Here is a 57007-nt window from a genome sequence, read left to right as displayed (position 1 = left end):
GACCTGAAGATCGCCATGCTCTGCCCAGGTAGCCAAACCCCATCCTCACCAGCGGCGACCGGCTCATCAGAGGCCAGCAGCGCCGCCCCCACAGACACCGGCAGCGTCACCGAGTCCGCCCCGAAATTGACGGTGACGCACAGCGATCCCCGCCACATCACCAGCCACTTCCCGTCCGGGTCGAACTCCACCCGGACGCTGTCGAAATGCGGGTCCGACAGCTCGGGCAGCGCCTTGCGCAGTGCGATCAGGTCGCGGTACCAGCACAGCAGCGACCAGTGGACCTCCTGTTTCACCTCGTCCCAGTCGAGCTTGGAGCGCAGGAACGTCTCCTCACGCGACGGGTCGGGAGCGTCCCACGCGTACCCGAATCCGTCGAACTCCTGCTCCCTACGCCCGCCCTCGCTCTCCCGCAACTGCGGGTCGACGTGGTCGGAGAAGAACAGGAACGGCGTACCGGCCCCCCACTCCTCCCCCATGAACAGCATCGGGGTGAACGGGGAGGTCAGCAGCAGTCCGGCGCCGAGTTTGAGCGCGGAGACGGGCAGTCGGTCGCCCAGGGGCCGGTTGCCGATCTGGTCGTGGTTCTGCAGGCAGGCGACGAGCCGGTGGCCGGGCACTCCGGCGTACGACGCCCCGTGCGTACGGCCGCGGAAGCTCGACCAGCCGCCCTCGTGTACGACACCGCGGGTCAGTGCCGTGGCCAGCGCGGACAGGTCGGTGAAGTCGGCGTAGTAGCCGTGGCTCTCGCCGCTCACCGCGCAGTGCAGCGCGTGGTGGACGTCATCGTCCCACTGCGCGGTCATTCCCAGCCCGCCCGCGTCGAGGGAGCGGACCATGTGCGGGTCGTTGAGGTCGGATTCGGCGATGAGCGACAGCGGCCTGCCCACCGCGCAGGACAGCGCGTCCACCTGGTCGGACAGCTCGGCCAGCAGGTGGGTGGCGCGCTTGTCGTGCAGCGCGTGCACGGCGTCGAGCCGCAGGCCGTCGATGTGGTAGTCGCGCAGCCACTGCAGGGCGTTCTCGATGAAGTAGCGGCGTACCTCGTCGGACCCCTGCCCGTCGAGATTGACCGCCTCGCCCCAGTAGCTCCCGCTGAACCCGGCGAAGTAGGGGCCGAAGGGGTGCAGGAAGTTGCCCGACGGTCCCAGGTGGTTGTAGACGACGTCGAGCAGGACGCCGATACCGGCGCGATGGCAGGCGTCGACGAAGGACTTGAGCCCGTCGGGGCCGCCGTACGTCTCGTTGACCGCGTACAGGTCCACCCCGTCATAGCCCCAATTACGCCCCCCGGGCACTGGAGCCACCGGCATGACCTCCACGAAGTCCACGGACAGCTCGACGAGATGCGGCAGCTTCTCGATCGCTGCCTCGAACGTGCCGGCTGGGGTGAATGTCCCGATGTGCAGCTCGTAGATCACCGAGCCGCGCAGGTCACGGCCGGTCCACTCGTGGTCGGCCCACGTGTACCGCGCGTGGTCGTAGACGGCGCTGGGCCCGAAGACGCCATCGGGCTGGCGGCGGGAGCGGGGGTCGGGGTACGGGCCTTCGCCGTCGAGTACGTACCGGTAGCGAGTCCCATGCCCGGCCTCCGGTACGTCGGCCGCCCACCAGCCGCCCGCACCGGCGGTCATCGCGCGGCGCCCGTCGAGGACGTCGTCCAGGTCGACCTCCACGGTCGTGGCATTCGGAGCCCACACCTCAAAGATCATGTCTCTCCAGCAGCGCGACGGGGTATCGGGCGAGCAGGTGAGCGAGCGGGACGCGGCCGGTGAAGACGCCGCCGGTCAGCAGTTCGCGCCAGGTGCCGGTCGGGAGGGTCAGCGTGGTGCCGCCCCAGCCGAGACACATCTCCCGCTCCCCCAGCCATACATCCGCGGTCTGCGCGTCTGCGGCCGGTGAGCCCGTGGTCGCCGCACCTGCGGCCTGCGCGCGGCGGGCGAGGCGGACGGGCAGGCGCGTGGCGACCGCGACCGCGCGCGGCGGCTCGTCACCGCGGGCGAAGGCGATCGCGTGCTCCGCCGCCTCCCCTTCCGCCAGAAGCGGTGTGTACGGCGCCGCGGGGTCGAGCCGGCGGCGCAGCCGCAGCGCCTGGGTCGTCACGGCGAGCTTGGCCGCGTCCCAGCGGGACACCGGCGACCGCCCGAACGTCACCGGCCGCCGATTGTCCGGGTCGACCAGCGAGAAATCGGTCATCTCATTGCCCTGGTAGACGTCCGGCACCCCCGGCATCATCAGCTGGACGAGCTTGGCCCCGAGCGAGTTGGCCATGGCGAAGGCGTCGATGCGCTCGGTGAACTCACCCACCGGCAGCTTCACGGCCGCCGCAGAAAAGTCGCGAAGCCGCTGTTCATACCCCGGATCCGGATTTATCCAGGAAATGGAGGTCTTGGCCTCCCGGGCCGCCTTGAGCAGGTATTCGGCGAACCGTTCGCCGGAGATCGGCCAGGCCGCCATCAGGTTCTGCCAGGCCAGATAGTCGAGCCGCGGATCGAAGCTCACGGCCGCTGACCATTCCGACACCGCCTCCGCCCACTCCTCGGGCAGCTCCGACAGCACGGCCAGCCGGGCGCGTACGTCTTCCGACCGCTTGGTGTCGTGCGTGGACAGCGTGGTCATCGTGTACGGCCGCAGGTCACGGCAGAACGCGTGGAAGTCCGGCACCGAGACACCGAACAGGTCCGGATCGCCGCCGACCTCGTTCAGACACGACAGCGGGAACCACCGGTACAGCGCCGTGTCCTCGACCCCCTTGGCCATGACCGGCCCGCAGGTCTGCTGGAAACGCGTGATCACGTCGTCGGGGCCGTACAGGACCTGCTGGACGAATGGTTGCACGGCGGGCGAGCATGCGTCGGCGGCCCGCTCGACGATCTCCACCGATGCGGGCGGCGGCGGCTCGCCCGGCACCATGTACGCCCGATACACCGGCATCGCGGCGAGCAACTCGGCGACGGCGGCCGGCGCACAGCCGGCGGCGCGGGCCAGGCGGCGCACCTCGGCGCCGAAGAACAGCTCGATCACCTCGCGCTTGGACTCCGCCACCACCGGCCGGAAGTCGCCGGGCAGGCCGGTGAGCCGGGTGAACAGTTCGACCAGCGGCGCCTCACCGGCCGGGTCGACGAACAGGCCGTTGACCCGGTTCAGCACCTCGTAGCCGGTGGTGCCCTCGCAGTCCCAGTCCTCGGGCAGCCGCTCGTCGCCGATCAGGATCTTCTCCACGACCGTCCAGGCGCCGCCGGACCTGGCGCGCAGGCGTTCGAGGTAGCCGCGCGGATCGGCGAGCCCGTCCGGATGATCGACCCGCAGCCCGTCGGCCAGGCCCTCGTCGAGCAGCCAGAAGATCACCTCGTGCGTGGCGAAGAGCACCTCGGGGTCCTCGACCCGCAGCCCGATCAGCGTCGACACGTCGAAGAAGCGCCGGTAGCCCGGCCCCTGACGCCAGTCGACCAGCCGATAGTGCCCGGGGTGGGGGAAGACGTGCTCGTGGTAGCGCAGCACGTCGCCGTCGACCACCGGCTCGACGTCGTCGCCGAGCACCGGCAGCGCCACCTTCCCGCCGTCCCAGTCGATGTCGAACCAGGCGGCGTACGGGGAGGCCGGGCCTTCGGCGAGTACGGACCAGAACTGGGCGTTGATCGTGTTCATGTGGTTGGGCACGATGTCGAGGATGATGCCGAGATCGTGTGCGGCCAGCTGCTCGGCCATCTCACGGAACCCCTTGGCGCCGCCGAACTCCGCCCTGATCCTGGAGTGGTCCGTGACGTCGTAGCCGTGCAGCGAGCCGGGCGTCGCCTGCAGGATCGGCGACAGGAACACGTGGCTGACCCCCAGATCCCGCAGATATGCGGCGATCTCCCCCACCTGGGCGAACCCGAAGTCGGGCGTCAGCTGGACCCGATAGGTCGAGACCGGCCTAGACACGACGGAGCACCCGCACGCTGCGACCAGGCACCGCGACCCCTTCCCCGGCTCGGCACATCCGGACGTCGAGGATGATCGGCATGGCGGTGTCGATCTCGGTCTGCCACATCTCGCCGTAGTCCTTGGGGATCGTGAACGTGATCATGTCGTGGTGGGCGTTGAACAGCAGCAGGAACGAGTCATCCCGGATCGGCCGGCCGCGCCGGTCGGGCTCGGTGATGGCCTCGCCGTTGAGGAAGACGGCCAGCGACTTGGCGTAGCCGACGTTCCAGTCGCTGTCGGTCATCTCCTCCCCCGACGGGGTGAGCCAGGCGATGTCGTTCAGGCCGCGTACCGGTTTGCCGTAGAAGAAGCGCCTGCGCCGGAAGACCGGATGCTTCTTGCGCAGCGCGGCCAGCCGCTGCGTGAACTCCAGCAGCAGCCAGTTCTCCCTGACGTCGGACCAGTCGACCCAGGTCAGCTCGTTGTCCTGGCAGTAGCCGTTGTTGTTGCCTTGCTGGGTGCGGCCCAGCTCGTCACCGTGGGACAGCATCGGCACGCCCTGCGACAGGAAGAGCGTGGTCAGAAAGTTGCGCTTCTGCTGCTCGCGCAGCGACTCGATGGCCAGGCCCGCCGGGCCCTCCGCGCCGCAGTTCCAGGACCGGTTGTCGTCGGTGCCGTCGCGGTTGCCCTCCTTGTTGGCCTCGTTGTGCTTGACGTCGTACGAGACCAGGTCCTGCAGGGTGAAACCGTCGTGACAGGTGACGAAGTTGATCGAGGCGGCGGGCCGGCGGCTGTCGTCCAGGTAGAGGTCGCTGGAGCCGGTGAACCTGGAGCCGAACTCCGGCAGCGTCGCCGGCTGCCCGCGCCACAGGTCGCGGATGGTGTCGCGGTAGCGGCCGTTCCACTCCGTCCATCGTGAGGGGAAGTTGCCGACCTGGTAACCGCCCGGCCCGAGGTCCCACGGCTCGGCGATCAGCTTGACCTGCGACAACACCGGGTCCTGCTGGACCAGGTCGAAGAAGGAGCTCAGCCGGTCGACCTCGTGCAGCTCACGGGCCAGGGTCGAGGCCAGGTCGAAGCGGAACCCGTCGACGTGCATCTCGATGACCCAGTAGCGGAGCGAGTCCATGATCATCTGAAGCGCGTGGGGCGAGCGCATGAGCAGGCTGTTGCCGGTGCCCGTGGTGTCCAGGTAGTAGCGCTTGTCGCCGTCGACCAGCCGGTAGTAGTCGGGGTTGTCGATCCCCCTGAGGGACAGCGTCGGCCCGAGGTGGTTGCCCTCGGCCGTGTGGTTGTAGACGACGTCGAGGATGACCTCGATCCCCGCCTCGTGCAGCGCCCGCACCATGGCCTTGAACTCCAGCACCTGACCACCCCGCTGCCCCTGGCTGGAGTAGCGGTTGTGCGGCGCGAAGAAGCCGATCGAGTTGTAGCCCCAGTAATTGGACAGCCCACGCTGCTCCAGGAGGTCGTCGGTGACGTATTGGTGGACGGGCATCAGCTCGAGCGCCGTCACGCCGAGCTTGGTGAGGTGGTCGATGATCTCCGGGTAACCCAGCGCGGCGTACGTGCCGCGCAGGTGCTCGGGGATCTTCGGGTTGCTGATCGTCAGGCCGCGCACGTGCGCCTCGTAGATCACGGTGTCGTGGTACGGCGTGGCGGGTGGCCGGTCGTGGCCCCACCCGAAGAACGGATTTATCACGATAGAGCGGTGGACATAGGGCGCCGAGTCGGCGTCATTGCGCGCGTCGGGCTGGCCGAAAGGGTAACCGTAGACCGCCTCGTTCCAGGTGACGCCACCCTCGATCGCCATCGCGTACGGGTCGAGCAGCAGCTTGGCCGGATTGCACCGCAAGCCCCGTTCCGGCTCGTACGGCCCGTGGACGCGATACCCGTAGCGCTGGCCCGGACCTATGCCCGGCAGATAACCGTGCCAGATGAACCCGTCGACCTCGGTCAGCGGCACCCTGGACTCGGCGTTGGCCTCGTCGAAAAGGCACAGTTCGACCTTGTCCGCGACCTCCGTATAAAGCGAGAAATTGGTGCCTGCCCCGTCATATGTCGCACCGAGAGGATAGGGGTCTCCCGGCCAGATTTCGATCATCGAGGCTCCCTTGCCGTCTTTCCCCATGTTCCGTTCCCGCGCTCCGCCGGACAAGCCCAGCCTCGAAGGAGGCGTCCGGCCCTGGCTGATCACAGGTCCTTCCCACCAGACGGCTGAACACGCTTCCTGCCGGTGGGCAGCCTCTGACGAAGGCAACCCACGTAGGCGTAGCTGCGGGGAAGGGTTTGACCGTTCTTTGCCCGGCTATTTACCGATGCCATGGGCGGTTTCAAGAAGTTCCTGTTACGCGGCAACATCGTCGAGCTGGCGATCGCGGTGATCGTCGGCGCCACCTTCAGCGGACTCGTGCAGGCGCTGGTCGCCGACCTGATCACCCCGCTGATCGGGGCGGTCACCGGGGGGAGGCAGCCGAACTTCGCCGAACACTCCTTCACCGTCAACGGGAGCGAGTTCAAGTACGGTGACTTCCTCAATCACCTGCTCACCTTCCTGATCATCGCGGCGGTGGTCTACTGGCTGGTCGTGCTGCCGATGAACCGGCTGATCAGCCTGTTCGACAAGGACGAGGCCGCGACGACCCGGCCGTGCCCCGAATGTCTGAGTGACATCCCCCTTGAGGCGCGCCGATGCGCTCACTGCACGGCGCAGCTGGTTCCGGAGTCGGAGAAGCCGCGCTAGAGGCGGTCATGAAGCCGGGCGTTCCCGCTTGTGCGGGGGTGAGTGCCACCAACTGCTGCTCAATCCGACAAGATGAGCGGGTGAGCGTTGAGTTGATGGTCTGGGACGAGTCCGCGCCGATCAGCCGGGATCAGGCGCGGGCCGCCTACCTGGCGGTCAAGAAGACCGAACCCGTCGCGGGCGAGGTGCCGGAGGTGGCCAAGGAGCTGCCCGGCGTGGTCACGGTCTATCCGGGACATCTCCTGGTGACGATGGACCTCGACACGATGGACGAGATGTCGGCCCAGGTGTTCACCATCGCGCGGGCTCATGGTCTGGTCTGCTACGACCCGCAGCGCGATCTCGTGCACAACGTGGCGCCGCTCGGTGTCTACGAGGGCATGCAGCTCCACACCGGTGACGGGATGATCGTCCACGACCCGGACCTCGGGCTGGTGCACGATGTGCTGGCCACCATGTCGCCACAGAACCCGTTCGTCACGCTGGTGAACTTCGGGCGCCACTTCATCCAGGTCTCCCCCGGCTACGAGCTGGAGTACAAGGAGGCGGCGCTGGCGCGGACGATGGTGGCCGAGCTGGCGGAGGTGCAGCGGGCCTTCCAGGAGTACGCCACCGGGGACCGGTCGTTCCTGGCCCGCCACGAGTGGACCGCCTGAACGACTGGACGTCTGAGAGGTCCAGGCTTAGACAACCTCGCGCAGCAGGTCAGGGTTGACGTTGCCGCCGGACAGCACCAGGACCGTCCGGCCCTCGGGGACGCGCCCCGACAGGTAGGCCGCCGTCGTGACCGCTCCGCTCGGCTCGGCCACCAGGCGGGCCGAGCGGGCCAGGTGGCCCATGGCGTGGCGGATCTCGTCCTCCGACACGGTGACGATGCCGTCGAGGTGCTCGCGCAGGTGCGCGAACGTCAGCTCCGACAGATCGGCCCGCAGCCCGTCGGCGATCGTACGGAAGGTCCGGGCCGGCTCCCAGGGGACCACGTGGCCGGCTGCCAGGCTCTCGGCCGCGTCGGCGGCGAGTTCGGGTTCGACACCCAGCACGGTGGCCTCCGGCCGCAGCGCCTTGACGGCCGCGGCGATGCCCGAGGCGAGTCCGCCACCGCTGACCGGTACGACCACCACCTCGACGTCCGGCAGGTCCGCGACGATCTCCAGCCCGATGGTGCCCTGCCCGGCGATCACCGCCAGATGGTCGTACGGCGGGATCATGGTGAGCCCCCGCTCCTCGGCCAGCTTGAGTGCCCCGACGATCCGCTGCTCGGGCGGCACGACGACCAGCTCGGCGCCATGTCCCTTGATCGCCGCCGCCTTGACCTCGGGCGTCCCCTCGGGCACCACGACGACGCACGGCACCCCGAACTGCTTGGCCGCGTACGCCAGCGCCTGGCCGTGATTGCCGGAGGAGTGGGTGACGACCCCGTCGGGCCGCAGCGCCGCGACGGCGTTGTAGGCGCCGCGGATCTTGAACGACCCGACCCGCTGCAGGCTCTCCGGCTTGACCCAGACCTCCCCCATGGGCACCAGCGGGGTCCGCACCGCGACCGGCTCGATGCGCTGGGCCGCGTCCCGGATGTCATCGATCGTCACCAGTTCCATGGCCTCACCCTAGTCTCGGTGAAGAGCAGGCCATATCGGCTAAGTTCCGGAAGGAATCAACCACAGGAGCGCGCATGAGTAACCTGTATCCCCCCATCGAGCCCTACGACTCGGGCCTGCTCGACGTGGGCGACGGCAACCAGATCTACTGGGAGGTCTGCGGCAACCCGGACGGCAAGCCCGCGATCATGCTCCACGGCGGCCCCGGCGGCGGCTGCAGCGCCAAGCACCGCCGTCAGTGGAACCCGGAGCTCTATCGCATCGTCCTGTTCGACCAGCGCAACTGCGGTCGTAGCCTGCCGCATGCCAGCGACCCGGGCGTCTCACTTGAGGCCAACACCACCTGGCACCTGGTCGCCGACATGGAACGGCTGCGCGAGCACCTGGGCATCGACAGGTGGCAGGTGTTCGGCGGGTCGTGGGGCAGCACGCTGGCCCTGGCGTACGCGCAGACGCATCCGGACAGGACCACCGAGCTGGTGCTGCGCGGCATCTTCACCCTCCGCCCCGAGGAACTGGGCTGGTTCTACCAGGAGGGCACCTCCCGCCTCTTCCCCGACGTGTGGGAGTCGTTCATCGCGCCGATCCCCGTCGAGGAGCGCGGCGATCTGATCGCCGCCTTCCGCGCCCGGCTGGAGGGGGACGATCCCGAGGCGCGGCTGGCCGCGGCCAAGGCGTGGGCGCAGTGGGAGGGCAGCACAGTCACGTTGCGGCCCGATCCCGAGCTGGTCGCCGAGTTCGGTGAGGAGAAGATGGCGCTGGCGTTCGCGCGGATCGAGAACCACTACTTCACCCATCTGGGCTGGTTCGAGCCCGAGCAGCTGATCGCGAACGTGGACCGGATCCGCCACATCCCCGCCGTCATCGTGCAGGGCCGCTACGACGTGTGCACGCCCATGGCCACCGCCTGGGACCTGCACAAGGCGTGGCCGGAGGCGCGGTTCGAGGTGGTGGACGACGCCGGGCACGCCGCCACCGAGCCGGGCATCGTCAGTCGGCTCGTTGCGGCGACAGACGGCTTCGCGCCAGCCGTACCATCGGCGTGACGGCCCCCACCAGCAGCAGCGTGAAGAGCGGGGCCAGCGCCAGGCCGATCAGGAAGCCAGCGGCGACGTCGTGCGGGTAGTGCACGCCGACGAACACCCGCGAGAACGCCATCACCGCCGCCAGCGGGAGCACCACCCAGGCCAGAGCGCGCCAGGCCAGGATGAGCGCCCCAGCGGCGCCGGCGGCGATGACGGAGTGGTTGCTCGGGAACGACCAGTCGCTCGGGGGCGGGCATTCGGCGATCGTCGGGATCCCGCCCCGGCACGGCCGGTCCTCCCTGACGAAGGTCTTCACGACCTCGCTGAGGACGTACGCGCACACCACACCGGCGGGCCCGGCGATCGTGATGGCGAGGTCACGCGCCGGCGCGTTCCTCTCCCGCCACCAGCACCACGCGAACAGCGCCGCGAAGAGGAACAGCCCGGCGTCGGTACCCTTCTCGGCGAGAGTGTGCAGCCACGCGGGCGTGGAGAGGGCGAAGTCGACGATGTCGCGGTACAACAGGTGTCCAATCCGTGAACGGGCAATGACCATAAACCCTACGGAACGATCACCGCTCGCCGCCTCCCCCGAACGTCCAAAGGTGCTGAACGCCGGCCGATCCCCCGGAGAGGTCCGGCAGGCTCGCGTAGTCCCAGCTCAGAGCGGGTAGGGAGGCAGTCGTGATCGGAGAGCACGTGGTCGTCGGCTATACCGGCGAGTCAGGGGGACGCGACGCGCTCGCCCTGGGTGCCGCGATCACGCGGGTCACCGGCGGCGAGCTCACCGTGGCCGCCATCTACCCGCCGGGCAGCCCGGGGTTGGCGGTCGAGGCACAGGCCGGCCTCGCGGACGCGGCGGAGGAGCTCGGCGATGTGCCGGCCGAGTACATCGCGTTCGAGAGCAGGGGCGCGGGTCGCGGGCTGTCGGTGCTGGCCAGCCGGATCAAGGCCGATCTGATCGTGGTCGGCTCGGCGGGCGGCGGACAGGCCGGGCGCATCTCGATCGGGTCGACGTCCGACAGCCTGCTCCACCTGTCGTCCGAGGCGGTGATGCTGACGCCCGCCGGCTACCGGCCGCCGGCCGAGCCCTCGCGGCTCACGCTCGCCTACGTCCACCGCCCGCAGTGTGACGAGGCCGTCGAGCGGATCGCGCAGGCCGCGCTCCGGCTCGGCGTGCCGCTCCGGCTGATCACGCTCGACCTGCGTACGGACGATCCGGGCCGGCTCGGGGACGACCTCGCGCTGGCCGTACGACTGGCCTGGGAGTCGAGCGGGATCGAGGCCGAGACGGAGATCGCCGAGGGGCACGACGTGACGGCGGCGCTGGAGGCGATCGAGTGGCTGCCGGGCGAGCTGCTGGTCTGCGCGGCCAGCGAGGACGCGCAGCCGCACCGGGTGTTCCTCGGGGAGCTGGCGATGAAGGTGCTGCGGGCGTCGTCGTGTCCCGTCACCGTGCTCCCGCGCGGCTTCTCGTGACTTCCGTGTACAGCTCCAGGTAGCGCTCGGCCATGACGGACGGTGAGAAGCGGCGGCGAGCCTCCCGGCGGCACTCCTCGGGGTCGATCTCCGCCACCCGCAGCACCCACTCGGCCAGCTCCTCCTCGGTGTCGGCGAGGAACCCGGTCCGGCCGTGGTCGATGATCTCGGGCAGGCAGCCGCGGCGCAGCCCCACGGGCGGCACGCCCAGGGCGAGGGCCTCGACGACGGCGGTGCCACCGGGCTCGTCCCACTGAATGGGGAACAGGGCGGCGCGGGCCGAGGCGTAGAGGTGGTCGCGGGCCTCGCCCCCCACGGAGCCGACCCATCTGACCAGGTCGCCGTCGAGGTAGGGGGTGACCGCGTGCACGTGGTAGCGGACGTCGGGGTGGCCGTTCAGCGGATGGTCCGGGTCCTGGACGACGGCGTCCAGCTCGGCGGGGGTGTTCAGGCCGCTCACCGGGCCCGCGAGGACCAGCGGGAGGCCGAGCTTCTGGCACAGTCTGGCGGCCACGTGCGTGCCCTTGAGGCCGCAGACGCGGCCCATCGCGACGAGGTGCTCGCCGCGTTCGGTACGCACGTCGCGGTCGGCGAGCGGGGTGGCCAGGTGGATGGCGCCGAGCGAGGCGGCGCGCAGTGCGTCGGGCGCGCGGGCGAGCTGGGAGTTCGAGACACCGTTGACCGCGATCGACGGTGGGAAGGCCCCGTAGAAGGCGGCGTGCTTGCGCAGGTCCCAGTGCAGGGTGTGCAGGACCGGCGGGCCGCCGAGCGCGGACAGCACGGCCGGACCGACCACCTCCAGGTGGTCGTGGACGAGGTCGAGGTCGTCGCGACTGCCGATTTCGCGCGCCACGCGGGCCTGGTGCGCGTGCGCGAGGCCCATCACCTGGTTGTACGGCTTCTGCAGCTCGGCGAACTGGCCGTCGTCGAAGACGTTGATCAGCTCGTCCACCTCGAGGGTGCTCGATCCCACGGAGGCCAGGACCACCCGCACCCCGCGCTCACGCAGGGCGGGGACCAGCGTGGCCACCACGTTCTCGATTCCGCCGTAGCCCGGTGGCGGCACCCGCAGCCACGGTCCGGCGTTCACCAGGACGTTCATGCCACGTCCTCGACGGCGAGGGAGGCCAGCGGCGGGCGCTCGGCCACGGACATGTCCACCAGGTCGACCTGCCCGTCGAGCCCGAACTGCAGCAGTCTGCGGTCGGGGGGCGTGGCGGACAGCACGCGGCCCTGGCGCTCCAGCCGCGACCACGCGGTGAGCATGATCTGGCCGGCCATCCGGCCGAGCGCGGGCATGGCCTGGTGCCCGTGTGCCCGGACACCCAGGTCCACCTGGGCCATCGCGTCCAGCCCGACCAGCTCCAGCAGGTCCACCAGCAGCCCGAACTCCACCCCGTACTCGGTGACGAACGGGACCCGTTCCAGCACCGCTCGGCGGGCGGCGTACTCCCCGCCGAGCGGCTGGACGAAGCCGGCCAGCTCCGGCCAGAACATGTTGATCAGCGGCCTGGCCACCAGCTCGGTCACCCGCCCGCCCCCGCCGCGCCACACCATCCCGTCCGCGCCGGTGAAGGGCCGCTCGTAGGCGGCCTTGACGAACTGGATGGCGTTGTCGGCGAGCAGCGGCCCGAGCAGCCCGGTGACGAAGTGCGAGCGGAAATTACGCAGGTCGGCGTCCACGAACACGATCAGATCCCCGCTGGAGGCCGCCAGCCCCTTCCACAGCGCCTCTCCCTTGCCGCTCAGCGGCGGCAGATGCGAGAGAACGGCGCCCTGCGCCACCACGCGGGCCCCCGCCGCGGCCGCTCGGGCGGCGGTCGCGTCGGTGGAGTTCGAATCGACCACGATGATCTCGTCCACGAGCGGCGCCCGCTCGACGAGGTCGCGACGGAGTACAGTGACGATCTCGCCGACCGTCCGCTCCTCGTCGCGAGCGGGCAGGATGACGCTTACCGCGTTCCCTCCCTTAACGGTCCTGCCCTGGCCCGGAGCAGCGCCTCTACCGGCCACTCGGCTGCGACGCTCGAGTGGGGTCCGTACCAGTCCTGGACCCTGGCCAAGGCGCGCAGATCTGTCTCCATACGGTTAGCCCCGATCTCATCTGGTCAGGTTTGCGACATCTGCCCCGACGATGCATCCTCGAACATGTTTGTTTCATTCTCCGTAAATGTGGGATAAGCCGGTCTGTGTTCCCCATCACTCGGGTCGGCATCATCGGTGCCGGAAATGTCGCCGCTCGCCACGCGGATGTCCTGTCAGGTTTCTCCGACGTGGTGATCGCGGGAATCGCCGACACAGATCCCCGCAGGGCCGGGGCTCTGGCCGCACGGCATGGCTCCCCTGCCTACGGCAGCCATGCCGACCTTCTGGATGCCGGCGGATTGGACGCGGTCTATGTCTGTGTTCCTCCTTTTGCGCACGGTAACCCGGAAAAGGATGTTCTAGCATGCAATCTGCCGATTTTTGTAGAAAAGCCGCTTTCACTTGACCTGTCGACAGCGGAAAAGATCGCCGATGAAATTGATCGCCGGGGCCTGCCTTCGGCCGTCGGACACCATTGGCGTTACCTGGACATCGTTGACCAGGCACGCGAAGTCCTGGGCGACCGTCCAGTACGGCTGGCGCTGGGCCACTGGCTGGACAAGGTACCGCCGGTCGGTTGGTGGCTGAAACCTGAGATGTCGGGCGGCCAGCTGGTCGAACAGGCCATCCACATCCTCGATCTGGCCAGAGTCCTGGTGGGCGAGGTGACGATGGTGCATGCCGTACCGGCGGACAACGAGACGGACGGCGAGGTCGACCGGGCCACGGCGGCGGTGCTGCGGTTCGCGGGCGGCGCGGCGGGGCTGCTCGCCGCGACCAGCCTGCTCGCGCGCAAGCACCGCGCGGGGCTGGAGGTGCACGCCGAGGGCGTCTCGCTCGACCTGAGCGAGGACCGGCTGCTGGTGGACGGCGAGACCACCGTCCAGGACGGCGGGGCCGCGAAGGTACGGGTGGACCGGACCTTCATCGACGCCGTACAGGGCAAGGAGGCCGACGTGCGCGTGCCCTACCGGGAGGCGCTGAAGACGCACCGGCTCGCGCTGGCCCTGGCGCGGTCCGCGGCGTCACGGAAGCCGGTGACGACGCTCGATGGGTGAGGTGCTGAGCATAGAGGCGCCCGGCGAGGTCAGGCTGGTCGGGGAGAAGCTCGGCGCGGTGCCCGAGGGCGGGTTCCGGGTGGTCACCACGTACAGCGGGATCTCGGCGGGCACCGAGCTCACCTACGTCAAGGGCAGCAACCCTTACCTGGCCGCGACCTGGGATCCGGCGCTCGGGCTGTTCGCCGAGGGCACCCCGTCGATCGGCTATCCGGTGCGCGGCATCGGGTACATGCAGGTGGGCCGGGTGGTCGAGACGCGCACCCGGGCCGTCCGCGAGGGCGCGCTGGTCGCGATGGCCTACGGGCACCGCACCGGCTACGTGGCCGACCCGATGAACGACCGGTTCGTGGAGCTGCCCGGCGACCTCGACCCGATGCTCGGCGTCTTCGTCGCCCACATGGGGCCGATCTGCGCGAACGGGCTGCTGCACGCGGCCACCGACCTGCACGGTCCCGGCGTCGCGGACCTGGGTGACGGGGTACGCGGGCGGCGCGTGGCCGTCGTCGGCGCGGGCGTGGTCGGCCTGCTGACCGCCTCCTTCGCCCTCTCGTACGGCGCGGCGGAGGTGGTGGTCGTGGACGAGACCCAGGCCAGGCTGGACATCGCCGAGGCGCTCGGCGCCGGGACTTTGGCCTTCGACGAGGACCCGGCCATCGAGCTGAAGCGGCGCTGGCGGCACGCGCCCAGCGACCGCGGCGCCGACGTGGTCTTCCAGTGCCGCGGCAGGCCCCGCGCCCTCGCTCTGGCGCTGAAGCTGCTCAGGCCGCAGGGCACGGTGATCGACCTGGCCTTCTACACCGACGGCGCCGACGAGGTGCGGCTGGGCGAGGAGTTCCACCACAACGGCCTGTCGCTGCGCTGCGCCCAGATCGGCCGGGTGCCGCGCGGGCTGGCCCACGTCTGGGACCGGGAGCGGCTGTCGTACGAGACGATCGCGCTGCTCAGGCGGCGGGGCGAGCTGCTACGCGAGCACCTGATCACCGATGTCGTCGGCTTCGCCGACGCCCCCCAGCTCCTGGCCGATCTCGCCGCCCGCAGGAGGCATACCGTCCAGGCCGTGCTCCGCGACCACGTCGAGGATGAGCGCGGCTGACCAGCTGAAGTCGCGGCAGCCGTGGCCCTGCAGGGTGAACGGGTCGAAGTACTCGCGGAAGCCGGACTCGGTGACCGCCCTGATCATGCCGTCGGCCAGCGGGTCGGCCAGGTCCGGGCGGCGCTCCCGCAGGCCCTGCCAGACCAGCCAGGTCAGATTGATCCAGCTCGGCCCGCGCCAGTAACGCGCCGGGTCGAACTCCGGCGCGGCGGGCGCGAAGCTGGGCAGCACGCCGTCCTTCAGCCCGAACCGGTCGAGCGCCGTGCCGATCAGCGCGTTGACGATGTCGCGCGGCAGGTCGGGCAGCATGAGCGGGACCAGCCCGGCGGCGCTGTTGGAGCGGATCGGGCAGCCGGTGAGCACGTCGCGGGCATGGAACAGGCCGTCGTCGTAGAGGTGCTCGACCATGGCCGCGGTGACCGCGGCGGCCTCGCGCAGGTGCGGCTCCGGGTCGCCGCCGCACACCTTCGCGATCTCCGCCAGGGTCAGCTCCGCCACGCCGTACGCGGCGTTGAACAGCGGGTCCTCGACACAGAACGCGCCGGCCCGGCGGTAGCCGGTGTCGCGGTAGGCGCGGGCGAGCGCGATGTAGCGCTCGTAGTCCAGGTCGGTGGGCCGCTCGTCGGCGCTGACGGTGTCCAGATCCCGGCGCGTGAACGCGACGGATCCCGCGTCGACGGCGGCCAGCGGGACGTCCCAGGCCGGGCTGTTGTCCATGCCCGACTCCCACGGGTGCACGATCGAGATCAGCCCCTCGGGAGAGCGCCGCGCGTTGCGCAGGTATTGCTGCTGCGCCACCAGCCGGGGATAGAGGCGGCGCAGGAAGGTCGGGTCCGGCTCGGCCTGGTGCACCCGCCAGACGGCCAGGGCGTGCACGGGCGGCTGCACGATGCCGGAGGTCGACGACCCGGACGGGGCCCGTGACTGCCAGAACTCGGGGCCGGGGAAGTAGGCGCCCTCGGGCACCCTGGGGTTGAACGCGATGTGCGGCACCCTGCCGTCGCGCCACTGCGAGCCGAACAGGGCCAGCAGCTCCGACCTGGCCCGGCGCGGGGACCAGCGGGCGTTGCCGATCGCGACGAAGGCGGAGTCCCAGCTCCACTGGTGGGGATAGAGACGCCGGGAGGGAACCGTGTAGCTGCCGTCCCAGTTGGCCACCAGCACGCGCACGGCGTCGCGGAGGATCACAGGAACTTCCTGATGAAGGCGGCCGTCTGCGGCAGAACGATCTCGGGCTCGCCGCGCAGGCGGCATTCAAGCGCGAGGTAGCCGTCATAGCCGAGGGCGTCGAGCGTGGCCAGCTGCGCGCCCCAGTCGAGATGGCCGGTCCCGGGCTCGTTCCGGTTGGACTCGCTGATCTGCATGTGCGCGAGGTAGGGGGCCGCCTCGATCAGCGAACGGCAGGGATCGTCCTCCTCGATGTTCATGTGATAGGTGTCGCCGACGACCTTGATGGAGTCCATCGAGCAGTACGACACGGCGTCGGCGAGGGTGTTGACCATGTGGTTCTCGTAGCGGTTGAGCGGCTCCAGCATGATCAGCACGCCGTTGCGCTGCGCGTGCTCGCCGAGCACCCCCAGCGCCTCGGTGAGCACCTCGCGGTCCTCCGCCGCGCTGCGCGGCGGCTCGAACGGCGGCAGCCGGCGCGAGAACTGGCCCCAGGAGGCGGGCGTCATCACCCCGACGCCGCCGAGCTCGGCGATGACCGTGAGCTGCGATCTGAGTTGCTGGATCGCGTCCGTGCGCTTGGCGGGGTCGAAGTCGCCGATGAAGTGCGGCATGTCCACGCACACCGTCGGCATGACCACGCCGTCGGCCAGCGCCCGCTTGAGCTCGGTCAGGCGGTTGGCGAAGTGGAAGTCCCCCTTCCCGCGCAGCTCGATCGCGTCGAACCCGGCCTCGGTCGCGAACGCGAACTTCTCCTGCAGGGAACGGCCGGGCAGCAGCTGCTCCTGTGCCGCGAGCTTCACTGTGACTCCTCCTCTTGCGGTGCCTCTTCTCGCCAAGGCTCCTCTTGCGGTGGCTCCTCCCCGAAAGCGAAGACGAGCTGGAGCACCTCGGACGGGTGCTTGTCGAGCAGGTCGAAGGCCTCGGCAGCGCTGCCGACGGGTACGACATGGCTGATCAGGCCGGTCACGTCGACCTCGCCCTTGTATATGAGGTCCATGAACGTGCGCTGCAGGCGTTCGACGTCCCAGCGGTGGGCCAGCCAGGAGGCGACGCCGCCGATCTGGGAGGAGACGAGCTGCACCTGGTTGTGGTGGAACTCCTCGCCCAGCCGCAGCCCGATGCCTTCGCCCTGGTAGAAGCCGCCAGCCACGACCCGGCCGCCCTTGCGGACGGTCCTGATCGCCTCTTGCAGGCCCAGGTGGCTGCCGCTCAGCTCGATGGCGGTGTCGGCGCCCTCGATCCGCTTGCGGACGAACTCGGCAACGGAGCCGGACGCGATGTCGAACGTCTCGGTCGCGCCGTAACGCCTGGCGAGTTCGAGGCGGGCGGGGATCGCGTCGGCGGCCACCACCCGGGCGCCGCTAAGCACGGCGAGGCGGGTGGCCAGCAGGCCGATGACGCCCTGCCCGAAGATCGCGACCTGGTCGCCCAGGTGCACGTCGGCGGCGTGCACGGCGTTGAGCGCGATGGCGCCCACGCGGGCGAAGACACCGCTCAGCGGATCGGCGCCCGGCGGCAGCACGTGGCCGACCAGCTTCTCGGCGGGCACCACGGCCTCGGCCCGGTGACCCCAGACGCCCCAGACCAGGTGGCCGACCGGCGGATCGGTGACATCGGGAGCCGCCTCCACCACCTCACCGACCTCCTGGTAGCCCCAGCCGGTCAGCGGGTAGGCGTGCGTCTGGCCGTCGAGGAACAGCCGCTGCTCTGTGTCCCACTTTCTGGTGAGATAGGGATTTGTGCCGCGATAGGCGGTCAGTTCGGTGCCGGCGGAGACGCCCGAGTAGATCGTGCGAACCCGCACGCAACCCGGTTCAAGCTCGGCGGGCGACTCCAGGCTGACGCGGACACGGCCTGGCTCTTCAAAGGTGATGACGCGCATTCCCCACACTTACGCTTTATGATCAATCGCAACTTAAAGGTTTAGTAGGCGTTTCTATACCATAGTTGCTCTCCCGGCACCCTTAAGTCAAATGACGGCCACCGCTGGCAACTAGCGAATTAGGGGTTTCTCTCCGACGGTCTTCCGGTAAGCGATCTTACCGACATAACCCGCCCGGAGATCGCTTTCCGTGATCGACGCGCCAGAAAGCCCGGGACGGAACACGGACGGAGTACGGACGGATCTCGGAATCGCCTACGTAGTTGCGTCTTCTCACATGGGGGTAAGTGCGGCATATCCCCGGACGTAGGAGCGCGCCATGCCGAAGAAGGTAGTCGCCGTCCTCTCCATCGCGCTGCTGGCCGCGGCCTCGACCGCCGCGTGTGGCGATGACAGCAAGAAGGCCACCAACGAGATCACGGTCTGGACCGAGGAGAACCTCGACGATCGCATGACCGTGCAGAACCAGATCATCGCCGACTTCACCCAGAAGACCGGCATCAAGGTCAAGCTGGTCGGCGTGGCCGAGGACCAGTTCAGCCAGGTGATCACGTCTGCCGCGGCCGCGGGGGACCTGCCCGACGTGATCGGGGCCCTCCCCCTGGCCTCCATCAGGGAGCTGGAGGCCAACGACCTGCTCGACACGGAGACGCCGGGCCAGGTCGTCGACAAGCTGGGCAGGAGCGACTTCTCGGCGCGGGCCCTGGAGCTCGACAGCGCGGGCGGGAAGCTACTGGCCGTACCGAGTGACGCGTGGGCGCAGCTGATCCTCTACCGCAAGGACCTGTTCCAGAAGGCCGGGCTGGAGCGGCCCGACACCTACGAGGCGCTGGAGGCGGCGGCCGCGAAGCTCAACACGGGTGGGGTCGCCGGCATCACGCTGGCCATCGCGCCGAAGGACTCGTTCACGGCGCAGAGCTTCGAGCATGTGGCGCTGGCCAACGGCTGTCAGCTGGTCGACAATTCCGGAAATGTCACCCTTTCCTCCCCGCAGTGCGTGAATGCGTTCGCGTACTACGCGAAGCTGGCGAGGGACTACTCGGTCAAGGGCAAGCAGGACGTCGACTCCACCAGGGCCACCTACTTCGCCGGCAAGGCGGCGATGACCATCTGGTCGTCGTTCATCCTGGACGAGCTGGCCGGGCTGCGTAACGACGCGAAGCCCAGCTGCGCCGAGTGCAGGACGGACCCCGAGTGGCTGGCCAAGAACACCGGCGTGGTCACGGCGCTGAAGGGCCCCGACGGCACGCCCGCCCAGTACGGGGAGATCGTCTCCTGGGCCGTCACCCGGGACGCCGCCAAGGATGCCGCCGCGCAGTTCGTCACGTACATGATGAACGAGGGCTACGAGCGGTGGATCGGGATGGCGCCTGAGGGCAAGTTCCCGATCCGGAAGAGGTTCGCGGACAAGTGGAACAAGCTGCCCGCCGGGGTCGACGCCAAGAAGCCGCTCGCGGACGTCTACCCGGCCGAGGTGCTCGACGCGCTGCGCGAGAGCCCTGACACCTTCGCTCGCTGGGGCATCCCCCAGGGGCAGGGCAAGCTGGTCGGAGCCACGATGGGCGAGCTGCCCGTGCCCAAGGCGCTGAGCGCGGTCGTGGACGGCTCGCTCACCCCGCAGGCCGCGGCAGTGCGGGCCAAGACCGACGTGGAGACCATCAAGCGCGGGATCCGGCAGTGACGGGACGGCGTGGCGGGACACTACGGGAGCAGGAGGGCAGGGCGGGACTGGCGCTGATCTCCCCGACGCTGATCATCACGCTCGTCGTGGTGGTGCTGCCGCTGCTCTGGGCGATCATGCTGGCCTTCCAGGACGCGCGGCTGATCAACATCCGCCGGGTGGGCATCTTCGGGCACTACACGCTGGAGAACTTCGGCTACGTCATGTCCGAGCCGGGATTCTGGACGTCCCTGGTCAACACGCTCGTCTACACGGTGGCGGGCACCGCGCTGTCAATCGCGATCGGGCTGGTGGCCGCCCTGGCGCTGCGCGACCGCTTCCGGGGTCGCACGTTGGTCAGGGCCTCGATCCTGGTGCCGTACGTGGCGCCGGTGGTGGCGGTGGCCTTCCTGTGGGAGACGATGCTGAACCCCCAGTTCGGCATCGTGAACTCCTGGCTGAGCACCCCCATCGCCTTCCTCACCCAGGCCAAGGGCAGCTTTCTCGGCATCCAGGTGCCGGTGGCGCTGCTCACCGTGATCGCGTTCGAGGCGTGGCGGTATTTCCCGTTCGCCTTCCTGTTCATCCTGGCCCGGCTGCAGGCGCTGCCGGCCGAACTGGACGAGGCGGCCGTGGTCGACGGTGCCACGCCGACGCAGCGCTTCCGGCATGTGATCCTGCCGCAGCTCTGGCGGATCATCGCGCTGCTGTCGGTGCTGCGGTTCGTGTTCACCTTCACCAAGTTCGACGACGTCTACCTGCTCACCGGCGGCGGGGCCGGCACGGAGGTGGTGAGCGTGCGCGTCTACAACTTCCTGACCGCGCGCGACGACATCGGCGCCTCGGCCGCCCAGGCGATCGTGCTGGCGGTCGTCCTGGTCGTGTTCCTGACCCTGTATCTGAGGTTCTTCTCGGGAGGTGAGCGTGACCAGGGATAGATTTGAGCGCGGGTTGTTCCGGGTGCTGAAGCCGCTGGTGATCCTCTTTCTGTTCGTGATCACCGCGTTCCCGTTCTTCTACATGGTGACACTGTCCTTCCGCGACATCCAGGAGCTGATCCTGGACCCCGGCTCGATCTGGCCGCGCAGCTTCACCTTCGACACCTACGCCAACGTGCTGACCAGGCAGGGCTTCCTGACCTTCATGCGCAACAGCGCCATCGTGGCGGTCTCCTCGGTGGCGGTCACGCTGTTGATCTCGATCCCGGGCGCGTACGCTGTGGCCAGACTGCGGTTTTTCGGGCGGCGGCAGGTGCATTTCGTGTTCCTGGCCGTGTACCTGTTTCCGGCGATCGTGCTGGCAATCCCGCTGTTCGTGCTCTTCACGATGCTCGGACTTCGCGGGTCTCTGCTGGGTTTGATCCTGGTTTATTGCGCGCAGACGGTGCCTGTCACGGTATACATGCTCCGCAATTACTTCGAGACCGTGCCGCAGAGCGTGGAGGAGGCGGCGGCGATCGACGGCTGCACGCGCCTGTCGACCATCTGGCGGGTGGTGCTCCCGCTGTCCAAGCCCGCGCTCATGGCCACCGGTCTCTACGCGTTCATGATCGCCTGGAACGAGTTCCTGTTCGCCCTGCTCTTCCTCGTCGAGAAACGGGAGAGCTGGACGGTCTCACTGGGGCTCTCCCAGCTGGCGGGCAGTATCGAGATCCCGACGACGGTTCTCATGGCAGGATCGGTGGTTCTGACGCTGCCGATCGTGATCGTGTTCTTCGCCGGCGAGCGGCTCCTGACCGAAGGACTCACGGCGGGGGCCGAGAAGGGATAGACCATGCTGACGGCAGGGCAGATCCTTCAGCTGATCCGCAATGGCACCTGCCGTACCCGCAAAGAACTCATCGCCTACACCGGGCTGTCCCGCTCGACGATCACCGAACGGGTGGACCGGCTGATCGAGGCCGGATACATCCACGAGTCCGGCTTCGCCATCTCCGGGGGCGGGCGACCGCCCTCAGTGCTCGACATCGACGCGACGAAGCGCCTGGTGCTGGTGGCCGACCTGGGCGCCGGCCACGTACGGGTGGCGCTGACCGACCTCGCGGCCCGGTCGCTGGTCGAGGAGCACACCGAGCTGCGCATCGACCGCGGCCCCGAGGCCGTCCTGTCCTGGGTACGCCAGGCGTTCCAGCGCCTGCTCGACCGCTCGGGACGGGCCTCGGACCAGGTGTGCGGCATCGGCCTGGACCTGCCCGGCTCGGTCGACCACGCCTCCGGCCGGGTGACCAGGTCGTTCCTCATGCCCGGCTGGGACGACCATCCGATCGGCCAGGCGCTGCGGGAGGCGTTCGACGTGCCGATCCTGATCGAGAACGACGCCAACGCGATGGCCTTCGGCGAGTGGTGGTCCTCCTGGCGCCGGAGCCGGTCGCTGATCCTCATCAAGGTCTCCACGGGCATCGGCACCGGCATCGTCCTGGACGGCCGGATCTACCGCGGCGTCGAGGACGCCGCCGGGAGCATCGGCCACGTCCGCCTGCGCGAGAGCGACGACCGCGTCTGCACCTGCGGCTCCCGGGGCTGCGTCGCCTCGCTGGCCAGCGGCCACGCCCTCGCCGCCGACCTCGGCAGGCAGACCAGCCGCGAGGTCGTACGCCTGGTCCAGGCCGGCGACCCGACGGCCATCGCCCTCACCCAGGAGGCCGGCCGCACGGTCGGCATCGTCCTCGCCACGGCGGTCAGCCTGCTCAACCCCTCCGTCCTGGTGCTGGCCGGCGACATGGCCGAGACCAGGGAGCACTACCTGACGGGCATCAGGGAGAGCGTGTACCGCCGCAGCCTGCCGTTCACCACCCGCAACCTGGAGATCGTGACGAGCACGCTGGGCGACCGCGCGGGGATCGTGGGGACCGCGGTGATCGTCATCGACCACGTGCTGTCCCCCGCCGCCGTGGACGCCGCCTTCGCCAGTCCACCGACGACGAACGTCGTCTGACTCCCGCTGGTCAGCCCAGGTCCCGGAGGAGGCGGTCGCGCGCCTGGACGAGAGAGGGGCCGTACCAGGTCAGATCGCGTCCGCTCACCAGCGCGCACCGGTGGCCCGGGAACGACTCCGGCCCGTCCTCGGCGCTGAACGCGTAGGGCTCGTCGGGCAGGACCACCAGGTCGGCACCCTGAGCCACCAGCTCGGCCAGCGGGATCTTGGGATAGCGCTCGGCATGACCGGCGTAAAGGTTGCCCACCCCGAGCCGGGCGAGCACATCGCCGGTGAACGTGTCGCGGCCCACCACCATCCACGGCCGCCGCCAGATCGGGATGATCGCCGTCCGGCGCACCTCCACCGGCTCGGCCCACACCGACTCCGCCCGGTCGAGCCAGCCGGGGCGCCCGGTGCGGCAGGCGTACCGGAACATCCGGTCGAGCGACCGGAACGCCTCGTCCACCGTCTCGATCCTGGTGACCCACACCGCGAGGCCCGCCGCCCGCAACGCGTCGACGTCCGGCTGCCGGTTCTCCTCGGCGTTGGCGAGCACCACGTCGGGGGCGAGCCGCCGGATGACGTCGAGATCGGGGTTCTTGGTCCCCCGCACCCTGACCACGTCCAGGTCGGCCGGGTGCGAGCACCAGTCGGTCGCGCCGACCAGCGCTTCGGGGAGGGTCGCGGCCACGGACTCGGTGAGTGAAGGCACCAGCGACACGATCCGCCGGACGTTCGGAGGAACGGGGACGGGTACACCGGTGTCATCAAGGCTCACACTCGCACCTTAGACCGCCACCCGAACGACAAAAGGGACTAAAGGCAACTAACGCCCAGCGTGCGGGAATATCGCCCCAAGGCAGGTCACAAATCCGTAGAATCCCGAGAAAAGATCGTTAACTCTCGATCGGGGGATCGTTGGGTGGAGCGAGAATCGCTGGGCTTCGACCCGAACACGCCCAACGTCGCCCGGCTGTACGACTACTACCTCGGCGGGAAGGATCATTTCCCGGCCGACCGGCGAGCCGCTGAACGGCTGCTGCGGGTGGCTCCCGAGGTCCGTACCGCCGCCCGCGCCAACCGGGCCTTCCTCGGTCGTGCCGTACGCTTCCTCGCGGGCGCCGGCGTCACCCAGTTCCTCGATATCGGTACGGGTCTGCCAACGCGGGGCAACGTCCATGAGGTGGCCAGAGCGGTCGCGCCGCAGTCCAGGGTGGTCTATGTCGACCATGACCCCGTCGTCCTGGTCCATGCCAGGGCGCTGCTGGCGGGCAGCGAAGGGATCACCGTGGTGGATGGCGATCTCCGCGATCCCCACGACCTGCTGAAAAATCCGGACGTGGTGGGGGCGTTGGACTTCGACCAGCCGGTGGGCGTCCTCCTCGTCGCGATCATGCACTTCATCGGCGAGGCCGACGACCCGCTGCGCATCATGGCCGCCATCCGCGAATCGCTGGCCCCCGGCAGCTATGTCGTCATGTCCCACGGCACGAGCGACGCCCGCGCCGCCGCCGTCAGCAAGGGCACCGAGGTCTATCGCCGGGCCAGCGCTCCCCTGACCCTGCGTACCCGTCGGCGGATCGAGGAGCTGTGGGCGGGGTTCGAGCTGGTCGAGCCGGGCCTGACCTGGCTGCCGCAGTGGCGCCCCGACGAGGCCGACCTGATCGACCTCGCGGCCGGCCCCGAGTCGTCGCTCATCCTCTGCGGGGTGGGCAGGAAGAACTGAGACCCGGGGGCGGACCGGTGCGCGGCTTGGCCGAGCGCCAGGGACGACCCGACTTACGGCCTGGCCGAGCGCCGGGGTGGACCGGCGTACGGCCTGGTCGGGCCTACTTGAGCGCGCCCAGCGCGCCCTCGTAGTCGGGCTCCTGGGTGATCTCGGGAACCAGCTCGGAGTAGATGACGCGGTTGTCGCCATCGAGCACGACCACCGCGCGGGCGGCCAGCCCGGCCAGCGGCCCGCTCTCCTGCGCCACGCCGTAGTCGCGCAGGAACTCGCGGCCCCGCATGAGCGACAGCATGGTCACGTTGTCCAGCCCCTCGGCGGCGCAGAACCGCTTCTGCGCGAACGGCAGGTCGGCCGAGACGCACAGCACCGCGACGCCGGGGTGCGCGGCGGCCACCTCGTTGAACCGGCGCACCGAGGCGGCACAGACGCCCGTGTCGAGGCTCGGGAAGATGTTGAGCACCTTGGTCGCGGAGCCGAACCCGGCCAGCGTGGTGTCAGCGAGGTCCCCGCCCACCAGCTGGAACGCGGGCGCCTGGTCGCCGGGCTTGAGGAACGTGCCGCCCACGGTGATTGGGTTGCCCTTGAAAGTGACGTCTGCCATGAATGCCTCCAGTTAGCAGGTGGTGCCCACCTCGGTCAGCAGGTGGTACCCCGACCCGCAATCCTATCGGCGCCCACTGACTCAGACGTTGCGGCGGTACTGTCCCCCGGCCTCGAACAGCGCGTCCGTGATCTGGCCGAGCGAACAGACGCGGGCCGCCTCCATCAACACCTCGAAGGCGTTGCCATCGGTCATGGCGACGTCCCGCAACCGGGCCAGCGCCACGGGGGCCTCGGCCCGGTTGCGGTCATGGAAGGCGTGCAGGCGGTCGAGCTGGGACCGCTTCTCCTCCTCGGTCCCCCTGGCGAGCTCCACCTTCTTCTCGTGGGGCTCGTCGCCGCGCGGGTTGCGGAAGGTGTTGACGCCGATGATGGGCAGCGAGCCGTCGTGCTTGCGCGACTCGTACAGCATCGACTCGTCCTGGATCCTGCCCCGCTGGTAGCCGGTCTCCATGGCGCCCAGCACGCCACCCCGGTCCGACAACCGCTCGAACTCCTGCAGCACCGCCTCCTCCACCAGGTCGGTGAGCTCGTCGATGATGAACGAGCCTTGGAGCGGGTTCTCGTTGCGGGCCAGGCCCCACTCGCGGTTGATGATGAGCTGGATCGCCATCGCCCGGCGTACCGAGTCGGCCGACGGCGTGGTCACGGCCTCGTCGAAGGCGTTGGTGTGCAGGCTGTTGCAGTTGTCGTAGATGGCGATCAGCGCCTGCAGCGTGGTGCGGATGTCGTTGAAGTCCATCTCCTGGGCGTGCAGGGACCGGCCCGAGGTCTGGATGTGGTACTTCAGCTTCTGCGAGCGCTCCGCCGCGCCATACTTCTCCCGCATCGCGACCGCCCAGACGCGGCGGGCCACCCGCCCGAGCACGCTGTACTCGGGGTCCATGCCGTTGGAGAAGAAGAACGACAGGTTCGGCGCGAAGTCGTCGATCCGCATCCCCCTCGCCAGGTACGCCTCCACATAGGTGAAGCCGTTGGCCAGGGTGAAGGCGAGCTGGCTGATCGGATTGGCCCCGGCCTCGGCGATGTGGTAGCCGGAGATCGACACCGAGTAGAAGTTGCGGACGCTGTTAAGGGTGAACCACTGCTGAATGTCGGCCATCATCCGCAGCGAGAACTCCGTGGAGAAGATGCAGGTGTTCTGGCCCTGGTCCTCCTTGAGGATGTCCGCCTGCACGGTCCCCCTGACGGTGGCGAGGGTTCGCGCGCGCAGCTCGCGCTCCTCCTCCGCGGACGGCCGGCGCCCGTGTTCGGCCTCGAACCGGTCGAGGGTCTGGTCGATCGCGGCGTTGAGGAAGAAGGCGAGGATCGTCGGGGCCGGGCCGTTGATCGTCATCGACACCGAGGTGCTGGGGCTCGTCAGGTCGAACCCGTCGTAGAGCACCTTCATGTCTTCCAGCGTCGCGATGGACACGCCCGACGTGCCTACCTTGCCGTAGATGTCGGGCCGCAGGTCCGGGTCGTGGCCGTACAGGGTCACCGAGTCGAACGCGGTGGACAGCCTGGTCGCGGGCTGGCCCTCGGACAGCAGCTTGAAGCGCCTGTTGGTACGGAACGGGTCGCCCTCTCCGGCGAACATCCTGGTGGGGTCCTCGTCGTCCCGCTTGAACGCGAACACCCCGGCGGTGAACGGGAACCGGCCCGGCAGGTTCTCGCTACGCAGGAACCTGAGCAGCTCGCCGTGGTCGGTGTAGCGGGGCAGGGCCACGCGGGGGATGCGGTTGCCCGAGAGGGTCTCGCGCCAGAGGGGGGTGTGGATCTCCCGGTCGCGTACCTTCACGACCAGTTCGTCGGCGGAGTACTGCTCCCTGGTGGCGGGCCAGTCGTCGAGCAGCGCGCGGCTTTCGTCGCTCAGCTCCCGCTCGGCCCCGGCCGCGAGCTCGGCCAGCCTGTCGTCGGTCCGGCCCGTACCATCGGCGCCCGTACCGGTGGCGCCACTGCCCAGGAGGGCCTGGACGGCCGTGAGCTGCTGGCGGCGGCGGGCCACCTCCGCCTGGGCGAGCGTCTCCGCGTGGTAGTCGCGGACGGTCTCGGCGATCTCGGCCAGGTAGCGGACGCGCGCCGGGGGGACGATCGCGGCGGCCACCTGGGATGTACGGCCGCGCACCGGTGCCAGCAGGCCTGGCCCGGCCCGCAGGCCCTTGTCCGCCAGCTGCGCCTTCAGGTGGTGATAGAGCGCCGTGACACCGGCGTCGTTGTAGCGGGCGGCGATCGTGCCGAACACCGGCATGTCGTCGGGCGCGACCCCGAAGGCCGCGCGGTTGCGCACCATCTGGCGGCGGACGTCGCGCAGGGCGTCCTCGGCGCCGCGCCGCTCGTACTTGTTGATCACGACGGCCTCGGCGAAGTCGAGCATGTCGATCTTCTCCAGCTGGGAGGCCGCGCCGAACTCCGGGGTCATGACATAGATGGGCACGTCCACATGCGGCACGATCCCGGCGTCGCCCTGTCCGATGCCCGGGGTCTCCACGATGACCAGGTCGTATCCGGCGGCCCGGCAGGCGGCGATCACGTCGTCGAGGCAGACGGGGACCTCGTTGGCGGCGCCCCTCGTGGCCAGCGAGCGGAAGTAGGTCTGGGGGCCGAGGCTGTTCATCCGGATGCGGTCGCCGAGCAGTGCTCCCCCGCCGCGCCTGCGGGTCGGGTCGATCGCGATGATGGCGACGCGCAGCTTGTCGTCGTTGTCAACGCGCAGGCGGTGTACGAGCTCGTCGGTGAGCGAGGACTTCCCGGAACCGCCCGTACCGGTGATGCCGAGCACGGGAGCGCGGTTGTCGCCTGAGCCAGGAGCGGCGCGCAGGCCGTCCAGGAGCTCGGCCGGGGCGCGCCCCGACTCGATCAGGGTGATCGCCCTGGCCAGGGCCGCCTGGTCGCCGGAGCCGACGGCCTCGACAGAGGGAACGCCGTCCAGCTCGACGTCGCACTCCTCGATCAGCTTGTTGATCATGCCGGGCAGGCCGTACCGCTGGCCGTCCTCCGGCGAGAAGATGCGGGTGACGCCGCGGGAGTGCAGCAGGTCGATCTCGTCCTGGACGATGACGCCGCCGCCACCGCCGTAGACCTTCACGTGCCCGGCGCCGCGCTCGCGCAGCAGATCCACCAGGTAGCTGAAGAACTCCACGTGGCCGCCCTGGTAGGAGCTGATCGCCACACCCTGGACGTCCTCTTGGACGGCGGCGGTGACGATCTCGTCCACCGATCGGTTGTGCCCGAGATGGATGACCTCCGCCCCCTGCGACTGGAGGATCCGCCTCATGATGTTGATCGCCGCGTCATGGCCGTCGAACAGCGCCGCGGCGGTCACGAAACGGACAGGGTTCGCCGGAACGTGCACGCCTGATCACTCCTTTGTGAGGGGTCCCTTTACAAGATACTAGGACGTCCTACTAAATCCCAAGGTTTCAGGCGGGTAGCGATCCGGCATGCGAACGGCGCCGGGTTCTGGTTTCGGGAGGTCGTCAGCGAACTGTGCTGGTCAGGGCCGCTCGTACGGATTGCGGCGGGTGGTGGAGCGGTGGGCGGCCACGAGAGTTCTGGCCGGAGCGGAAGTCGCGTCCGGGTCAGGCGGACCACCCACCCGGACCGGCTCGGGCGGCGCCTCCGCGTAGCTGGCGGACCTCGTCTTCTTCTCGACGGCCTTCTTCCCGACGGCCTTCTTCCCGACGGTCTTCTTCTCGACGGTCTTCTTCTCGACGGCCTTCTTCTCGACGGCCTTGTTCTCGACGGTCGTCTTCCCGACGGCGGCGGCACGCGTCTCCACCTTGATGTGGCTGCCGCGACGGCGGCCCGCGAGACGGAAGGAGACCACGACCGTGGTGAGCACCATCATGGTGAGCAGGGCCAGCGGGGACCCCAGAACGTCCATCGGCGATCCCTGCGACACCGGCTCCGGCTGGCGGGCCAGCGGCTGCTCGGTGGTCCGGATCTCGTTCAGCGTGGCGTTGGCCTTCACCATGCGGGGTAAGCCGTAACCCACGACCTTGTCCGTGTCACGGAACTTGCGCTTGAGCCAGACGCGATCGACGTTGGCCTCGATCGTGTGGATCTTCTTGCCGTCGACCCGCTCGACGATGCCGACGTGGTCGATGCCCTTGTAGCTCTTGCCGCCGCCCCAGTCGAAGAAGACCAGGGCTCCGGGCTCGGGCTGCTGGGACCAGGCGCGCTGCTTCATGAACCAGGACGCGTGCGAGGGGGTCCAGGCGAACTGGCCGACGTAGTCACCGACCCCGGCCTTGTCGGCCGCCCAGGCGATGAACATGTCACACCACGGCGCGTCCCGGTATTGCGGGTCCTTGACGCGATCCGCGTACCACTGCCCGAACTTGGTGAGCTGGCCGCCCTTCTCGCGGTAGCCGACTTCCCCACGCACCTCTTTCAGCAGATTTTCCGCGATCGGGTCCAGAGCCCACTCCTCCCAGAAAAACCGGCAGATCAGGATGGACTGTAATAGCGACATCCCGCTTGCGCGCCGAACAATGGGAAAGTGTCAACCTATGAGCCGAAATTTCGGCTATGTGGCTGGTGTGACTCCTGAGACTCCGTACCAAGGTGAGATCGTTTTCAGGCCCCCGCGCCCACCCGGAAGATCTGCTCGTCGCCCGCGCCCGGCGCCACCACGTCGGCGACGATCACGGTCACGTTGTCGGGTGAGCCGCCCTCGTTGGCCAGGTCGATCAACCGCTGGACGGCCGCCGCCGGGTCTGTCACCGTGGTCAGCACCTCGTGCAGGACCTCGGGCCCGAGCACGGTCGTCAGCCCGTCCGAACAGAGGAGGTAGCGATCATCCGGCTCGGACTCGCGCAGCGCCATGTCAGGCTCCGCCCTGCCCTCGCTGCCCAGCACGCGCAGCACCATCGACCGGCGCGGGTGCACGGCCGCTTGATCCTCTGTTATCCGTCCTTCGTCCACCATGGACTGCACAAGTGTGTGATCCTTGGTCATCTGGTAGAGAGCACCATCGCGCAGCAGGTATCCGCGGGAGTCACCAAGATGAGCAAGGGCGAACCGGTAACCGTCCCACAGCATGGCGGTCACGGTGGTCCCCATCCCCCTGCGCGCGGGGTCGATGTCGGCCAGCTCCACCAGCCTGCGGGCCGCCTCATGCACGGCGCCCTCCAGGGCCGCCTCCAGGTCCGAGCCCGTCTCGGGAAGCGTGGCATCCAGCTCGCGCATGACCGCGATCGCGGCCGAGCTCGCCAGCTCGCCGGCCGCGTGTCCGCCCATCCCGTCGGCCACCACGAGCAATCGGCCACTCGCGTAGCCGGAATCCTCGTTCTGCTCCCTGCGGCGGCCCACGTCTGATCCGGCGGCATAGCGGATGTTGTGCTTCATACCCAGCAGTAAATCATTGGTTGAAAGACTTCACAAGCAGATGCACTGAAGACTCTTGTGAACTACTGTGGGCTCCATGACCCACGACCCGACCGTGAACGCCGGGGACATAGCCCGGCTCGCCGGTGTCGGGCGGGCCGCGGTGAGCAACTGGCGCCGCCGCCACGACGACTTCCCACTGCCCATCGGCGGCACCGCCAATCAACCGTTGTTCTCGCTGCGCCAGGTCGAGTCATGGTTGCGGCGCTATGGGAAGTCCTACCAGGTCTCGCTGGGTGATCGCGTGTGGCAACGCCTGAAAGCCGCCGGCGATTTGCGGCTGGGCGAGTTGGTCGCGCAGGCCGGCGTGCTGCTGACCACGGGCGAGAGCAAGCTGGAGCCCGAGCTGGCCGGGCTAGTGTCCGAGCTGGCCGAGCAGCACGATCCGCTCACCGCCTACGAATTCCTCTGTGAGCGCTACCTGGAGGCGCACTCCAGGCAGCTGTCCGTCACGCGTGACGACGTGGCCGAGCTGATGGTCGGGCTGGTCCGCACCGACGACGCGACGATCCTCGACCCCGCCTGCGGCGTCGGCACGCTCCTGCTCGACTCCGGGGCGGTCAAGGTGCTCGGCCAGGACCTCAGCGAGACCTCGGCGGTCATCACCGCCGCGCGGCTGCGGCTGCGCGGCGCCGAGGCGGAGGTCGTGCCCGGCGACTCGATGCGCCACGACGGCTTCGCCGGCGTGAAGGCCGACGCCGTCGTCTGCGACCCGCCGTTCAACGAGCGGGCCTGGGGCTACGAGGAGCTGACCGGCGACCCCCGATGGGAGTACGGCCTGCCGCCGCGCGGGGAGCCGGAGCTGGCCTGGGTCCAGCACTGCCTCACCCACGTCAGGCCCGGCGGCATGGTGGCCGTGCTGATGCCCCCGGCCGCGGCCAGCCGTAAGGCGGGGCGGCGGATCCGGGCCAACCTGCTGCGCGCCGGCGCCCTGCGCGCCGTGATCGCGCTGACGGGCTCCGACCTGTGGCTGCTGCGCCGCCCGGCCGCGGGCGAGCGCCCGCCCTCCGACGTGCTGATCGTCGACGCCACGGCCGACCTGTCCATCGTCGATCCCGCGTGGCGGGCCTACCTCGATGAGCGCTCCGACCAGACCGTACGCATCATCGACCTGCTGGCCGATGAGGTGGACATGACCCCGGCCCGCCACCAGCGCCGCGACGACCTCGGCCGGGCCTTCACCGAGGCGCGCGACCGGTTCCTGGCCGCGGCGGCCACCCCGCCCGATCTCAAGGTGCTCGACGAGCCGCTCGACCAGCCCGTCACCACGGTCGGCGACCTGATCAAGGAGGGCCTGCTGACCACGTTGCAGGCGCCGCCCAAGATGGCGACGGGCGGCGGCGACCTGCCGATGCTCACCGCGGACGACGTGACCGGCGGTGGCGCCGCCTCCGGCCGGGCTCCGGCGCAGCAGGGGCTCGTCCCGATCCAGCCGGGCGACGTGGTGGCCTCCTATTCCAGCGTGCGGGTGATGACCGAGGGCGGCTGCGTGCTCGGCCCGCATCTGACGCTCTACCGGGTCGACGCGCGCCGGCTCGACCCCGACTTCCTGGCCGGCCACCTGCGGGCGGCCGGCGGGCGCGCGACCACCGGCTCCAGCCGGTTCGACGTGCGCCGCACCCGCCTGCCCCGCCTGTCGCTCAAGGACCAGAAGTCCTACGGCGAAGCCTTCCGGCAGCTGGCCGTGCTCGAAGACGCCTTGCGCGAGACCTCGGCCCTCGGCCAGGCGCTGATCCGCCTCGGCCTCGACGGCCTGACCGACGGCCACCTGCGTCCGCAGTCCTGACGGTGTAGCTTTTTCCGGGAAAAGGCGGGGCTGGGAGGGGCAAATGGTCATCGGTGACCGCTATGTGCTCGACCATCTCCCGCTCGGTCAGGGCGGCATGGGCGCCGTCTACGCGGGTCATGATCGCCACCTCGATCGCCGGGTGGCGGTGAAGCTGCTCCACCTGCCGGGCGGCCCCGACGAAGAGCTCGAACGCCGCTTCATCCGCGAAGCCCGCATCCTGGCCCGGCTGGAGCATCCGGGCGCCCCGGTGCTCTACGACTTCGGCGCCCACGAGCAGCGTCTCTACCAGGTGATGCAGTTCATCGAGGGCGTCACGGTGGCCGACGTGGTCAGCGAACACGGCCCGCTGCCCGTGCCGTGGGCCGCCGCCATCGCGGCCCAGGCGTGCGCGGTCCTGTCGGCCGCCCACACCCTGTCGATCTGCCATCGCGACCTCAAGCCGACCAACCTGATGCTCTGCCCCGACGGCAGCGTGAAGGTGCTCGACTTCGGCCTGGCCCTGCTGCGCGACGCCGACGTCACCACGTTCACCAGGATCGGCCAGATCCTCGGCACGCCCGCGTACATGGCTCCCGAGCAGATCCAGCACGGGGTCGCCGAGCCGCGCAGCGACCTCTACGCGCTCGGCTGCGTGCTGCACGAGATGCTGACGGGGCGGCAGCTGTTCACCGGGCCGACCGACTACGTGGTCTTCGAGAAGCAGGTCAAGGAGCGCCCGCCCGCGATCCCGGGCCTGCCGGACGGGCTGGGCGCGCTCCTGGCCGGGCTGCTGGAGAAGACACCGGGCAACCGTCCCGCCGACGCCGACACGCTGTACGAGCGGCTGGAACCGTTCGCCGTCGGGCTGCCGATGCTGCCCGGCTTCCTGGCCAGGTCGCCGAGTCCGGGCCGGATGTACGCGCGGATGGTCGGCCGCGTCCTTAGTGACTAGCCGAAATCCTCTGCTCGTTCATGGGAAGAAATCTGTTAAGTCCCCATACAATCGCCACAAAATGGTTACAGCAGGGAGCGGAGCCCGTTGGCTGATGCCATCTTCGGCGTCCTCGGTCCCGTTCGCGCACGTCACGCGACCGGGCGCCACATCCGTCTGAGCGGCAGGCAGCGCGCCGTGCTGGCCACCGTGCTGCTCAACGTCAACACGACCGTCTCCCGTGACCGCCTCATAGCCGCCGTCTGGGACGATCCGCCGCCGTCCGCCGTGGCCAACCTCCAGACGTACGTGGCCCAGTTGCGCAGGGCGCTGCAGCCCGAGGCCCGGCTGCACACCAGCGGCGCGGGCTACCTCTTCGAGGCCGCGCCCGACGAGCTCGACCTGCTCCTGTTCGAGGACGAGGTACGGCGGGCCCGGGTCGAATCCGACCCCGCGTCGGCCGCCCGGCGGCTCGAGCACGCCCTGGCCCTGTGGCGCGGCCGGCCCGCCGAGGACGCCTCGCTGGGCAACGCCATGACCCCCCGGCTGACCGAGCTGGAGGAGCGGCTGGCCGACGTCCGCGCCGACTGGGCCGACCTGCGGCTCCAGCTGGGCATGCACGATGAGGTGATCGGCGCGTTACGCGTGTTCGTGGCCGAGCAGCCGCTGCGCGAGCGGGCCTGGCAGCAGCTCATGCTGGCGCTGGCGCGCTCCGGCCGGCGGGCCGAGGCGCTGGAGACCTACCGGCAGGCCCGCGAGACGCTGGTCACCGAGCTGGGCATCGAGCCAGGACCCGAGCTGCGGCTGCTCCAGGCCGCCGTCCTGTCCGGCACCCCGTCCGCGAACAGACCGGAGCAGCGGGGCGCGATCTGCCAGCTGCCGGCCGACATCGCCGACTTCGTGGGCAGGTCCGAAGAGCTGACCGCCATCACCACGCTCCTGCGCCCCGAGATCACGCCCACCGCCCTCCCGATCGTCACTGTCACAGGACCGCCGGGGGTCGGCAAGAGCACCCTGGCCGTACGTGCCGCGCACCTGCTGCGCGAGGACTTCCCCGACGGCCAGCTCTACCTGCGGCTCTCCGGCGCCTCGCCGGCGCCGCAGGAGCCCGGCGCGCTGCTGGCGGAGTTGCTGCGGGCCCTGCGCGTCGAGGGCGACTCGATCCCCGACACGGTGGCCGAGCGGGCCGCGCTCTACCGGTCGCTGCTCGCCGACAAGGCCGTCCTCGTGGTGCTCGACGACGCCGCCGACGGGCTCCAGGTGGCGCCCTTGCTCCCGGGCACGCCGCGCTGCGCCGTACTGGTGACGAGCAGGGGTCCGCTCATCGCGCTGCCCGGCGCGGTCGCGGTCTCGCTGGGCGTGCCACCGGAGCGCGAGGCCCGGGAACTGCTGGAGAGCGTGGCAGGCGGCTCCCGCGTACGGGACGAACCCGACGCGGCGCGGGCCATCCTGCACGCCTGCGGGCGGCTGCCGCTGGCCGTCAGGATCGCCGGTGCCCGGCTGGCCGCCAGGCCCGCCTGGTCGCTGAAGGACCTCGCCGCGCGACTGGCCGTCACCGGGGCGCCGCTCGACGAGCTGGCGCTCGGCGGCCAGAACGTGCGGGCCCACTTCGTGGCGAGTTACGAGGTGCTGTCCGCGCCCGCGCGCCGCGCGTTCCGCCTGCTGGGGCTGGCCGGGCTGGAGAGCGCCGCGGACTGGAGCGTGGCGGCGCTGATGGGCGTACCGCGGCGCGAGGCGGAGTCCGCAGTCGAGACGCTGGCGCTGGCCGGGCTGGTCACGGCGAACGAGGTGGACGAGAGCGGCCAGCCCCGTTACCGCATGCACGACCTGCTGCGCGCCTTCGCCCGCGAGCGCGCGGAGGCGGAGGAGAGCCCGGCCGGACGGGCCGCCGCGCTCCTGGGATTCGTCGAGGAGTGCCTGGCCCGAGTACGCGCGGCGGCGCTGGAGTACCCACCGCCCATGAGGCCGCCCATGGACAGCGTGCCGCCACCCGTGGAGTCCGCGCGGGTGGACGGCGGCTGGCAGCGGGCGTGGCTGCACGCCGAGCGCAAGACGCTGGCCGACGCCGTCGCGCTGGCCGAGCCCGTCACCGCCGCCGAGCTCGCCCAGCGGCTGGCGCCGTTCCTCGTGGCGCACGGCTTCTTCGCCGAGGCGATCGGCCTGCTGGAGAACGTCGCCGAACGAACCGGCGACACCCATACGACCATGCTGATCCGTCTGGTCAGAGCCGACATCCTCACCGACCGCCGCAGGACCGCGCTGGCCGAGCCCGAGCTGCGGCTGCTGATCGACTACTTCGAGGGCGTGGGCGACCGGCACGCGGTCGCGTACGCGCTGGCCACGCTGGCCATCTGCGAGCTGATCTCCGGCCGGCACGAAAGCGCTCTCACGCTCGTCACCCGCTCCTTGCCGCTCTTCGAGGCGTACGGGGACACCAACGGGCTGATCAGCGCGCTGGTCACGACCTCCGGGATCCACCTCGACCGGGCCGAGTACGACCTGGCGATAGCGACCTGCTGGCGCGGTCTGGAGCTGGCGGCCGACCCGCGCTTCGCCGACTTCGCGATCAGGTTCCGCCGCGTGCTCGGCATCGCGCACTTCGAGCTGGGCGAGGTCGAGACCGCGATCGGGCACTACGAGGCGAGCATCGAGGCCAGCCGTGAGCTGGGCTGGGGCACCGGCGAGCGGATGGCGCTGCGCAGGCTCGGCCAGGCGTACTCCGAGCTGGGCCGGTACGAGCTCGCCGCCACCACGCTCGACCGGTGCGCCGCCATGTTCGCCCAGGCGGGCGACGGCCATGGGCAGGGGATGACGTTCTACGCGCGGGGCGAGGTCAGCCTGAAGCAGGACCGGCCCGACGAGGCGCTGCACTACTTCCGGCTCTGTCTTGACCAGGTCGAGGAGCCGATCTGGCGGGCGAGGGCGGCCGAGATGGTCGAGCGCCTGCGCCGCGACCCGGCCTGAAGGCGCCGGCTCGGGTACCCAAGGACAGTGCGCTGTGGTAGCGGGGCGTGATCCGCAGGAACGGCCTGTAGATTCCTTCCGTGCTCTCCCACATGGCGAACTTCCTCGCTGAGACGGTGCGGCCGACCGTGGATTCGGTCGGCGTCCGCGCCGAGACGGTGGTGCGGTCGTGAGGCGGCCGACGCTGGAGGCGGTCGCCGCCCGCGCGGGGGTCTCGCGCGCCACCGCGTCCCGGGTCGTCAACGGGCAGACGACGGTGGCGCCGCACATCCGCGACGCCGTCCTGCGCGCCATCGACGAGCTCGGCTACCTACCCAACCCGGCGGCGCGCAGCCTGGTCACCCAGCGCACCGACTCCGTCGCCCTGGTCGTCTCCGAACCGCCGACCAGGGTGTTCTCGGAGGACCCGCTGTTCGCCACGGCCATCCGCTCGGCCAGCGTCGAGCTGGAGGCGGCCGACAAGCAGGTCGTCCTCATGCTGGCCTCCTCCCCCAAGAGCCACGCGCGGGTGGAGCGCTACATCGCGGGCGGCCACGTGGACGGCGTCATGCTCATCTCCATGCACGGCGCCGACCCCCTCCCCACCGCACTGTCCCGCCTGCGCGTCCCGGTCGTCTCGTACGGCAGGCCCGCCGTACCCGTCAACATCCCGTACGTCGACAACGACAACGTGGGCGGCGCCGAGGCGGCCGTCCGCCACCTGGTCGAGGCGGGCAGACGCCGAATCGCCACGATCGCCGGCCCCCAGGACATGATCGGCGGCCAGGACCGCCTCACGGGCTACCGCAACATCCTGCGCGACTCCGACCGCCGCTCGATCGTCGCGGTGGGCGACTTCACCCGGCAGTCCGGCGCGGTGGCCATGCGCCAGTTGCTGGGCGACGACCCGGGTCTGGACGCCGTCTTCGTGGCGAACGACCTGATGGCGGTGGGCGCCCTGCAGTCACTCCGCCTGGCCGGCCGACGGGTGCCGGACGACGTGGCGGTGGTGGGCTTCGACGACATAGAGGCCGCGAAGTACACCGAACCCCCGCTGACCACGGTGCGCCACCCGGTGCCCGAACAGGCGGCGGCCATGGTGCGATTGCTGCTGGGCCTGTTCACGGGCGGCTCCGCCGAGCCCATCATCCTGCCCACTGAGCTGGTCGTCCGCGAATCCGCCTGAAGGCAATGACCTCCCCTATGGGGCGCTTCGCGCTTTGGGGCTTCGGGCTGTGTTGCCGGGGGCTGACTGCGCCAGCGTTCGAGCATGCGCAGCCTCGCCCTCGATCAGGTAGGGCTGGCTTTCGCGCACCTGATCAACGGGGACCTCGATGAGGCCGTCTCCGTAGGCAGCGCCGCGACGGATACAGCCGGACAGGTCCAGTCAGATCGAGTGCGCGTGCAACTCCGCGAGTTCTACCTTGAGGTCAAGACTCGCGATGATCCTGCGGGGGCGGGCCTGAGCCAGCAGATCCGCGACACACTGGCCGCTAGGGATCACCTGACGTGAAGGGTATGGCTATGCGGATCGGCGTGACCGGCCACATGAACCTGACTGAAAGCACGAGTTCCCTCGTGTTCGCAGCGATTCGCGAGCACCTCGCGCAGGTGGGCGACGACCTGACGGGCGTGTCCTGCATCGCTCGCGGCGCCGACTCGCTGTTCGCCGACGCCGTCTTGGCAGCTGGCGGGACACTTGAAGTGGTCCTTCCGTCGCGCGATTACCGACAGGCCAAGGTGAAGGCGGACCACGCCGAGCAGTTCGACCGGCTGATGGACGTCGCGAAGCTGGTCCGCGTCATGGATTTCGATCACGCGAACAGGGGTGCGTACGAGGCGGCCAATGAAGCCATGCTCGGATCTGTGGACGAGATAGTCGCCGTCTGGGATGGCCGGCCGGGGACCGGGGCAGGCGGGACGGCTGAGGCGGTCGCCGAGGCCAGGACGCGCGGGGTGAAGGTGGTCGTGATCTGGCCAGAGGGTGCGGCCCGGGAATAGTGCGAGCGTGGGCCGGAGCCGCCTCGGTCCCGGCGGTGACGAAGGTGAACACATCGAAGGGTCAGTTCCGTTCGCGGCGGAAGTCGGCGGGGGTGCGGCCGTACCAGCGGTGGAAGGCGCGGCGCAGCGCTCGCACGTCGATGTAGCCGACGCGGGTGGCGATCGTGTCGATGGTGAGTCCGGTGTCGCGGAGAAGGCGGGTGGCCTCGGCCTCGCGGACCTTCTCCACCTCCTCGCGCCAGCTGGTGCCCTCCTCGTGCAGCCTGCGCTGAAAGGTGCGGGAGCTCATGGTCATCCGCTTGGCGACCCTGTCGAGCGCCGGCGGTCCGTCGGCGAAGCTCGCGGCGATCTCGGCGTGCACCTTGTCCAGCCAGCCCAGGATCAGCCTGGCGTTGGCGACCGTATGGACGGCATGGTCACGCACGATGGCCGCCAGGGCAGGGTCGGCGCCGGGCAGCGGCGCGGTCGCGTCGGGGGCGGAGAAGGTGACCGATGAGACCGGTGCGTTGAACTGGACGTCCGTCGTGCCGTACATGTCGAGGAGGTCGCTGCGCGATCGCGGTGGCTCACCGGCGACGGTGATGGCGACGGGCGTGACTGGGCGGCCCAGCGCCGTGCCGGCCTGCTGGATCAGCAGGCCCAGGACGAACTCGCCGATCAGTTCGCCGACGCGGCCGAAGGTGGAGACCGGCCGGGTGGCAACGGTCAGGCGGCCCGCCGGGTCTTGCTGGACGATGAACGCGCTGTGGGGGTCGGTGATGGCGGGAATGTGCTGTGCCGCGAGTTCGAATGCCTCGGTCAGGTCGGCCGAGGACTTGATGACGTAGTCCCAGACGTGGAACCGGCCGGGAGTCCACAGCCGGGCAACCCGGGGAGCACCCCCTGCCTCGGCGAATGCGGCGGAGGAGATCTCCCAGACGCGCGTCAGCATCTTCGTCGGCACGCGGATGCCCTCCTGGTCGAGGACACCTACTCCGGGGAGACGCTTGAGCTCCTCCTCGGAGACACCCGCGGTTCTCGCCGCTTCGAGGACAAGGCGCACCACATGGGGAGGCATGGACCCTTTTGTCACGCCTTGCACCCTAGGGCAGGCATTGGCGGATTCGGATCCGTTCGTGGCGCGTTCTGGCCTCATCACCGGCGCGCCGCGATCCATACCGTTGTTCACACCGGCGACAAGTGTTCACAACGGCGACAAGGAGAGCGGAGACATCGTGCCGACCGCGAAGATGATCATCTATCCGGTCAGTGACCTCACCAAGGCCAAGGAGGTGTTCACCCCGCTCATCGGGGTCGAGCCCTACGTGGACGAGGTCTACTACGTCGGTTACCGGACCGGCGATCAGGAGATCGGCTTGAACCCCCGCGGGCATCGGCAGGGTATGGCGGGACCGGTCTGCTACTGGCAGGTCGAGAACATCCGGCAGACCCTGCGGCGCCTCCTCGCCACCGGGGCCGTTCTGCGGCAGGACGTCACCGACGTCGGCGGCGGCCGCCTGGTGGCCACCGTTGCCGATGCCGACGGCAACGACCTCGGCCTCCTGCAGGACCAGTGAGCATCGCGCTCGCGACCAGTTTCACCGGCGAACAAACGCGCCGGGGTGGCGTCCCGGGCCCTGCCTGGACCACCGATGCACCACATAACCAAGGAGTAAGACATGAAGGCACACGTCAGCTCGATCCTTCTTGGCGTCCGGGACATGGACCGGGCCAAGCAGTTCTACACCGAGGGGCTCGGCTGGAAGATCCAGAGCGACTACGGCATCTCGGTGTTCTTCGAATCGGATGGCGCCTCGCCCGTCGGCTTCTACGGCCGCGAAGGCCTGGCCAACCAGGTGGGCACGGATCAGGAAGGCAGCGGCTTCAGCGGGCTGGTTCTGACCTACGTCGTCCGTAGTGAGGCGCGAGTCGACGAGATCATGGCGGAGGCCGAGAAGGCCGGCGCCACGGTCCTCAAGCCCGCAGGCGCTCTGCCGTGGGGCGGGTACGGCGGCACCTTCGCCGACCCGGACGGTTACATCTGGAGTCTGGGCTACAGCGCCCAAGGAACCGACCAGCCCTACGCGGAGTAGCCGCGATCTTTGCCTCACAGCCGTCCGGGACGGCGGGGCGCGTGCCGCTGCCGTCCCGGACGGCTGTGACCCCGGGTGCGAGCAGCGGGAGCGGCGGTCGGAGCCGCCCGGGCGGGATCCGCGGTGAACCGGCAGGACGAACAGGAGAAGATCATGAAGTTTCGGGCCTACGTTGAGCCACCTGAGCCCATGCGGGGTCTAGAAGTTCCGTCCGAGGTGGTAGCAGCGCTCGGCGGGGGCACGCGGCCGCCGGTGACGATCACAGTCAACGGGCATTCCTGGAAGAGCCGGGTCGCCCTCCTGCGCGGCCGCCACTTGCTCGGCCTCAGCAATGCCAACCGGCGGGCCGCGGGTGTTGCGATCGGCGACGAGGTCGAGGTCGACCTGGAGCTCGACACCGAGCCGCGCGTCGTCGTCGAGCCAGAGGACTTCGCCCGCGCCCTGGACGAGGACCCCGTCGCCCGCGCCGCGTACGACAATCTTGCGTACAGCCACAAGCGCGAGCACGTGCGTGCAATCGAGAGCGCGAAGAAGCCCGAGACACGTCGGCGGCGTATCGAGAAGGCCATTTCCACCCTCGGGGCTTGAGCAGCAACCAAGCGGCCAGTCACGTTGGTGAGCTCGGCGGGCGTCGCCAATCGTGACTGGTCTTTCCGATGTGGGTGGTTGTTGTCTTCGACCCAGTCAGCGTGCCGCGCGGCGCGGATCTCGGCGTCGGCGACTTCGTCGGCGAGGAGGGTGTAGAGCTGGGTGGTCTCGGTGGAGGCGTCGCTTCGTCGTCTCGTCCCGGACCCTCGCGACCAGCCGGGCCCGCAACTGGCCGCTCGGTTGCTGCTCAACCCCCGCCGCCACCATTTCGACGGTGACCGCCTTGCGCACCTCCCTCCCCGGTGCGCAGGGTCTGGTGGTTGACCCCGGCACGCCCTGCGACCGGCCCGGTGAGCAGGAACGGCTCCTGAATCTCATGCGACATACGTGCCCCCCGTCAGCCACCACGCCCCGGCCCGTGCTGCCGCCGTCGAAAAAGCCTCTCATGATCGGTCGTCCAGCCACCTGCGGGTTCACGCCGACGAGACAGCCGCGTCGGCCTGCCGCTGGAGTGCGTCCAGCACGTCGACCCGCTGCTCGGGCACCCGAACCTCCAGGCACATAGCGCCGTCGGCGATGGTGAGCGTGAAGGTGAAGAAGGCGCAGCAGCCGTTCTCCCGGGCCGCCAGCTCAGCGGCCCGGGCCGCGTTCTCCGCAGCGAAGATCAGATCCAGCCGCAGCCGGGTAGGGTCCGGCCGGTGGACTGCCCGCACGACCTCGGCGAACAACGCGTCGAACTCGGCCACCCGCAGCGGCTGCTCAGCGGTGGGCAGTGTGCACGCCGAAGGAACCCACTCCTGGCCAAGGGCTATGTCCTGGTGCGTCATACCTCGACGGTAAACCTGGACCTAAGTACCGGATGCAAGCCTCGCCGCTACCGGACCACGCGGTACTTCAGGTGCGTGACCAGACTGGTGCCCGACACCTCGCCAACCGGTTCAAGGTTGGTGTCCCCGACGCCGTCGAACAGCCGCTCGCCCCGGCCGAGGATCACCGGCGCGACATGCAGGCGCAGCTCGTCGATCAGACCCGCCGCCAGGTATTGGTTCACCGTCAGCGCGCCGCCCGCGATGGCGACGTCGCGGTCCCCGGCGGCCTCGCGGGCCTGGGCCAGAGCCGCCTCGATCCCCTCAGTGACGAAGGTGAACACCGTGCCGCCCTTCATCGGCAACGGCTCGCGCGGGTGGTGGGTGAGGACGAAGACCGGCGCGTGGTACGGCGGCTCGTCGCCCCACCAGCCGTTCCAGTCCATGTCCCAGGCGTCCCGGCCAGGGCCGAACATGTTGCGGCCCATGATGAAGGCCCCGGCCGCGGTGATGCCCTCGATCACGGCCGCGTGCGCCTCGGGCTCGTCGAACATCCAGCTGTGCAGGCGCTGCTCCGCGCCCTCGCCGATCGGGTTCTCCAGGCTCTGGTTCGGTCCCGCTACGAAGCCGTCGACGGACATCGCGATGTCACAGGTGACCTTGCTCATCTCGCTACCTCCTATGTTGGGTGCCTGTTCATGGGGAAGTCGGAGCCGCCCGCCTGTTCTCTACATGGTCCAGTGAGATGCGGGTCACATTTTCCGGGATCCGGTCACACTCCCGGGTGCGCTGCCGCTCTCAGTTGGTGACCCTGGAACGTGGGAGGAACACATGGTGAGCGAGCAGGCGACCAGCGTCTTCACCGGCTATCGCGAGCTGCTGTTCTCGATCGTCTACAACATGCTGGGCAGCGTCGCCGACACCGAGGACGTGCTGCAGGAGACCTGGCTGGCCTGGGCGCCCAGGAGCGAGGCGGGCGAGGAGATCGTCAATCCACGCGCGTACCTGGTGCGCATCGCCGTCAACCGGGCGCTGGCCCGGCAGGAGAGCATCAGCCGGCGCCGGGAGGACTACGTCGGTCCCTGGTTGCCCGAGCCGCTCATCACCCAGGAGCCCGATGTCGTGGATCCGGCGGTGCGGGCCGAGTCGGTGTCGATGGCACTGCTCGTGGTGCTGGAGACGCTCACCCCGCTGGAACGGGCGGTGTTCGTACTGAACGAGGTCTTCGGGTACGCCCACACCGAGATCGCCGACATCCTGAACCGCAGCCCGACGGCGATCCGCCAGCTCGCTCACCGCGCCCGCGAGCACGTACACGCCCGCCGCCCGCGCTACCAGGCCGACCCGCGGATCCGGCAGGAGGTGACGGAGCGGTTCATCGCGGCCGTGGCCGGCGGTGACCTCGACGCGCTCATGCGGGTCCTGGCGCCGGACGTGGTCATGTGGGCCGACGGCGGGGGCAAGGCACGGGCCGCCGGGCTGCGGCCGCTCCACGGGCGGGACAAGATCGCCCGTCTGATCGTCGGCAACGCCACCCGGCATCCTGTCGATGATCTCAACATCCGCTTCCGGACGGTCAACGGCGATCCGTCGGCGCTGCTGCTGTCCGGTGACACCACGTTCGCGGTCATCGTTCTCGACCTCGTCCCCGACGGGACTCAGGTATGCGGCATCTACGCCGTGACCAACCCCGACAAACTCTCCCACCTGGAAAGAGGAACCGCATGATTCTGATATCCGGAGCCACCGGCAACATCGGCCGTCCGCTCGTCGCCGAGCTGGCCGCCAAGGGTGTGAAGGTACGCGCGCTGACCCGTACCCCCGAGACGGCCCGCTTCCCTGAGGGAGTCGAGGCCTGCGACAGCGCCAAGCCCGACTTCGACGGCGTGACCGCCCTCGTCCTGAACATCTCGGGCGGCTCCGCCGCCCTGCTGGAGGCGGCCAGGACGGCGGGGGTACGGCGGGTCGTCACTGTCTCGGCCCTGATCGTCGCCGAGGAGGAGGACCCCGAAGAAGGCAGCAACGCCGCGATCCACCGCGAACTGGAGATGGCGGTTGAGGCCGCCGTCCCGGAATGGACGCATCTGCGCCCCGGCGCCTTCGCCGCGAACTCCTTGCGCTGGACGCCCCAGCTCCAGGCCGGAGACGTGGTCCGCGGACCGTACGCCCAGGCTCGTACCTCGCCGATCCACGAGGCGGACATCGCCGCAGTCGCCGTACGGGCGCTGCTCGGGGACGACCTGCTGGGGCAGGCGCCCACGCTGACCGGGCCGGAGGGGCTGTCCTTCGCCGAGCAGGTGGAGATCATCGGCTCGGTGGTGAGCCGGCCGCTGCGGTATGAGGAGATCAGCCCGGACATGGCCGCGCAGGCGATGATGGCGCACGGGGTGCGCAAGGAGCAGGTCGACTCCTTGCTGAGCTATTTCGCGGACAGCATCGGGAAGCCCGTACCGATCACGGGCGAGGTGGAGCGGATCCTCGGCCGCCCCCCGCGCACCTTCGCCCAGTGGGTCGCTGACAATGCTGACGCCTTCCGGCGGTGATCCGGGCTACCGGCCCGTCTTCGTGGACCAGAGCGGCGTCCTGCCGTCGTAGATGACGACATTACCGTCGTCCTGCATTTCGAGTCTCGCCCCGGGGTTCTTGCCGGTCTCGGAGTTCCACAGCGGCGTCTTGCCCAGGTAGACGACGAGGTTGCCGTCTTTCTGCATCTGGGTGACGGCCCCGGGGTTGCCTCCGGTCTTGGAACTCCACAGGGCCCGGCGGGCGCGGTAGAGCACCAGATTGCCGTCCTCCTGCTGGACGAGCTGGTAGTCGCCGTTGCGGGAGCGGACGTACTGGTTCGGCTTGAGCGCGTAGCCCGGGGCGAGCACGCTGATCGTGGCATGGCGGTTCCACACCGGCGTCTTGCCGTCGTAGATCACCAGGTTGCCGTCGTCCTGCACCGCGAGGCGGGCACCTGGGCTGTCTCCGGTGTTGGACGCCCACAGGGGCGTCCTCCCCCGGTAGACCACCAAGTTGCCGTCCGTCTGCATGGCGGCGAACGCGCCGGGGCTGTCGCCGGTCTGGCTGCTCCACAGCGGCGTGCTCCCCCGGTACAGCACCAGGTTGCCGTCTTCCTGCTGGTGCAGGCCATAGGCGCCGTTGGACGAGCGTACGGAGTCGCCGGCCTTCAACGTCTGACCGGGGTTCAGCCATACGGTACGGTCGGCGCTCACCGCCGCCGAGGAGCGCTTCGCCTCCGCCCAGGCCGCTGGCGAGACCGAGGCCACGGCCATCGTGCTCGCCAGCGCCAGCGCACCGATGTACATCGGCGTTCTTCTCATTCTGTTCCCCCATGAAAGTGGATGATCAAGCGAGAAGGACGCTATCCAGACATGATCGGCGATCGGTCCATTTCGAAATGCCTGGAACTTTCGCCAAAGTTGTCCGCGTTGAGGTCGATGATCGACAGCGGTCAGGACACACCCGCCGATTCCTGGAGAACTTCGATGCTCATCGCGACCATCGTCTTGTCGATACTGCTCGGCCTCCTGTTCATCGTGACGGGCGGGATGAAGTTGGGGAGCGTTCCACAGTCGCTGGCCATTCGCGATCATCTGGGCGTCAAGCCAGAGTTGTGGCGCGCGATCGGTTTCTGTGAGGCGGCGGGCGGCGTCGGCCTCCTCGTCGGACTCTCACTGCCGGTGCTCGGCCTGGCCGCGTCCATCGGCCTGATCGTGCTGATGATCGGCGCGATCGTCAGCAGAGTGCGGGTCGCCGACCCGGTTACGATGATCTCCGTCGACGTCCTGGTCCTGGCACTGGTGGTCGCCCTCGTGACCATACGCGCGCTGGCCGCCTGACCTCCTCCAGGCGGGGACGGCCGCGTTCGCTTCGTCACAGCGCTCCGATCACCATGGCGATCAGGATCAGGGCGACAAGGGTGAAGCGGAAGGCTGCGGAAAAGGCCGGGCGCCCGTCTTTCATGAGGGGCCTTGGCACAGCATTCTTCTGGAACGCGAACTACTTGCGCACGTCATGCGTCAACCATAGGTTGACGATTGGCTATCGTCAACCTTGGATTGACGCCGGGTGGCCACTCGCGATACCTGCAAGCCGTTTCTGTCACCAAGGTCAGCTCAGCGGGCGTGCCGCTTCACCACTGGGCTCAGGGAGGATGCCCTGAAGAGATCAGTCCACTGTGGTTGCCTGAGACCACACGGCCTGCCAGCGTCCCTCACGCAGCTCGTAGCAATCGGTATGCCAGCAGGTAAGGGATAGCAGGTCTCCGTGATCCGCGGAAACGTCGATCCGCGCGCGGTACCGCAGGATGGCCATCTCGTCGCTGCTGCGTACGACGATGTCCGAGACGGCCTCGAACACCTGGTAGCGAAGTTGCCCCGAAGCGATTTCGCCCAGGTACTCCGCCTTAGACAGCGCAATGCCGCGCGGAGTGATCAGCTGATAGTCATCCGCGTGCAGAACGTCCGCGACTTCCATGTCTCCCTTGACCAGTGAACGCAGGCGCTGCCGCTCGATGTCACGTATCGCCTCGGCTTGTGGCCTCATTCCGCCTCGTTTCTCCGCCTTGCCAGCCGTTCTCCGAGCCGAACGATCAAGATCCTATGGTCATGCGGGTCGAGCACGTCAGGGAGAACGCGCGCCTCCTCTGGGAAGGACTTGCCCTTCCCTAGGTGCGCGGCGCCACGTACTCGAACGACACGACGCCGAGGCGGCGCGGGTCGAGCGTCTGCCGCCAGCTACATGGCCGGGACGGTCAGTACCCGCTGGTGAGCCGTACGCCGGGGCCGATCGAGCGTGGGATGCCGACGTTGTCGACCAGGTTGCCGGTCGACGCGATGGACATCCCGTTGCCCTCGCCCCTCCTGAACAGCAGGCCGGTCTCCTGCCTGGTGCCATGGCCGAGGATGGTGTTGCCCGTCACGGCGGCGTGTCCTTTGCCGTAGTTCACATCGTCGAGGGCGAGGAAGACGAAGCGGGCGTCCTGTTGTGTTGTCCTCGACTGGGTCATGTTGCCGAACTTGTGGATCCGGTTGTTGGAGATCGTGGTGCCGGCTTCGCCCTGGAGGTCGCAGCGGATGCCGTAATAAGTCTGCCTCGCGGCGGCCTTGGTGCCGAAGTCCTCGATGTAGTTGTTGCGGATGGAGGTGCCGAAGCAGCGGTGGGCGTCGATGGCGTGCTTCGGCGTCGCGTACAGGTGCAGGTCGCTGAACGTCCATCCGGCCGAGTTCTCCGCGTCGACGCCGCTCTCGCCGCTGAAACCGATCCACGAGCGCTGGAACGTCCAGTCGGTCACCGCATTGCCGGGGTCGACCACCTTGAGGCCGGAGCCGCCCGCCCGCTCGATGTAGACGTCGCTGATCACGCTGTTGACCATGGTGTTGCGGAGCCGGGTGCCGTTCTTGGACGGGTTGCTGACGCGGATGCCGTCGCTGGGCGTGCCGAGGATGTCCACGTCATAGATCCGGCTGTCCCACGAGCGCAGCATCAGGCCCACGGTGCCGGTGTTGTGCTCGCGGTTGCCGTCCAGTGTCAGGCGCTCGATGCGTACGGGGTCGGAGCTGTACGCCTGGTCGGTGACCCAGGACTCCGAGGCCAGCATGGCGGGCAGGTTCGCGCCGTCGGCCTGCTTGATCACCGTTCCGGCCTTGGCGTCGCCCCGGTACGTCCGGCGGCCACGCAGGGTGATGGTCCTGTTGATCAGGCACGGGCCCTTGAACACGACCTCGTCGCCCTCCCTGGAGGCGTCGATGGCGGCCTGGATGCTCCTTGCATCGGTGGCCGTGTTGGCGCAGGTGGCGTTCACCCTCGCGGCTATGGCCGGGGCCGGGGCCAGCGGCTGGATCACCACCGCGCTGCCGGAGGCGGCCAGCGTCAGGGCGATGGCCCCCGCGGTCTGGCGTGAGCATGGTTGAGGCACGTGCAATCCCCTTCCGGGCATTCCGGAAATGACCTGAGGACCGCGGCGTGTGAACGTCCCCCGACGCCCCTGCGGTCTCCGGTGCCGAGCCTCATGGAAGGATCCCGATCCGCTCGGGAGAACTCCCCAGACCTGCCCGAAATTTGGTGCCTACCGGGACCGTTCCAGGCGGTGGCGGCCGTGCCTGCCGTAGGTATGAGTAGATGAAGGCGGGTGTGACTCGAGGCGCGGCACTGCGGCGGGCCGGCGGGCCGGTCAACCTGCTCACGATCTCGCGAGAAGGCCGCTCACCTCCCGGGTGAACACCTCGACGTTGTCGATCATGATGTTGTGGCCGGCGTCCGGGACGGCGATCAGCCGTACCCCGGCGGTCACCAGCTCGGCCGCCCCGATGGCTGGCTCCGGGAAACCTTGGCCGCGCTGGGTGCTTAGAACTCCTAACAGAATGATCAGCGGGTGAGGCGGCGCGAGCAGTGGTCGCGGCGGCGAGGGTCATGAAGGCCTCGTGGATGTCGTCTCGGATCTCCCAGTGGATGCGCAGGCCCTGAGTTGGCTCAATTAGTGCGCAGCGGGATCGCTGTGCACACAGTCGAGTGCTTGGTGCAGGTCGCCTGAGAGAAGGTCGGCGGCGGTAATGATGTGGTTCCGGCCTGACACTCGATCTGTGCGAACTCAGCGGCTCGGACAGCTGAGGCGGTCACCTGGGCCGGCGCGGAGAACGTCATCCGGCCTCTTGCTGGCGGTAATAGCGCGCAACGGCATGGAAAGACTCTTTGGGTTCCCAGCCAACGTCGGGATACGTCGTGCCGTGCTGGCCCCGACGGAGGGCGCGGACGATACTGAGTGCCGTGGCGTCGAGGTCGTGGCACGGGTCCTCACTGTAGGGCGCGAGCGGGAAGCTGAAGCTCATGACGAACGCCCGGTCGACGCCGACATGGTCGAGCAGCTGGAGCTGGTCGATGAGGAGCCTGGCCTGAGCCTGTTCATCTCGGTGGTGTACCGTTCGCACCCGCGGCCGGATGAGCTGCCTCAGGACTGGTACATGCATTCCCAGCAGGGACAATGGTGCCGCGTTGAAGGTGCTGAGGAATTCGGGGTCGTCGGCGTTCCGGCAGGCCGCGAACCCGAGTTCAGTGATGGCGACAGGCTTCCCTGTGGCATGGAGCCGGCTGATCTTGGCCAGGTACTGGTCGGTGGTGGAGGCTTGCTGGCGGTAATAATTGACGCCGACAACGTCGAAATGGTCCCAGTCGACTCGCTCGAACGGCAGAGCGCTGTAGCTGACCGGGCCGCTGTAGACGCGACGTACCGAGGCTTCCGCCTCCGCCAGGAATGCGCGTAGCGTGTCCTGCCGGGACAGCACAACTTCGCGGAGGCGTGGTGAACGACTGCGCTGCGCATGGCTGCGGCCTGGCACGATGCCGCGCATAAGCAGGGTGAGCTCGTTGCCGATGCTGAAGGTCAGACGGTCCGGCCGGCGTCGGAACAGCGGCTCAGCCGCGGCGGCGACCTCGGTGATGTAGCGCAGCGTGTGCTGCGGCGTGGCGTTCCACAACTCGGGGCCAAGCCACACGTTGAGGCCGATGGATGTCGCGTAGTCGGCGGCCGCCAGCAGGCGGCGGGGGGCACGGCCGCCCAGTCGCACGGCGTTGGCGTGCAGGTCGGTCCGGATGATGTCCAGTTCCCGGCGCATCAGAGCCTGTGTGTAGTCGGGCCGCCAGTTGATGGACAGCGAGCCCATCGAACGTCCGACGTCGTAGACCACCCCGCGCTGTCGAATCATCGGTGCGGCCCGTCCTGACCGGCCGCGGCCATCTTCTGGATCGCCTGGCGAGTCACCCCCAGTTCTCTGGCTAGATCGGCTTGCGAGAAGCCCTCGGCTAGCAATGCGTCGATCAGCCGGCGGCGCTGCCGGGACAGCTCCCGCGCCGCGTGGGCGTGCTCGATCGCTGCTGCGCGGACCTGCTTTAGCTCGGCGAGGAGTGCAGCGTGAGCCGCCGATTCGATGTGCTTGATCACGAGTCCATAATGACAACCAAGGGTTGTCATGACAACCAAGGGTTGTCATATGCGACATCGGGCCGCCTTATGGCCTCGTGTTAGTGCGTATATTTATCCGCCACAAGCCACGAACCTGCAGGTCACAGTGACGCGCCAGTGGAAAATCCTTGATCGTGAACCAAGTCGGGTAACAGAATGATCAGCGGGTGAGGCGGCGTCAGCAGATGATCACGACTGCCAAGGTCATGAAGGCTTCGTGGATGCCGTCACGGACCTCCCGGCGGATCCGCAGCCTGCGGAACCAGTGCAGCAGCGCCAGGGTGAGTTCGATGACTCATCGATGCACGCCCAGCCCAGAGCCGTGTGGAGTGTTGCGGCGGCCGATGACGGGCTTGATGCCGATCCGCCAGACCAGGCGACGGCACTTGTCATGGTCGCACCCGCGGTCGGCGTACAGCAGGTTGGGGCGCGAGCGGGAGCCCGCCGCCGTCGGCGATGACATGGTGTTTCGAGCCCGGTTTAGCGCGGTCGACCGGGCTCGGTCCGGTTTTGGGCCGCCTTTGAGCGCCCTGACGTGCAAGCTGTCGATCACCGCCTTGGACCAGTCCAACTGGCCGGCCGCATGCAGTTCGACCAGGAGGAGTTGGTGTAATCGGTCCCACACTCCGGCCTGATGCCAGTCCCGCAGCCGACGCCAGCAGGTCACTACAACGACCATCATCGCCGTGAGGATGCGGCCAACTTCATTCTGTTAGCACCTCTTAGAGCGGCGAGCATGTGCCGCAGCCATCCGGCGGCATACTTGAGCGCCTGGCTGAACGCGCATGCTGGGCGAGCCAGCCGCGAAGGGGCTCGCGCCCTACGCGCCCAGCACACGTGCCTGACGATGGCCGGGCGCGGGTGGTCAGCGGGACGAGGAGGGGGCGAGGCGGACGGTCGCCGAGTTCCGGGTGATCGACAGCACTCGTACGGACAGCGCACCGACCGAGCCGTTGCCGCCCGCGCTCAGCTGCGTGGACGAAGAGACGCCGGGCCCCGTCCCCTCGGCCTTTACCGTGGCGCCGATGCGCGCGATCGACAGCGTGGTGAAGCCAAGGGTGCTGGAGACGGGGAAGCTCACCGGCTTGGTGATGGTGATCTTGCATTTACCGTCAAAGCACTCGCTGACGTCGTCGTCCGTCTTCGCCACCACGGTCGCGGCCGAAGCCGGAGCCGCGGCGACGGGCGCGCCGGAGACGACGACAGTGGCGGCGGCGAGCGCCAGGCAGGTTGTGGCCATCCGATGCATGTTGTCCCTTTCGATGGTCTTCGCGAGGTCAAGCGACCCGATGTGACTGATCAGCTACCAAGGGTAGTGACGCGAAGAACGCCGAGACGCGGAAGACACGCAGCTGGAGTGCCAGCGTGGTGCAATAGCCGTCGGGTCAGCGTGGGGCGAGGCGGACGGTCGCCGACTTCTGGGTGACCGACACCCTCACGGACAGGTTGTTGATCGTCCCCCGGCCGCCCGAGCCGAGCACCACGGTCGAGGAGACGCCGGGCCCCGTACCCTGCACCTTCACCATTCCGGAACCGACTCGCGCGATGGACAGCCGGGTGAAGCCGTACCGGCTGGAGATGCGGAATTTCACCGCCTTGGTGATCGTGATCTTGCACTTCCCGTCGAAGCACGCGCGTACGTTCGGCGGCTTCGCGGCCGCGGTCGCGGCCGGAGCGGCGGCCGATGCTGGAGCGGCGAAGATGGGGACGGCGGTAATGGCGGCGAAAGCGAGTGTCAGGCAGGTTGTGGCCGTTCGATGCATGTTGTCCCTTTCGTTGATCTCAACATACGGCTCGGACGGCTCAACGGCCTAGACGCGGAAGACACGCAGTTGGAGTGCCAGGGTGGTGTAGTAGCCGACCAGCGTGGTCAGCTCGAACACCACGCGCTCCCCCAGCCGCGCGTACTCCGCGTCGTCAAGGTCGGCCCGTGCCACCAGCGCCCTGGTGACGCCGAGCACCGCGGCCTCCTCCGGATCCGGCAGGTCCAGCGGCGCGCCGGTGCGCAGTGCCGCGAGTTCGTCGTCGGTCAGGCCGAGCCCGCGCCCGATCTCCTCGTGTACGCGCTGCTCGAAGGCGCTGTCGCAGTGGCCGGCCACGACCAGGATCGCGATCTCCCTGGCGCGGGCGCTCAGCATGGAGCGGTAACGGATCACCGCGCCGAGCTCCTGCAGCGCGTCGCCCACCGGCGGGCTGAGCAGCATCGCGTTGAACGGGCCGATCAGTCCGCCCTCGTCGTCGAGCATCGAGGTGCCGCGCGGGCCCGCGATGATCTTCTCGTAGAGGGCCAGTGCGTCGGTGTCGAGGTGGGCGGGTGGCTTGGACGGCAGGCGTTTCACGCCAGCGATGTTAGCCAGACGGTCGTGTCGGACGGCAGGGCGCCGTCCTCCAGGGGTCCGCTGGTCAGCAGCACCCGGCCCGGCGGCAGCGGTACGGGAGCCGTGCCGAGGTTGGACACGCAGGTCAGGCCGGACTCCCGGGTGAAGGCCAGGACGTCCGGTCCCATCGTGAGCCACGTGAGCGTGCCGTCGCCGAGGAGGTCGCGGCGGTGGGCGAGCGCGGTGCGGTAGAGGTTGAGCATCGAGCCGAGGTCGGCCGACTGGGCCTCGGCCGTGACCTTGCGCCAGCTCTCGGGCTGCGGCAGCCAGGTGGGGGCCTCACCAGAGCCGAAGCCGAACGGCGGCTCGTCGCCCGCCCACGGGAGCGGCACCCGGCAGCCGTCCCGGCCCCGGTTGGTGCCGCCCGAGCGGTGGTACATGGGGTCCTGGCGCTGCTCGTCGGGCAGATCCTCGACCTCCGGCAGGCCGAGCTCCTCGCCCTGGTAGACGTACACGCTGCCGGGCAGCGCCATGGCCAGCAGGGCCGCCGCCCTGGCCCGGCGGTGGCCGAGCTCCGGGTCGGAAGGCATGCCGTGCAGGCGCCCGCCGTGCGCGAACGTCGTGTCCGCCCGGCCGTACCTGGTCACCGGGCGGGTGACGTCGTGGTTGGACAGGACCCAGGTCGGCGGGGCGCCGACCGGCGCGTGCGTGGTCAGCGTGAGGTCGATGACCCGGCGCAGTTCGGCGGGCTCCCATGGGCAGGCCAGGAAGTCGAAGTTGAAGGCGGTGTGCAGCTCGTCGGGACGCAGGTAGCGGGTGAAGCGTTCCTGGTCGGGCAGCCACACCTCGCCGATCAGCACCCGGTCGCCGTACTCGTCGGCGACCTCGCGCCAGCGCCGGTAGACCTCGTGCACCTCGTCGAGGTCCTCGTACGAGGTGTCCGACTTGAACAGCAGGGCCGCCGAGTCGATCCGGAAGCCGTCGACGCCGCGCTCGAACCAGAAGCGCAGCACGTCCTCGAACTCGCGGTGGACCGCCGGATTGTCCCAGTTGAAGTCCGGCTGTTCTGGGGCGAAGAGGTGCAGGTACCACTGCCCGTCGGCGACCTGTGTCCAGGCGGGCCCGCCGAAGATCGACTGCCAGTCGTTCGGCTCGTCGCGGAACCAGAACCGGTCCCTGGCGCCGCGGTCGGTCAGCGCCTCCTGGAACCAGGCGCTCGCCGTGGAGCTGTGGTTCGGCACCACGTCGATGATGACCTTGATGTCGAGCTCGTGCGCCTCATGGATGAACGTCTCCGCCTCGGCCAGCGTGCCGAACACCGGCTCGATGCCCCGGTAGTCGGCCACGTCGTAGCCGCCGTCGGCCATCGGCGACGGGTACCACGGATTCAGCCAGATGGCGTCGATGCCGAGATCCTTCAGGTACGGCAGGCGTGAGCGCAGCCCGGCGAGGTCGCCGATGCCGTCACCGTTGCCGTCGGCGAAGCTGCGCAGGTAGACCTGGTAGATCGCGGCCCCCCGCCACCACGTTTGCGACATGCGCTATCCCTTAATGCTCCCGGCGGTGAGGCCCGCCATGATGTGCCGTTGGAAGATGAAGAAAACGATGATCATCGGGATACTGGAGATGACCAGGCCGCCCATGATCTGGTTCTGGCTCACCGCGCCGGCGGTCTGCGACAGGCCGACGCTGACCGTCATGTTCTCGCTGTCGGTCATGACCAGCAGCGGGAGCAGGAAGTCCTTGAAGGCGGTGACGATGGTGAAGATGGAGACCACGCCGAGGATCGGCCTGGAGATCGGCAGGATCACCGACCACAGGACCCGCAGCGGTCCGGCGCCGTCGATCTGGGCCGCCTCGACCAGTTCCCGTGGGATGGAGTCGAAGAAGCGCTTGAGCAGGAAGATGTTGAAGCCGTTGGCCGCCGCGGGGAACCACAGGCCCCAGGCGTTGTTCAGCAGGTGCAGGTCGACGATCGTGACGTACAGCGGGATGATCACCACCATCGGCGGGATCATCAACGTGGCCAGCATCGCGCCCAGCACCACGTTCCCGAACATCGGCCGGAGCTTCGACAGCGCGTACGCCGCCGCGACGTCCACGGCCATGGAGAACAGCCAGGCGCCCAGCGCGTAGAACGCGGTGTTCTTCAGCAGTACGCCGATGTCGAACAGGTCCCACGCCTCGATGAAGGCGTCGAACGTGGGGTGGGCGGGGAACAGGGTCGGCGGCATCTGGGCGATCTCCTCGCCCGTCTTCATGGCGCCGGTGATCATCCAGTAGAGCGGGAAGACGAAGACCAGGGTGGAGCCGGTCACGACCGCGATCAGGACGGTCCAGTAGATGCGCCGTCCCCACCTGCTGTTGAGCTGATGAGGCGAGACAATGGTCCGGAATTGAACCTCGATGCGCTTCGGCGCTCTCTTCTCCCGCCGCCTCCCGGTAGTCGACGCCCGGGCACCGACGGAGATCATGCTTTGTCCTCCCGAGTCAGCCGGAGCTGGAAGGCCGCGAAGGCGAGGAGCACGATCATCAGCATCATGCCGAGCGCGCCGCCCGCGCCGTAGTCCTGGAGCGTGAACGCGAACTGGTACATCTGGAAGGCGACGGTCATCGTGGCGTCCTCCGGGCCGCCGCCGGTGAGCATGTACGGCTCGATGAACACCTGCATGGTGGCCACGACCTGCAGCATCAGCATGAGCAGCAGGATCAGCCGGGTCTGCGGGATGGTGACGTGCCTGATCCGCTTGAAGATGCCGGCCCCGTCGAGCTCGGCCGCCTCGTACAGCTCGGGCGGGATGTTCTGCAGCGCGGCCAGGTAGATCAGGGTCGCGCTGCCCATGTTCATCCAGGTCGCGACGATGACCAGGGAGATCAGCGCGGTCGAGGAGGAGTCGAGCCAGGCCAGCGCCGGCAGGTGGAAGAAGTCGAGCAGCTGGTTGAACAGCCCGGGCCCGGGATCGAAGAACCACCTGAACAGCAGCACCGCGACGATCGGCGGCAGCATGACCGGCAGGTAGACCACGAACCGCAGGTAGGCCCGGGCGTGGCGCAACTCGTTGAGCACCAGCGCCATGACGAACGGCACGGCGTAGCCGCAGAGCAGGGCGAGTGCCGTGAACTCCACGGTGTTCAGCCACGCCTTGCCGAACGCCGGGTTCTGGACGACGGTCAGGAAGTTGTCCAGTCCCACCCAGGTGGGCGGGTTGACCAGGGTGGTCTTCTGGAAGCTGAGGACGAACTCCCTGATCATCGGGTACCACGCGAACACCGCGAAGCACGCCAGCGCCGCGCACAGGAACCCGTAGGCCGTCAGATTGCGCCTGAGGACACGCATTCAGGTCAGCCCTTGGTCGCCAGCATCGAGTTGGCCTTGGTCTCGGCGTCGGAGAGCAGGCTGTCGATGTTGGCGTCCTGGCGGCTCAGCACGCCCGACATGGCCACGTCGAGGATGGCGTACAGCTCCTGGGCGTGCACCGGCTCGGCCTTCGGCGGGATGGTGGCGGCGGCGTCCACGTACGGCTGGTAGTTCGCGACCGGCAGCGTGGCGTTCGCCGTGCGGTCCTGCTTGATCGCCTTGCCGGTGGCCGAGTCGCCGTAGACGTCGTTGTCGGGTACGCCGACGGGGTTGCCGAGCGTCTTGCCGCGGGCGAAGTCGAACCGGCCCTTGCCCGCGGTGTTGAAGCGGAAGTCGACCCACTCCAGTCCGGCCTTGGCCTCGGCGGGGGTGGCCTTCGGGTTGATCATGTACGCCTCGCCGCCGCTCAGCGATGCCTTGGCCTCGGGGAAACCGGTGATGCCGTAGTCGGCGACGCTGCCCTTGAACTTGTTGACGACGTCGGTGACCACGTCGGGCGCGCCGAGCATCATGCCGACCTTGCCGCTGCCCATCGCCATCATCAGCGACTCCCAGCCGACCAGGAGCTTGTTGCCCATGCTGTTGTCGACCCAGCGCATGTCGTGCAGGTTCTGCAGCACGGCCTTGCCCTCGGGCGAGTTGAACGCGGCCTTCTTGCCGTCGTCGGTCACCATGCTGCCGCCCCGGCCGTAGATGGCCTGGGTGAAGTGCCAGCCGCCGGTGTTGCCGCCGGAGTATTCGCCGTAGCCGACATATCCGGCGCCGAGTCCGGCGATCTTCTTGGCCGCCTCGCGGACCTCGGCCCACGTCTTGGGCGGGGTGTTCGGGTCGAGCCCGGCCTTGGTGAACAGCGCGCGGTTGTAGACCAGGCCCACGCCGTAGTGCACGTTCGGCACGCCGTACACCTTGCCGTCCTTGGTGACCAGCTGCCTGACGTCGGGGCGCAGGTCGTTCCAGTTCTTGATCTCGCTGGTGTACGGGGTGATGTCCAGCGCCTGGCCCTGGCCGATCACGTCGTTGTAGTTCGTCACGGGCACCACGAAGACGGTCTCCATCTGGCCACCCGCCAGCTTGGGCCCGAACGTCTTGGGGTCGTAACACGGCTGCTGGTCCGTGCTCTTCACCGTCACGCCGGGGTGCGCCTTCATGAACGTGGCCACGTCGTCGTCCCAAGCCTGCCGCTCCTTGGGCGCGGACTTCGCCGGCTGGCAGGCCACCGTGATCGACACCGGGGCGGCTCCGCCCGCCGTCGACTTGGCGGGCTCGCCCGAACCACAGGCCGTGGCGGACAGGCCGAGAACGGTGACGACTAACAGTCCTGTGGATTTCTGCATGGGCTGACCCTTCTAATGCGAGGTGCCCACACCATAGGTTCGCCGACCGATCTCCGCAATATTACGACTGTGTATTGCAAGATAACGACTGGATCACAGTAGGTCGCGTTCAGCGACCTACTGCAGGCTGCGGGGTTCAGCGCCTACGCCTTGCGTGCAGTGGACGCGCGTACGACCAGCTCCGGCTCGAACAGCAGCTCGTCGGCGGGGACCACGGCCTTGTCGATCTGGGCGACCAGCAGGTCCACGGCGGCCCGGCCCATCGCGTCGATCGGCTGGCGGACCGTGGTCAGGGGCGGGTCGGTGCAGTTCATCAGCGCCGAGTCGTCGAAGCCGATGACCGACACGTCGGCCGGCACGGCCAGCCCGGCGCGCCGGGCGGCCCGGACGGTGCCGAGCGCGAGCAGGTCGCTGGCGCAGATCACGCCGCTCACGCCCCGCCTGACCAGCCTCGCGGCCGCCGCGTGCCCGCCCTCCAGCGAGAACATCGTGTGCTCGACCAGCTCGGGATCGCCCCCACCGGCGAGGAACGTCTCCAGCTTGCGCCGCGACGGCATGTGGTCCTTCGGCCCGAGCACCATGCCGACGCGCTCGTGACCGAGCGCCCGCAG

General features: G+C 69.0%; 53 protein-coding genes and 1 pseudogene (2 of these 54 only partly in view). 23 read left to right on the top strand and 31 right to left on the bottom strand.

The window, feature by feature from the left end:
• The 3 genes in view from treZ to glgX are tightly spaced (each overlapping or abutting the next) and all read right to left on the bottom strand, a layout consistent with a single transcriptional unit that may run on beyond the window.
• Window positions 1-1712: the 5' portion of a malto-oligosyltrehalose trehalohydrolase gene (treZ, locus tag AB0B64_RS15650; RefSeq protein WP_358177935.1), read on the bottom strand. 40 nt of this gene lie to the left of the window's left edge; 1712 of the gene's 1752 nt are visible here — the first part of the coding sequence; the start codon lies at window positions 1710-1712; its stop codon lies off the left edge, out of view.
• A complete protein-coding gene (gene treY / locus AB0B64_RS15645) occupies window positions 1702-3924 on the bottom strand; it encodes a malto-oligosyltrehalose synthase (protein WP_358177932.1) in 2223 nt (740 codons plus the stop codon). The genes treZ and treY overlap by 11 nt, the downstream gene beginning before the upstream one ends.
• Complete coding sequence (gene glgX / locus AB0B64_RS15640; protein WP_357942500.1) at window positions 3917-6010, bottom strand: glycogen debranching protein GlgX; 2094 nt, start codon at window positions 6008-6010, stop codon at window positions 3917-3919. The genes treY and glgX overlap by 8 nt, the downstream gene beginning before the upstream one ends.
• A gap of 219 nt (window positions 6011-6229) precedes the next feature.
• Between glgX and mscL the strand changes: the two genes are divergently transcribed.
• Window positions 6230-6649, top strand: coding sequence for a large conductance mechanosensitive channel protein MscL (gene mscL / locus AB0B64_RS15635; protein ID WP_357942498.1), 420 nt, complete (start codon window positions 6230-6232; stop codon window positions 6647-6649).
• An 80-nt stretch (window positions 6650-6729) separates the two neighbouring features.
• Window positions 6730-7305: a hypothetical protein gene (locus AB0B64_RS15630; protein ID WP_357942496.1), complete on the top strand. Its 576-nt coding sequence runs from the start codon at window positions 6730-6732 to the stop codon at window positions 7303-7305.
• 27 nt (window positions 7306-7332) lie between these two features.
• Here AB0B64_RS15630 and AB0B64_RS15625 read toward each other — a convergent pair whose 3' ends face one another.
• Window positions 7333-8244 (bottom strand): threonine/serine dehydratase, encoded by a 912-nt coding sequence (locus tag AB0B64_RS15625; RefSeq protein WP_358177929.1) that lies wholly within the window; start codon window positions 8242-8244, stop codon window positions 7333-7335.
• 74 nt (window positions 8245-8318) lie between these two features.
• On the opposite strand from AB0B64_RS15625, the gene pip reads away from it, so the two are divergent.
• Entirely contained in the window at window positions 8319-9290 is a 972-nt protein-coding gene (gene pip / locus AB0B64_RS15620; RefSeq protein WP_357942491.1) for a prolyl aminopeptidase, read from the top strand.
• Here the strand turns inward: pip and AB0B64_RS15615 are convergent.
• A complete protein-coding gene (locus tag AB0B64_RS15615) occupies window positions 9235-9792 on the bottom strand; it encodes a phosphatase PAP2 family protein (protein WP_357942489.1) in 558 nt (185 codons plus the stop codon). The two genes, pip and AB0B64_RS15615, sit on opposite strands and share 56 nt — an antisense overlap.
• 161 nt (window positions 9793-9953) lie before the next feature.
• Here AB0B64_RS15615 and AB0B64_RS15610 point away from each other — a divergent pair, with 161 nt between their 5' ends.
• On the top strand, window positions 9954-10748 hold the full coding sequence (locus AB0B64_RS15610; RefSeq protein ID WP_357942487.1) for a universal stress protein: 795 nt from the start codon (window positions 9954-9956) through the stop codon (window positions 10746-10748).
• On the opposite strand, the gene AB0B64_RS15605 is transcribed toward AB0B64_RS15610, so the two are convergent.
• On the bottom strand, window positions 10720-11850 hold the full coding sequence (locus AB0B64_RS15605; RefSeq protein ID WP_357942485.1) for a glycosyltransferase: 1131 nt from the start codon (window positions 11848-11850) through the stop codon (window positions 10720-10722). The two genes, AB0B64_RS15610 and AB0B64_RS15605, sit on opposite strands and share 29 nt — an antisense overlap.
• Complete coding sequence (locus AB0B64_RS15600) at window positions 11847-12761, bottom strand: glucosyl-3-phosphoglycerate synthase (protein WP_358177926.1); 915 nt, start codon at window positions 12759-12761, stop codon at window positions 11847-11849. The genes AB0B64_RS15605 and AB0B64_RS15600 overlap by 4 nt, the downstream gene beginning before the upstream one ends.
• 176 nt (window positions 12762-12937) lie before the next feature.
• Between AB0B64_RS15600 and AB0B64_RS15595 the strand changes: the two genes are divergently transcribed.
• Complete coding sequence (locus tag AB0B64_RS15595; RefSeq protein WP_357942481.1) at window positions 12938-13891, top strand: Gfo/Idh/MocA family oxidoreductase; 954 nt, start codon at window positions 12938-12940, stop codon at window positions 13889-13891.
• Entirely contained in the window at window positions 13884-14987 is a 1104-nt protein-coding gene (locus tag AB0B64_RS15590; RefSeq protein ID WP_357942479.1) for a zinc-binding alcohol dehydrogenase, read from the top strand. The genes AB0B64_RS15595 and AB0B64_RS15590 overlap by 8 nt, the downstream gene beginning before the upstream one ends.
• A gap of 1184 nt (window positions 14988-16171) precedes the next feature.
• On the opposite strand, the gene AB0B64_RS15585 is transcribed toward AB0B64_RS15590, so the two are convergent.
• Both AB0B64_RS15585 and AB0B64_RS15580 read right to left on the bottom strand, forming a co-directional pair.
• Window positions 16172-16957: a sugar phosphate isomerase/epimerase family protein gene (locus AB0B64_RS15585; protein ID WP_358177923.1), complete on the bottom strand. Its 786-nt coding sequence runs from the start codon at window positions 16955-16957 to the stop codon at window positions 16172-16174.
• Window positions 16954-17961, bottom strand: coding sequence for a zinc-binding alcohol dehydrogenase (locus AB0B64_RS15580; protein WP_358177920.1), 1008 nt, complete (start codon window positions 17959-17961; stop codon window positions 16954-16956). Before AB0B64_RS15580 ends, AB0B64_RS15585 begins: the two co-directional genes overlap by 4 nt.
• Window positions 17962-18358: 397 nt before the next feature.
• Here AB0B64_RS15580 and AB0B64_RS15575 point away from each other — a divergent pair, with 397 nt between their 5' ends.
• From AB0B64_RS15575 to AB0B64_RS15560, 4 genes are read left to right on the top strand one after another with little or no spacing between them, the layout of a single operon-like run.
• Window positions 18359-19720, top strand: coding sequence for an extracellular solute-binding protein (locus tag AB0B64_RS15575; RefSeq protein ID WP_357942473.1), 1362 nt, complete (start codon window positions 18359-18361; stop codon window positions 19718-19720).
• The gene (locus AB0B64_RS15570; protein ID WP_357942471.1) at window positions 19717-20637 is read left to right on the top strand and encodes a sugar ABC transporter permease; all 921 of its coding nucleotides are present in this window, start codon (window positions 19717-19719) and stop codon (window positions 20635-20637) included. Before AB0B64_RS15575 ends, AB0B64_RS15570 begins: the two co-directional genes overlap by 4 nt.
• Entirely contained in the window at window positions 20624-21469 is an 846-nt protein-coding gene (locus AB0B64_RS15565; protein ID WP_357942468.1) for a carbohydrate ABC transporter permease, read from the top strand. The genes AB0B64_RS15570 and AB0B64_RS15565 overlap by 14 nt, the downstream gene beginning before the upstream one ends.
• A 3-nt stretch (window positions 21470-21472) precedes the next feature.
• Window positions 21473-22633 (top strand): ROK family transcriptional regulator, encoded by a 1161-nt coding sequence (locus tag AB0B64_RS15560; RefSeq protein ID WP_358177917.1) that lies wholly within the window; start codon window positions 21473-21475, stop codon window positions 22631-22633.
• 10 nt (window positions 22634-22643) lie between these two features.
• Here the strand turns inward: AB0B64_RS15560 and AB0B64_RS15555 are convergent, their stop codons facing one another.
• Complete coding sequence (locus tag AB0B64_RS15555; protein ID WP_357942464.1) at window positions 22644-23393, bottom strand: helical backbone metal receptor; 750 nt, start codon at window positions 23391-23393, stop codon at window positions 22644-22646.
• A gap of 144 nt (window positions 23394-23537) precedes the next feature.
• On the opposite strand from AB0B64_RS15555, the gene AB0B64_RS15550 reads away from it, so the two are divergent.
• Window positions 23538-24341 carry an SAM-dependent methyltransferase gene (locus AB0B64_RS15550; protein WP_357942462.1) on the top strand — a complete coding sequence of 268 codons (804 nt, stop codon included), beginning with the start codon at window positions 23538-23540 and terminating at the stop codon, window positions 24339-24341.
• A gap of 103 nt (window positions 24342-24444) precedes the next feature.
• On the opposite strand, the gene tpx is transcribed toward AB0B64_RS15550, so the two are convergent.
• The 4 genes from tpx to AB0B64_RS15530 all read right to left on the bottom strand — a co-directional run bounded on the left by tpx (window position 24445) and on the right by AB0B64_RS15530 (window position 30275).
• Window positions 24445-24945, bottom strand: a complete 501-nt coding sequence (gene tpx / locus AB0B64_RS15545) for a thiol peroxidase (protein ID WP_357942460.1) — start codon at window positions 24943-24945, stop codon at window positions 24445-24447.
• An 81-nt stretch (window positions 24946-25026) separates the two neighbouring features.
• Window positions 25027-28278, bottom strand: a complete 3252-nt coding sequence (gene icmF, locus AB0B64_RS15540) for a fused isobutyryl-CoA mutase/GTPase IcmF (protein WP_358177914.1) — start codon at window positions 28276-28278, stop codon at window positions 25027-25029.
• Window positions 28279-28419: 141 nt separating this feature from the next.
• Entirely contained in the window at window positions 28420-29313 is an 894-nt protein-coding gene (locus tag AB0B64_RS15535) for a CHAP domain-containing protein (RefSeq protein ID WP_358177911.1), read from the bottom strand.
• Between the two features lie 191 nt (window positions 29314-29504).
• Window positions 29505-30275: a protein phosphatase 2C domain-containing protein gene (locus tag AB0B64_RS15530; RefSeq protein ID WP_225290266.1), complete on the bottom strand. Its 771-nt coding sequence runs from the start codon at window positions 30273-30275 to the stop codon at window positions 29505-29507.
• Between the two features lie 76 nt (window positions 30276-30351).
• On the opposite strand from AB0B64_RS15530, the gene AB0B64_RS15525 reads away from it, so the two are divergent.
• From AB0B64_RS15525 to AB0B64_RS15500, 6 genes are all read left to right on the top strand, one after another.
• On the top strand, window positions 30352-32100 hold the full coding sequence (locus AB0B64_RS15525) for an N-6 DNA methylase (protein ID WP_357942454.1): 1749 nt from the start codon (window positions 30352-30354) through the stop codon (window positions 32098-32100).
• A 43-nt stretch (window positions 32101-32143) separates the two neighbouring features.
• A complete protein-coding gene (locus AB0B64_RS15520) occupies window positions 32144-33034 on the top strand; it encodes a serine/threonine-protein kinase (RefSeq protein WP_358177909.1) in 891 nt (296 codons plus the stop codon).
• A gap of 87 nt (window positions 33035-33121) precedes the next feature.
• Window positions 33122-35977, top strand: coding sequence for a BTAD domain-containing putative transcriptional regulator (locus AB0B64_RS15515; protein WP_358177906.1), 2856 nt, complete (start codon window positions 33122-33124; stop codon window positions 35975-35977).
• A 169-nt stretch (window positions 35978-36146) separates the two neighbouring features.
• A complete protein-coding gene (locus AB0B64_RS15510) occupies window positions 36147-37142 on the top strand; it encodes a LacI family DNA-binding transcriptional regulator (RefSeq protein ID WP_357942448.1) in 996 nt (331 codons plus the stop codon).
• Between the two features lie 84 nt (window positions 37143-37226).
• Complete coding sequence (locus AB0B64_RS15505; protein ID WP_358177904.1) at window positions 37227-37469, top strand: hypothetical protein; 243 nt, start codon at window positions 37227-37229, stop codon at window positions 37467-37469.
• Window positions 37470-37480: 11 nt separating this feature from the next.
• Window positions 37481-37957, top strand: coding sequence for a hypothetical protein (locus AB0B64_RS15500; protein ID WP_357942444.1), 477 nt, complete (start codon window positions 37481-37483; stop codon window positions 37955-37957).
• A 61-nt stretch (window positions 37958-38018) separates the two neighbouring features.
• On the opposite strand, the gene AB0B64_RS15495 is transcribed toward AB0B64_RS15500, so the two are convergent.
• Window positions 38019-39029: a helix-turn-helix domain-containing protein gene (locus AB0B64_RS15495; protein WP_358177902.1), complete on the bottom strand. Its 1011-nt coding sequence runs from the start codon at window positions 39027-39029 to the stop codon at window positions 38019-38021.
• 142 nt (window positions 39030-39171) lie between these two features.
• On the opposite strand from AB0B64_RS15495, the gene AB0B64_RS15490 reads away from it, so the two are divergent.
• The 3 genes from AB0B64_RS15490 to AB0B64_RS15480 all read left to right on the top strand — a co-directional run bounded on the left by AB0B64_RS15490 (window position 39172) and on the right by AB0B64_RS15480 (window position 40617).
• Window positions 39172-39513: a glyoxalase gene (locus AB0B64_RS15490; RefSeq protein WP_358177899.1), complete on the top strand. Its 342-nt coding sequence runs from the start codon at window positions 39172-39174 to the stop codon at window positions 39511-39513.
• Window positions 39514-39615: 102 nt separating this feature from the next.
• Complete coding sequence (locus AB0B64_RS15485; RefSeq protein WP_357942438.1) at window positions 39616-40029, top strand: VOC family protein; 414 nt, start codon at window positions 39616-39618, stop codon at window positions 40027-40029.
• 123 nt (window positions 40030-40152) lie between these two features.
• A complete protein-coding gene (locus AB0B64_RS15480) occupies window positions 40153-40617 on the top strand; it encodes a YdeI/OmpD-associated family protein (protein WP_357942436.1) in 465 nt (154 codons plus the stop codon).
• Window positions 40618-41090: 473 nt separating this feature from the next.
• On the opposite strand, the gene AB0B64_RS15475 is transcribed toward AB0B64_RS15480, so the two are convergent.
• Together AB0B64_RS15475 and AB0B64_RS15470 are read right to left on the bottom strand one after the other, a co-directional pair.
• Complete coding sequence (locus AB0B64_RS15475) at window positions 41091-41444, bottom strand: hypothetical protein (RefSeq protein ID WP_358177896.1); 354 nt, start codon at window positions 41442-41444, stop codon at window positions 41091-41093.
• A gap of 47 nt (window positions 41445-41491) precedes the next feature.
• Window positions 41492-42091, bottom strand: coding sequence for a dihydrofolate reductase family protein (locus AB0B64_RS15470; protein ID WP_358177893.1), 600 nt, complete (start codon window positions 42089-42091; stop codon window positions 41492-41494).
• Between the two features lie 163 nt (window positions 42092-42254).
• On the opposite strand from AB0B64_RS15470, the gene sigJ reads away from it, so the two are divergent.
• Both sigJ and AB0B64_RS15460 read left to right on the top strand, forming a co-directional pair.
• Window positions 42255-43151 carry an RNA polymerase sigma factor SigJ gene (gene sigJ / locus AB0B64_RS15465; protein ID WP_358177890.1) on the top strand — a complete coding sequence of 299 codons (897 nt, stop codon included), beginning with the start codon at window positions 42255-42257 and terminating at the stop codon, window positions 43149-43151.
• On the top strand, window positions 43148-43966 hold the full coding sequence (locus AB0B64_RS15460) for an NAD(P)H-binding protein (RefSeq protein ID WP_358177887.1): 819 nt from the start codon (window positions 43148-43150) through the stop codon (window positions 43964-43966). The genes sigJ and AB0B64_RS15460 overlap by 4 nt, the downstream gene beginning before the upstream one ends.
• Window positions 43967-43972: 6 nt before the next feature.
• Here the strand turns inward: AB0B64_RS15460 and AB0B64_RS15455 are convergent, their stop codons facing one another.
• Window positions 43973-44749 carry a hypothetical protein gene (locus tag AB0B64_RS15455; RefSeq protein ID WP_357942426.1) on the bottom strand — a complete coding sequence of 259 codons (777 nt, stop codon included), beginning with the start codon at window positions 44747-44749 and terminating at the stop codon, window positions 43973-43975.
• Window positions 44750-44770: 21 nt separating this feature from the next.
• On the opposite strand from AB0B64_RS15455, the gene AB0B64_RS15450 reads away from it, so the two are divergent.
• Window positions 44771-45268, top strand: a complete 498-nt coding sequence (locus tag AB0B64_RS15450) for a DoxX family protein (protein ID WP_357942424.1) — start codon at window positions 44771-44773, stop codon at window positions 45266-45268.
• Window positions 45269-45596: 328 nt separating this feature from the next.
• Here the strand turns inward: AB0B64_RS15450 and AB0B64_RS15445 are convergent, their stop codons facing one another.
• The 13 genes and pseudogenes from AB0B64_RS15445 to AB0B64_RS15385 all read right to left on the bottom strand — a co-directional run.
• Window positions 45597-45974, bottom strand: a complete 378-nt coding sequence (locus AB0B64_RS15445; RefSeq protein WP_358177884.1) for a nuclear transport factor 2 family protein — start codon at window positions 45972-45974, stop codon at window positions 45597-45599.
• A 208-nt stretch (window positions 45975-46182) separates the two neighbouring features.
• Window positions 46183-47346, bottom strand: a complete 1164-nt coding sequence (locus AB0B64_RS15440) for a hypothetical protein (protein ID WP_357942420.1) — start codon at window positions 47344-47346, stop codon at window positions 46183-46185.
• Between the two features lie 721 nt (window positions 47347-48067).
• Window positions 48068-49111, bottom strand: a complete 1044-nt coding sequence (locus AB0B64_RS15435; protein ID WP_358177881.1) for a hypothetical protein — start codon at window positions 49109-49111, stop codon at window positions 48068-48070.
• 14 nt (window positions 49112-49125) lie between these two features.
• Complete coding sequence (locus AB0B64_RS15430; protein ID WP_357942416.1) at window positions 49126-49365, bottom strand: TrfB-related DNA-binding protein; 240 nt, start codon at window positions 49363-49365, stop codon at window positions 49126-49128.
• A 256-nt stretch (window positions 49366-49621) separates the two neighbouring features.
• Window positions 49622-50026 (bottom strand): annotated as a pseudogene (locus AB0B64_RS15425) (IS5/IS1182 family transposase); the annotation flags it as partial.
• 225 nt (window positions 50027-50251) lie between these two features.
• Entirely contained in the window at window positions 50252-50626 is a 375-nt protein-coding gene (locus AB0B64_RS15420) for a hypothetical protein (protein ID WP_358177879.1), read from the bottom strand.
• Window positions 50627-50771: 145 nt separating this feature from the next.
• Entirely contained in the window at window positions 50772-51149 is a 378-nt protein-coding gene (locus AB0B64_RS15415; RefSeq protein ID WP_357942412.1) for a hypothetical protein, read from the bottom strand.
• Window positions 51150-51197: 48 nt separating this feature from the next.
• The gene (locus tag AB0B64_RS15410; RefSeq protein WP_358177876.1) at window positions 51198-51725 is read right to left on the bottom strand and encodes a carboxymuconolactone decarboxylase family protein; all 528 of its coding nucleotides are present in this window, start codon (window positions 51723-51725) and stop codon (window positions 51198-51200) included.
• Window positions 51722-53242 carry a glycoside hydrolase family 13 protein gene (locus tag AB0B64_RS15405; protein ID WP_357942408.1) on the bottom strand — a complete coding sequence of 507 codons (1521 nt, stop codon included), beginning with the start codon at window positions 53240-53242 and terminating at the stop codon, window positions 51722-51724. Before AB0B64_RS15405 ends, AB0B64_RS15410 begins: the two co-directional genes overlap by 4 nt.
• 3 nt (window positions 53243-53245) lie before the next feature.
• Window positions 53246-54178: a carbohydrate ABC transporter permease gene (locus AB0B64_RS15400; protein ID WP_358177873.1), complete on the bottom strand. Its 933-nt coding sequence runs from the start codon at window positions 54176-54178 to the stop codon at window positions 53246-53248.
• Window positions 54175-55041: a sugar ABC transporter permease gene (locus tag AB0B64_RS15395; RefSeq protein ID WP_358177871.1), complete on the bottom strand. Its 867-nt coding sequence runs from the start codon at window positions 55039-55041 to the stop codon at window positions 54175-54177. Before AB0B64_RS15395 ends, AB0B64_RS15400 begins: the two co-directional genes overlap by 4 nt.
• Window positions 55042-55046: 5 nt before the next feature.
• On the bottom strand, window positions 55047-56396 hold the full coding sequence (locus AB0B64_RS15390) for an extracellular solute-binding protein (RefSeq protein ID WP_357942402.1): 1350 nt from the start codon (window positions 56394-56396) through the stop codon (window positions 55047-55049).
• Between the two features lie 143 nt (window positions 56397-56539).
• A protein-coding gene (locus AB0B64_RS15385; protein ID WP_357942400.1) for a LacI family DNA-binding transcriptional regulator crosses the window boundary here: on the bottom strand, window positions 56540-57007 show its 3' end. Its footprint extends 519 nt past the window's final position; only the last 468 of its 987 coding nucleotides appear in the window; its start codon lies off the right edge, out of view; it ends in the stop codon at window positions 56540-56542.

This window comes from Nonomuraea sp. NPDC049129 (assembly GCF_040648495.1).
Classification (GTDB): domain Bacteria; phylum Actinomycetota; class Actinomycetes; order Streptosporangiales; family Streptosporangiaceae; genus Nonomuraea.
The sequence above is the reverse complement of the archived record's forward strand: the minus strand, read 5'-3'. Positions and strand labels throughout refer to the sequence as shown.

What these genes read in the sequence shown, in the direction of transcription:
- AB0B64_RS15475 (WP_358177896.1), bottom strand. Translation starts at nt 41,444, where the DNA reads ATGACGCACCAGGACATAGCCCTTGGCCAGGAGTGGGTTCCTTCGGCG.
- AB0B64_RS15470 (WP_358177893.1), bottom strand. Translation starts at nt 42,091, where the DNA reads ATGAGCAAGGTCACCTGTGACATCGCGATGTCCGTCGACGGCTTCGTA.
- AB0B64_RS15395 (WP_358177871.1), bottom strand. Translation starts at nt 55,041, where the DNA reads ATGCGTGTCCTCAGGCGCAATCTGACGGCCTACGGGTTCCTGTGCGCG.
- mscL (WP_357942498.1), top strand. Translation starts at nt 6,230, where the DNA reads ATGGGCGGTTTCAAGAAGTTCCTGTTACGCGGCAACATCGTCGAGCTG.
- AB0B64_RS15415 (WP_357942412.1), bottom strand. Translation starts at nt 51,149, where the DNA reads ATGCATCGAACGGCCACAACCTGCCTGACACTCGCTTTCGCCGCCATT.
- glgX (WP_357942500.1), bottom strand. Translation starts at nt 6,010, where the DNA reads ATGATCGAAATCTGGCCGGGAGACCCCTATCCTCTCGGTGCGACATAT.
- AB0B64_RS15460 (WP_358177887.1), top strand. Translation starts at nt 43,148, where the DNA reads ATGATTCTGATATCCGGAGCCACCGGCAACATCGGCCGTCCGCTCGTC.
- AB0B64_RS15625 (WP_358177929.1), bottom strand. Translation starts at nt 8,244, where the DNA reads ATGGAACTGGTGACGATCGATGACATCCGGGACGCGGCCCAGCGCATC.
- AB0B64_RS15605 (WP_357942485.1), bottom strand. Translation starts at nt 11,850, where the DNA reads ATGAACGTCCTGGTGAACGCCGGACCGTGGCTGCGGGTGCCGCCACCG.
- AB0B64_RS15390 (WP_357942402.1), bottom strand. Translation starts at nt 56,396, where the DNA reads ATGCAGAAATCCACAGGACTGTTAGTCGTCACCGTTCTCGGCCTGTCC.
- AB0B64_RS15405 (WP_357942408.1), bottom strand. Translation starts at nt 53,242, where the DNA reads ATGTCGCAAACGTGGTGGCGGGGGGCCGCGATCTACCAGGTCTACCTG.
- AB0B64_RS15455 (WP_357942426.1), bottom strand. Translation starts at nt 44,749, where the DNA reads ATGAGAAGAACGCCGATGTACATCGGTGCGCTGGCGCTGGCGAGCACG.
- sigJ (WP_358177890.1), top strand. Translation starts at nt 42,255, where the DNA reads ATGGTGAGCGAGCAGGCGACCAGCGTCTTCACCGGCTATCGCGAGCTG.
- pip (WP_357942491.1), top strand. Translation starts at nt 8,319, where the DNA reads ATGAGTAACCTGTATCCCCCCATCGAGCCCTACGACTCGGGCCTGCTC.
- AB0B64_RS15560 (WP_358177917.1), top strand. Translation starts at nt 21,473, where the DNA reads ATGCTGACGGCAGGGCAGATCCTTCAGCTGATCCGCAATGGCACCTGC.
- AB0B64_RS15505 (WP_358177904.1), top strand. Translation starts at nt 37,227, where the DNA reads ATGCGCAGCCTCGCCCTCGATCAGGTAGGGCTGGCTTTCGCGCACCTG.
- AB0B64_RS15530 (WP_225290266.1), bottom strand. Translation starts at nt 30,275, where the DNA reads ATGAAGCACAACATCCGCTATGCCGCCGGATCAGACGTGGGCCGCCGC.
- AB0B64_RS15400 (WP_358177873.1), bottom strand. Translation starts at nt 54,178, where the DNA reads ATGATCTCCGTCGGTGCCCGGGCGTCGACTACCGGGAGGCGGCGGGAG.
- AB0B64_RS15420 (WP_358177879.1), bottom strand. Translation starts at nt 50,626, where the DNA reads ATGGCCACAACCTGCCTGGCGCTCGCCGCCGCCACTGTCGTCGTCTCC.
- AB0B64_RS15450 (WP_357942424.1), top strand. Translation starts at nt 44,771, where the DNA reads ATGATCAAGCGAGAAGGACGCTATCCAGACATGATCGGCGATCGGTCC.
- AB0B64_RS15590 (WP_357942479.1), top strand. Translation starts at nt 13,884, where the DNA reads ATGGGTGAGGTGCTGAGCATAGAGGCGCCCGGCGAGGTCAGGCTGGTC.
- AB0B64_RS15575 (WP_357942473.1), top strand. Translation starts at nt 18,359, where the DNA reads ATGCCGAAGAAGGTAGTCGCCGTCCTCTCCATCGCGCTGCTGGCCGCG.
- AB0B64_RS15485 (WP_357942438.1), top strand. Translation starts at nt 39,616, where the DNA reads ATGAAGGCACACGTCAGCTCGATCCTTCTTGGCGTCCGGGACATGGAC.
- AB0B64_RS15445 (WP_358177884.1), bottom strand. Translation starts at nt 45,974, where the DNA reads ATGAGGCCACAAGCCGAGGCGATACGTGACATCGAGCGGCAGCGCCTG.
- AB0B64_RS15500 (WP_357942444.1), top strand. Translation starts at nt 37,481, where the DNA reads ATGCGGATCGGCGTGACCGGCCACATGAACCTGACTGAAAGCACGAGT.
- AB0B64_RS15520 (WP_358177909.1), top strand. Translation starts at nt 32,144, where the DNA reads ATGGTCATCGGTGACCGCTATGTGCTCGACCATCTCCCGCTCGGTCAG.
- tpx (WP_357942460.1), bottom strand. Translation starts at nt 24,945, where the DNA reads ATGGCAGACGTCACTTTCAAGGGCAACCCAATCACCGTGGGCGGCACG.
- AB0B64_RS15525 (WP_357942454.1), top strand. Translation starts at nt 30,352, where the DNA reads ATGACCCACGACCCGACCGTGAACGCCGGGGACATAGCCCGGCTCGCC.